This window comes from Pedobacter gandavensis (genome assembly GCF_014172405.1).
GTDB lineage: Bacteria > Bacteroidota > Bacteroidia > Sphingobacteriales > Sphingobacteriaceae > Pedobacter > Pedobacter gandavensis.
In genome coordinates this window covers 288358-346028 of the sequence record NZ_WNXC01000007.1, presented here as the reverse complement: position 1 = coordinate 346028, position 57671 = coordinate 288358, and the positions used below count along the sequence as shown (strand labels likewise).

Annotated in this window: 47 protein-coding genes (2 of these 47 only partly in view); 15 read left to right on the top strand and 32 right to left on the bottom strand. The window is 39.5% G+C overall.

All coding sequences use genetic code 11. From position 1 onward, the window contains the following. The 11 genes from GM920_RS18725 to pyrR all read right to left on the bottom strand — a co-directional run. Nucleotides 1–74, bottom strand: partial view of a methylmalonyl-CoA mutase family protein gene (locus GM920_RS18725; RefSeq protein WP_182960310.1) — the 5' portion only. It extends 3319 nt beyond the left edge of the window; 74 of the gene's 3393 nt are visible here — the first part of the coding sequence; the start codon lies at nt 72–74; the stop codon falls past the left edge of the window. 186 nt (nt 75–260) lie between these two features. Next, on the bottom strand, nt 261–1928 hold the full coding sequence (pafA, locus tag GM920_RS18720) for an alkaline phosphatase PafA (RefSeq protein WP_182960308.1): 1668 nt from the start codon (nt 1926–1928) through the stop codon (nt 261–263). Nucleotides 1929–2051: 123 nt separating this feature from the next. Then, nucleotides 2052–3338 (bottom strand): bifunctional folylpolyglutamate synthase/dihydrofolate synthase, encoded by a 1287-nt coding sequence (locus GM920_RS18715; RefSeq protein WP_182960306.1) that lies wholly within the window; start codon nt 3336–3338, stop codon nt 2052–2054. A 29-nt stretch (nt 3339–3367) separates the two neighbouring features. Continuing rightward, nucleotides 3368–4183 carry an energy transducer TonB gene (locus tag GM920_RS18710; RefSeq protein WP_182960304.1) on the bottom strand — a complete coding sequence of 272 codons (816 nt, stop codon included), beginning with the start codon at nt 4181–4183 and terminating at the stop codon, nt 3368–3370. Continuing rightward, nucleotides 4183–4584 (bottom strand): ExbD/TolR family protein, encoded by a 402-nt coding sequence (locus GM920_RS18705; protein ID WP_182960302.1) that lies wholly within the window; start codon nt 4582–4584, stop codon nt 4183–4185. Before GM920_RS18705 ends, GM920_RS18710 begins: the two co-directional genes overlap by 1 nt. After that, on the bottom strand, nt 4584–5294 hold the full coding sequence (locus tag GM920_RS18700; RefSeq protein ID WP_182960300.1) for a MotA/TolQ/ExbB proton channel family protein: 711 nt from the start codon (nt 5292–5294) through the stop codon (nt 4584–4586). Before GM920_RS18700 ends, GM920_RS18705 begins: the two co-directional genes overlap by 1 nt. Nucleotides 5295–5297: 3 nt before the next feature. Beyond that, nucleotides 5298–6842: an SPOR domain-containing protein gene (locus GM920_RS18695; RefSeq protein ID WP_182960298.1), complete on the bottom strand. Its 1545-nt coding sequence runs from the start codon at nt 6840–6842 to the stop codon at nt 5298–5300. A 55-nt stretch (nt 6843–6897) separates the two neighbouring features. Continuing rightward, nucleotides 6898–8601, bottom strand: a complete 1704-nt coding sequence (locus GM920_RS18690; protein WP_182960296.1) for a TonB-dependent receptor — start codon at nt 8599–8601, stop codon at nt 6898–6900. Nucleotides 8602–8611: 10 nt separating this feature from the next. Continuing rightward, the gene (locus GM920_RS18685; RefSeq protein ID WP_182960294.1) at nt 8612–11629 is read right to left on the bottom strand and encodes a tetratricopeptide repeat protein; all 3018 of its coding nucleotides are present in this window, start codon (nt 11627–11629) and stop codon (nt 8612–8614) included. A gap of 132 nt (nt 11630–11761) precedes the next feature. Next, entirely contained in the window at nt 11762–12694 is a 933-nt protein-coding gene (locus GM920_RS18680) for an aspartate carbamoyltransferase catalytic subunit (protein WP_182960292.1), read from the bottom strand. 1 nt (nt 12695) lies between these two features. Further along, nucleotides 12696–13244: a bifunctional pyr operon transcriptional regulator/uracil phosphoribosyltransferase PyrR gene (pyrR, locus tag GM920_RS18675; RefSeq protein ID WP_182960290.1), complete on the bottom strand. Its 549-nt coding sequence runs from the start codon at nt 13242–13244 to the stop codon at nt 12696–12698. 227 nt (nt 13245–13471) lie between these two features. Between pyrR and GM920_RS18670 the strand changes: the two genes are divergently transcribed. Beyond that, nucleotides 13472–13906: a thiol-disulfide oxidoreductase DCC family protein gene (locus GM920_RS18670; protein WP_182960288.1), complete on the top strand. Its 435-nt coding sequence runs from the start codon at nt 13472–13474 to the stop codon at nt 13904–13906. On the opposite strand, the gene GM920_RS18665 is transcribed toward GM920_RS18670, so the two are convergent. The 3 genes from GM920_RS18665 to GM920_RS18655 all read right to left on the bottom strand — a co-directional run bounded on the left by GM920_RS18665 (nt 13901) and on the right by GM920_RS18655 (nt 18744). After that, the gene (locus GM920_RS18665) at nt 13901–15610 is read right to left on the bottom strand and encodes a beta-N-acetylhexosaminidase (protein ID WP_182960286.1); all 1710 of its coding nucleotides are present in this window, start codon (nt 15608–15610) and stop codon (nt 13901–13903) included. The two genes, GM920_RS18670 and GM920_RS18665, sit on opposite strands and share 6 nt — an antisense overlap. Before the next feature lie 103 nt (nt 15611–15713). Beyond that, nucleotides 15714–17648, bottom strand: coding sequence for a 30S ribosomal protein S1 (rpsA, locus tag GM920_RS18660; protein ID WP_062550146.1), 1935 nt, complete (start codon nt 17646–17648; stop codon nt 15714–15716). Nucleotides 17649–17772: 124 nt separating this feature from the next. After that, nucleotides 17773–18744, bottom strand: coding sequence for a helix-turn-helix transcriptional regulator (locus GM920_RS18655; RefSeq protein WP_182960284.1), 972 nt, complete (start codon nt 18742–18744; stop codon nt 17773–17775). A gap of 75 nt (nt 18745–18819) precedes the next feature. Here GM920_RS18655 and GM920_RS18650 point away from each other — a divergent pair, with 75 nt between their 5' ends. The 3 genes from GM920_RS18650 (at nt 18820) to GM920_RS18640 (ending at nt 24925) form a co-directional block, all read left to right on the top strand. Next, on the top strand, nt 18820–21873 hold the full coding sequence (locus GM920_RS18650) for a SusC/RagA family TonB-linked outer membrane protein (protein ID WP_182960282.1): 3054 nt from the start codon (nt 18820–18822) through the stop codon (nt 21871–21873). 36 nt (nt 21874–21909) lie between these two features. Further along, a complete protein-coding gene (locus GM920_RS18645) occupies nt 21910–23424 on the top strand; it encodes a SusD/RagB family nutrient-binding outer membrane lipoprotein (protein ID WP_182960281.1) in 1515 nt (504 codons plus the stop codon). Nucleotides 23425–23533: 109 nt separating this feature from the next. Beyond that, the gene (locus GM920_RS18640) at nt 23534–24925 is read left to right on the top strand and encodes a PepSY-associated TM helix domain-containing protein (protein ID WP_182960280.1); all 1392 of its coding nucleotides are present in this window, start codon (nt 23534–23536) and stop codon (nt 24923–24925) included. Here GM920_RS18640 and GM920_RS18635 read toward each other — a convergent pair. Continuing rightward, the gene (locus GM920_RS18635) at nt 24906–25880 is read right to left on the bottom strand and encodes a GlxA family transcriptional regulator (RefSeq protein ID WP_182960278.1); all 975 of its coding nucleotides are present in this window, start codon (nt 25878–25880) and stop codon (nt 24906–24908) included. The two genes, GM920_RS18640 and GM920_RS18635, sit on opposite strands and share 20 nt — an antisense overlap. Nucleotides 25881–26105: 225 nt before the next feature. Next, nucleotides 26106–26567: an Lrp/AsnC family transcriptional regulator gene (locus tag GM920_RS18630; RefSeq protein ID WP_062550140.1), complete on the bottom strand. Its 462-nt coding sequence runs from the start codon at nt 26565–26567 to the stop codon at nt 26106–26108. A 316-nt stretch (nt 26568–26883) separates the two neighbouring features. On the opposite strand from GM920_RS18630, the gene serC reads away from it, so the two are divergent. Continuing rightward, a complete protein-coding gene (gene serC, locus GM920_RS18625) occupies nt 26884–27987 on the top strand; it encodes a 3-phosphoserine/phosphohydroxythreonine transaminase (protein ID WP_182960350.1) in 1104 nt (367 codons plus the stop codon). Beyond that, nucleotides 27984–28844 (top strand): sigma-70 family RNA polymerase sigma factor, encoded by an 861-nt coding sequence (locus tag GM920_RS18620; RefSeq protein ID WP_182960276.1) that lies wholly within the window; start codon nt 27984–27986, stop codon nt 28842–28844. Before serC ends, GM920_RS18620 begins: the two co-directional genes overlap by 4 nt. 39 nt (nt 28845–28883) lie before the next feature. On the opposite strand, the gene GM920_RS18615 is transcribed toward GM920_RS18620, so the two are convergent. From GM920_RS18615 to GM920_RS18600, 4 genes are all read right to left on the bottom strand, one after another. After that, nucleotides 28884–29768, bottom strand: a complete 885-nt coding sequence (locus GM920_RS18615) for a 3-keto-disaccharide hydrolase (protein ID WP_182960274.1) — start codon at nt 29766–29768, stop codon at nt 28884–28886. 105 nt (nt 29769–29873) lie between these two features. After that, the gene (locus GM920_RS18610; RefSeq protein WP_182960352.1) at nt 29874–30092 is read right to left on the bottom strand and encodes a hypothetical protein; all 219 of its coding nucleotides are present in this window, start codon (nt 30090–30092) and stop codon (nt 29874–29876) included. An 81-nt stretch (nt 30093–30173) separates the two neighbouring features. Further along, on the bottom strand, nt 30174–31493 hold the full coding sequence (locus GM920_RS18605) for a sensor histidine kinase (RefSeq protein ID WP_182960272.1): 1320 nt from the start codon (nt 31491–31493) through the stop codon (nt 30174–30176). 2 nt (nt 31494–31495) lie between these two features. After that, complete coding sequence (locus GM920_RS18600; protein WP_182960270.1) at nt 31496–32179, bottom strand: response regulator transcription factor; 684 nt, start codon at nt 32177–32179, stop codon at nt 31496–31498. 277 nt (nt 32180–32456) lie between these two features. On the opposite strand from GM920_RS18600, the gene GM920_RS18595 reads away from it, so the two are divergent. From GM920_RS18595 to GM920_RS18585, 3 genes are read left to right on the top strand one after another with little or no spacing between them, the layout of a single operon-like run. Next, nucleotides 32457–33806, top strand: a complete 1350-nt coding sequence (locus tag GM920_RS18595) for a TolC family protein (RefSeq protein ID WP_182960268.1) — start codon at nt 32457–32459, stop codon at nt 33804–33806. Nucleotides 33807–33814: 8 nt separating this feature from the next. Beyond that, the gene (locus GM920_RS18590; RefSeq protein ID WP_182960266.1) at nt 33815–34930 is read left to right on the top strand and encodes an efflux RND transporter periplasmic adaptor subunit; all 1116 of its coding nucleotides are present in this window, start codon (nt 33815–33817) and stop codon (nt 34928–34930) included. Nucleotides 34931–34945: 15 nt separating this feature from the next. Next, a complete protein-coding gene (locus GM920_RS18585) occupies nt 34946–38125 on the top strand; it encodes an efflux RND transporter permease subunit (RefSeq protein WP_182960250.1) in 3180 nt (1059 codons plus the stop codon). 101 nt (nt 38126–38226) lie between these two features. On the opposite strand, the gene GM920_RS18580 is transcribed toward GM920_RS18585, so the two are convergent. From GM920_RS18580 to cmk, 5 genes are all read right to left on the bottom strand, one after another. Next, nucleotides 38227–39633, bottom strand: a complete 1407-nt coding sequence (locus tag GM920_RS18580; RefSeq protein ID WP_182960248.1) for an efflux transporter outer membrane subunit — start codon at nt 39631–39633, stop codon at nt 38227–38229. Between the two features lie 21 nt (nt 39634–39654). Beyond that, on the bottom strand, nt 39655–42831 hold the full coding sequence (locus tag GM920_RS18575; protein ID WP_182960246.1) for an efflux RND transporter permease subunit: 3177 nt from the start codon (nt 42829–42831) through the stop codon (nt 39655–39657). A 9-nt stretch (nt 42832–42840) separates the two neighbouring features. After that, a complete protein-coding gene (locus GM920_RS18570; RefSeq protein WP_182960244.1) occupies nt 42841–44007 on the bottom strand; it encodes an efflux RND transporter periplasmic adaptor subunit in 1167 nt (388 codons plus the stop codon). Nucleotides 44008–44063: 56 nt separating this feature from the next. Continuing rightward, nucleotides 44064–44651, bottom strand: a complete 588-nt coding sequence (locus GM920_RS18565) for a TetR/AcrR family transcriptional regulator (protein WP_182960243.1) — start codon at nt 44649–44651, stop codon at nt 44064–44066. 237 nt (nt 44652–44888) lie between these two features. Beyond that, complete coding sequence (gene cmk, locus GM920_RS18560; protein ID WP_182960241.1) at nt 44889–45569, bottom strand: (d)CMP kinase; 681 nt, start codon at nt 45567–45569, stop codon at nt 44889–44891. Nucleotides 45570–45650: 81 nt separating this feature from the next. On the opposite strand from cmk, the gene arfB reads away from it, so the two are divergent. Then, complete coding sequence (gene arfB / locus GM920_RS18555; RefSeq protein ID WP_182960239.1) at nt 45651–46061, top strand: alternative ribosome rescue aminoacyl-tRNA hydrolase ArfB; 411 nt, start codon at nt 45651–45653, stop codon at nt 46059–46061. Here arfB and GM920_RS18550 read toward each other — a convergent pair. The 3 genes from GM920_RS18550 to lon all read right to left on the bottom strand — a co-directional run bounded on the left by GM920_RS18550 (nt 46058) and on the right by lon (nt 50123). After that, nucleotides 46058–47020, bottom strand: a complete 963-nt coding sequence (locus GM920_RS18550) for a lipid A deacylase LpxR family protein (RefSeq protein WP_182960237.1) — start codon at nt 47018–47020, stop codon at nt 46058–46060. The two genes, arfB and GM920_RS18550, sit on opposite strands and share 4 nt — an antisense overlap. Nucleotides 47021–47081: 61 nt before the next feature. Beyond that, on the bottom strand, nt 47082–47612 hold the full coding sequence (locus GM920_RS18545; protein ID WP_182960235.1) for a hypothetical protein: 531 nt from the start codon (nt 47610–47612) through the stop codon (nt 47082–47084). 39 nt (nt 47613–47651) lie between these two features. After that, a complete protein-coding gene (gene lon / locus GM920_RS18540) occupies nt 47652–50123 on the bottom strand; it encodes an endopeptidase La (protein ID WP_182960233.1) in 2472 nt (823 codons plus the stop codon). 377 nt (nt 50124–50500) lie between these two features. Between lon and GM920_RS18535 the strand changes: the two genes are divergently transcribed. Then, the gene (locus GM920_RS18535; protein ID WP_182960231.1) at nt 50501–51127 is read left to right on the top strand and encodes a tetratricopeptide repeat protein; all 627 of its coding nucleotides are present in this window, start codon (nt 50501–50503) and stop codon (nt 51125–51127) included. A 76-nt stretch (nt 51128–51203) separates the two neighbouring features. Here the strand turns inward: GM920_RS18535 and GM920_RS18530 are convergent, their stop codons facing one another. The 4 genes from GM920_RS18530 to gpmI all read right to left on the bottom strand — a co-directional run bounded on the left by GM920_RS18530 (nt 51204) and on the right by gpmI (nt 55270). Further along, nucleotides 51204–51599 carry a response regulator gene (locus GM920_RS18530; RefSeq protein WP_182960229.1) on the bottom strand — a complete coding sequence of 132 codons (396 nt, stop codon included), beginning with the start codon at nt 51597–51599 and terminating at the stop codon, nt 51204–51206. 68 nt (nt 51600–51667) lie between these two features. After that, complete coding sequence (locus GM920_RS18525; RefSeq protein WP_182960227.1) at nt 51668–52906, bottom strand: PAS domain S-box protein; 1239 nt, start codon at nt 52904–52906, stop codon at nt 51668–51670. Between the two features lie 313 nt (nt 52907–53219). Beyond that, the gene (locus GM920_RS18520) at nt 53220–53750 is read right to left on the bottom strand and encodes a hypothetical protein (RefSeq protein ID WP_182960225.1); all 531 of its coding nucleotides are present in this window, start codon (nt 53748–53750) and stop codon (nt 53220–53222) included. Continuing rightward, the gene (gene gpmI, locus GM920_RS18515) at nt 53750–55270 is read right to left on the bottom strand and encodes a 2,3-bisphosphoglycerate-independent phosphoglycerate mutase (protein WP_182960224.1); all 1521 of its coding nucleotides are present in this window, start codon (nt 55268–55270) and stop codon (nt 53750–53752) included. Before gpmI ends, GM920_RS18520 begins: the two co-directional genes overlap by 1 nt. Nucleotides 55271–55443: 173 nt before the next feature. Between gpmI and GM920_RS18510 the strand changes: the two genes are divergently transcribed. The 4 genes in view from GM920_RS18510 to GM920_RS18495 are tightly spaced (at most 52 nt apart) and all read left to right on the top strand, a layout consistent with a single transcriptional unit that may run on beyond the window. Continuing rightward, complete coding sequence (locus GM920_RS18510) at nt 55444–55836, top strand: DUF4783 domain-containing protein (RefSeq protein ID WP_182960222.1); 393 nt, start codon at nt 55444–55446, stop codon at nt 55834–55836. A gap of 36 nt (nt 55837–55872) precedes the next feature. Then, nucleotides 55873–56715 (top strand): carboxylating nicotinate-nucleotide diphosphorylase, encoded by an 843-nt coding sequence (gene nadC / locus GM920_RS18505; protein WP_182960220.1) that lies wholly within the window; start codon nt 55873–55875, stop codon nt 56713–56715. A 52-nt stretch (nt 56716–56767) separates the two neighbouring features. Continuing rightward, nucleotides 56768–57415: a glycerol-3-phosphate 1-O-acyltransferase PlsY gene (gene plsY, locus GM920_RS18500; protein ID WP_182960218.1), complete on the top strand. Its 648-nt coding sequence runs from the start codon at nt 56768–56770 to the stop codon at nt 57413–57415. Between the two features lie 12 nt (nt 57416–57427). Continuing rightward, a protein-coding gene (locus GM920_RS18495; protein WP_182960216.1) for a M48 family metallopeptidase crosses the window boundary here: on the top strand, nt 57428–57671 show its start. 584 nt of this gene lie beyond the right edge of the window; only the first 244 of its 828 coding nucleotides appear in the window; the start codon lies at nt 57428–57430; its stop codon lies beyond the right edge, outside the window.

Here is a 57671-nt window from a genome sequence, read left to right as displayed (position 1 = left end):
TGTCCGTCAAATAAAGCTGCTGCAGTTACAAAACGTATTTTATTTTTAGGTTTATAGATCTCGATTTTCTCCATAGAATGGTTTTATAGTTGGTAAACAAATGTAACAAAATCTAGCCTTAGGTGGTGAGCATAGCTAAATCAATACAAATGTGAAGCTCATAAAAAAGACCGTCAGGAAATTAACCCTGGCGGTCTTTTAAATCTATGGATTTTAAGTAGTCAACACCCTTTTAGTTCGAGGGGAATTGCTATTGAATTTTATTGGTGAGTAAGCTCCGTGATAGGTTCTCCAACACAACCGCTAGGCATTTGTATGTGTAACATAGCCGCTAATGTAGCAGCGATGTCTGTCATGTAATGTGTTTTATTTGTTTTCCCTGGTTTTACATTCCAACCCATAAATACACATGGGATGTGGGAGTCGTAGGGATTCCATGAACCATGAGTTGTTCCTGTTTTACTGTTGCTATCGAAATAATTTGATTGCAGGATAAAATAAATATCTCCACTTCTTCTCGCATTGTAACCGTTAGTTATTCGTGTTTTAATCGGTTCAGGTAATGTACTTGCTCCAACTTTATCTAAATCTACAGCATTCATGAAGCCTGTTTGAGTTTTTAAAAATTCAATGCTGAAAGCTTTAATGGCATCAAAATCTGCTTTCGCATTGTTGATCAATTTATGGTCAAAATAGATTTGATTGTTCATCGATTTAATGATGGCCTTTTTAAGTCCAAATTTTGCTTCTAATTGTCCATTTAATTCTTTCATTACTGGACCGTCGTCAACAGTACCACCTGGCAATTTATTTTCAGCCATAAAACCTGGTACATGTGCTGCACCATGGTCTGCAGATAAGAAAAATAAGTAATTTCCTTTACCTACTTTACTATCCAGGTACTCAAAAAAATCTGCAAGGTCTTTGTCTAATCTTAAGTACGTATCTTCTGCTTCGATGGAGTTCGGACCATATTGGTGACCAACATAATCTGTAGAAGAGCAACTCACAGCAAGAAAGTCGGTGGTGTTATCTTGTCCAAGGTCTTCAGAGAGAATGGCTAATTTAGCGAGATCTAAAGTCATGGTATTTCCATAAGGTGTACTTTTGATCATCTCATAGTTTTTTCCCATGTACAATTTTAAAGGATGAGGAAATGTTGGGCTCTGTTCTCCTCTCGCTTTTCCTTCATAGTTTTTATCGTCTGCTGTGCTTTGGGTATAGGTTTCAATTGGGTATAAAGTTGGCCAGTTTTTCTCATAAAACTTATTAACTAGCTTAATTTTATTGTAGTCCTGCATCCATGTTGGGAGTGAAGACATATAATAAGTGCTGGTAATCCAGTCGCCGGTTTGTCCATCAAACCAATAGGCTGCATTCGCTGAATGTCCAGCTGGCAGGATAGATCCACGATCTTTTAATGAGATACCAATTACTTTTCCCTTGAAATTTGTTGCCAGACGAAGTTCGTCAGTAATGGTTGTAGTCAACATGTTTTTTGGAGACATCATACCAGCCATTGTGGTACTTCCAACACTTGTTACGCTGGTGTCTTCTGCACAATAAACATTACGTCCAATTTGTTGATCATACCAATCATTACCGATGATTCCGTTGATTGCGGGAACAGATCCTGTATAGATACTTGCATGACCACATGCGGTATAAGTAGGGGTATAAGGGATAAAAGTATTCTCTGCAGAGAAACCTTCATTGATTAGTCTTTTGAAACCTCCGGCAGAATATCTGCTATAATAACGGTAAAGATAATCCCATCTCATTTGATCGATAACGAGACCAACAACCAACTTCGGTCTGTCAACTGATGCCGGAAAATCTTTTTTAGAAACAGTAGCTGTTTTCTTTTGTGCCATTGATACACTACAGGTAATAAGTAGTGCAGAAAATAACAGGTAAACTTTTTTCATTCTGTATTATTTTAAAAGCAAAGATTCGTTTATCATTAAATAAACGAATCATATTTTTGTGTTAAGGAATTTTTAAAGGTACTGAATCGAAGTAGGTTTTGATATTACTATTATGTAAAGATTTTATAGTACTTCAGCGACTACAAAAGTACTTCCTCCTATGAATACTAGGTCGTTAGCATTAGCGTTGTCCTTTGCAGCATGAAACGCCAATTGAACATTAAGAAATACATCGCCTATTAAATTATAATTTTTAGCCTGTTCTGCTAACTCTGTAGCAGGTAATGCTCTTTCTAATTCAGGTTGACAAAAATAATAATGTGCATCTTTTGGTAGTAGCTGTAAAACACCACTGATGTCTTTATCTTTAACCATCCCAATGACGATGTGTAACTGGTCGTGCGGAGTATCATTGATGTTTTTCATGACTTCTGTGATGCCTGCAATATTATGCCCGGTATCACAGATCACTAAAGGGTTTTCGCTTAACATTTGCCACCTTCCTTGTAATCCGGTTATTCCTTTTACATTCTTTAAAGCTGTATAAACGGCCTCGTTGTCAATTTGAAAACCTAGTTGTTTTAAGATTTGAATAGCTTCAACTACAGTTAGTATATTTTTACGCTGATAGCTACCATTGAGGTCTAATTCCAAATGCGGATATAATGTGGTAGTTCCATTGGAAATGGCCACATTTAGGTGTTTACCTGTGTTTTGAAGTAGCTGAAGTTGTAATTCCTGATCTGCAAAATAGATAGGACTATTGGTTTCAGTCGCTTTTTTTATAAATATGTCCTTGGTTTCCGGTTGTGTTTCTCCGATGACTATAGGTACATTTTTTTTAATAATTCCAGCTTTTTCTGTTGCAATTTCCGGCAGGGTAGTCCCTAGAATATTGGTATGGTCAAGGCTGATATTGGTAATTACCGAAAGTTCCGGATTAATAATATTAGTAGAATCTATTCTCCCCCCTAGGCCAACTTCGATGATCGCAATATCTACCTTCTCCTTTTCAAAATGGGAAAAAGCCATGGCTACAGTAACCTCAAAAAAAGAAGGTTGAAGTTTTTCCATTAAACTCTGCTGATCTTTGACAAAATCAATAACAAAGTTTTCAGGGATCATTTCACCATTAATTCTAATGCGTTCTCTGAAATCTTTGAGGTGAGGAGAGGTGTACAATCCTGTCTTGTATCCTGCCTGTTGAAGGATGGCCGCAAGCATATGTGAAGTGGAACCTTTGCCATTGGTTCCACCTACATGTATGGTTTTAAATTTGTCCTGCGGATTTCCCAGTTGTTCGCACATAGCGATGGTGTTGTGTAGGTCTTTTCTATAGGCTATTGCGCCAACACGAGTAAACATTGGTAGTTTACTGTACAAGTAATCAAGGGTTTGTTTATAGTTCATTTTGGAGTTCTGAAAAGAATACCAGGTTTTTATTTTACCTTAAAATTGAATACGACCACACCGATCTGAACATCAGGGGCATTATCAGCCTGCGTTAAACGGGCTCCCATCACAGCTTCTCTGCATTTTTGCCATAATTCTCTATCGTTAAGGGTAGTTCCTTTTACTCCGGGAGTTGCATCGATAACGATACCACTTTTATTGATCTTAATCCTTACTGCAATTTTTCCGGTTTTCTGACCATCATCTTGCGGTGTCACTAAATTGGTGAACTTTCTAAGTGCAATAGGGGTTTCACCGAATCCAGATCCACCTTCGCCATAATTGTTGGCCAGTGGATCACCGTCTTTGTCGCCTTGATTTCCAGGAGTTGTTCCTGTTCCATCACCGCCACCAGTACCTTTATTTGCTTTGCCTTTATAAAGGGCATTTTGGTTGATGACTGGCTTAGCGGGTTTACTTTCCACTGTTGCAGTAGGAGCGGCATTCTTAGGACTACTTTTTGTATTCACACTCACAGCATCTTCAGTACTTTGAGTGACAATTTCCTTTGTGCTATTTTGCTGAGTGGGGGTCTCCTTGGTGGGTTCCACTGGAACCACTTTATCTGGTGCCTTTTGATTGGCATTAGGATCCGCAGAGGGCTCCTCAATACTGGTATAATCGGTTCCCATTCCGGTTACGGAGGTTCCGTAGTTGACCACCATCCCACCCATTCCTGCTTCCACAGGAGGTTGGAATGAACCAATCACAATGAAGAAACTCAATGCGATGAGGGCAATCATAATACCAGTAGAGATGGCTACTGCTTTAGGATAATTATTTTCTTCCTTTGGGTACGTCATTATTTCTTAGGCTCTACAGCGAGTACAACTTTAAGTTTTAATTTGTTAGCTACATCAAATACTAACATGGTATTTTCGATGGAAACTCCTCTGGCTACATAAAGTACAATGGTTAGATCTGGAGATGCTTTTTGGTAGGCCTCAATTGCAGGAAGAATCCCCTCAAGTGTGGTACGTTCTTTATCTACATAATAATTCAACTTTTCATCTATGGATACGGTAACGGTTTTCTGTGCAGCAGATTGTTGTCCGGATTCTGACCTTGGTAATAACAATTTCACCACTTGGGGATTCACTGCAGCCGAAGCAAGCAGGAAAAACAACATGAGGAAGAACATGATATCATTCAGTGCGGAAGTATGAACCTCTACAGTTCCTTTATTTCTTTTACGTAGATTCATTATTTTCCTGGCTCCTCTAATAGATCGATGAACTCAATAGCGTCAGTTTCCATTCTTAAGATGATACGTTCTACCATCATATTTAGGATGTGATACAATACATAAGCGATGATACCGATGATCAAACCTGTTGCAGAAGTGATCATTTTGGTATAAAGACCACCAGAGATGGTTCCAATTTCGATTGCTCCTTTAATGGATACATCATGGAAAATGGTGATTACTCCAATAATTGTACCTACGAAACCAAGCATCGGTGCAATACCGGCAATAATTCCAAGGATACCAATGTTTTTCTCTAATTTGGATACCTCCAATTTACCATTATTTTCAATTGCAGCTTCAATGTCTTTGATTGGACGACCAATTCTTTTCAATCCTTTCTCCAGCATTCTGGCTAATGGAGAGCTATTGTTTCTACATAAAGTGATGGCATTATCCAATCTACCTTCATGAATATATTGTTTAATATGAAGCATCAGATTTGACTCTGTTTTAGAGGCTTTTCTGATGGTCAGGTATCTTTCAACAAAAATAACCAATCCAGCAAATGCAAGGAAGGCTAGGGGGATCATTACCCATCCACCTTTAAACAGTAGGTCGATGAAATGTAGTTCGGGAGCTGCTGCAGTTACGGCTTGACTGGCGTTATTAGCGGTATCAACAATTTTGTTAAGGCTATCATTAGCACCCTGTATTAATGCGATCATAATTTATAATGGTTTGTTTGTGTGTATGTATAAATCTTTAATGCCTAATTTTTTCTCCAGTACAGGTCTTTCTGCATCTGCGCTGTTATAGTCATTAAACGTTCCAATGCTAATTTTTATTTTCTTTTTCCCAGGAATAGGGGGAATAGCCTTTGCATTTAAGCCCAGAGATTTCATTTGGGAAATAAAACGATCTGCCTCTTTTTGATTGGCTACTGAAGCACCAATAATTTCAAAAGTCGTGGCGGTTTGTGTTGCAGAGGTATTAGTCTGCACAGCTTTAGAGTCGCTGGCCTGTGTTGTGTTTGTTGGCGTGGCCGTTATAGCTGTATCTTTTTTTACTGAGTCTTTTAGTGCTAAAGTATTTTTTATACTATCTGCATAAGCAAGAGAATCTGTGATTTGCTGTGCAGCTTCTGTGCTATTTCTGACTGTTACCGGAACAACGATAGGATCTTTACCTACTTTTAAAATGGGGTCAAATAGGTCAGGTCGGATAAAATATCCTGCTACCAATCCAATAAGCACTAGTAAAAGTGCAATTAAGATTTTCAGATAAAGTGGAATGCCAGACCTTTCCTCAGGCTCATCATTTGAGTTGTAGAAACCGGCATTGTCGACTGCTTTAACATCTACTGGTATTGGAGTGATAACTGGAATTGGCGCCTCAGCAGTTTTGTTGGCCTGAGCATAGCTATCATTAATACTTGGACGAGCAGAGGATGCTTCAAATATGGCCTCTGGTTGCTCTTCTATATTTCCAATGCTTTCAATTTCTGGTTGTGGTACTGGCTGTGTTGTATATTGCTTCGGTGTTTCAACTTCTGCTATTTCTTCAAAAATAGGTTGTTCATCTGGCTCAGGAATTAATTCTTTTTCTTGTATTGAAGAATTTTCTGGAGATTCAGCTATTGGCTCTTCGGCGATTTCTTCTATTGTTTCGTTCGAAGACGGTGATTCTTCGTAGCTTACTTCTTTTTCAAATACAGCTTCAGTTACCACTGGAGCTGATTCATCCCGAAGGTCTGCATTACTATTTTCAAGATCCAATTGTTCTTCTCTCAATTGATGTTCCTTCTCCTGCTGTCCAGTTTCTGAAGTTATTACTTCTTGAGCAACAGCCTCTGTGACAGATGGCGCTGAAAGCTCATCTCTGACAGGTGGTAAACCATAAAAATCAAAACCGAAGTTTTGATCATTTAAGGGCTTAAAGCTCAGTGTTCCTGAAGATTGATGTAATGTGCCTAGAGGCGCTAAACTGGATTCCTGATGTTCAGTGAGTTGTTTTTTAATTTCATCAACAAACTGATCTACAAAATAACTGGCGGAGTCTGGAGATATATGTCTTTCTTTACAGATGTGATCAATAAGCAATGTTTGCTCCAGCACTTCCGGATCGAAATCCAGCACAAAGCTGGGTGGCAAAAAGGAATGTGTTGCTGTATCATACCTTCCAGGTGATTTCTTTTTATAGATCGTTCCTAGTCCGGGGATCCCAACCTCTTTACGGGTTTTGATAAGCACTGTAAGGTATGATAACATGTCCATTCTGGTAAAATTAAATTTTAATTCTATATCCACCAATTATTAAATCGAAAACCGCTTAGAAGGAATATGTTAATCCTCCAAAGATATTGGTTCCGATAGTTGGGTAGTATAAGTATCTGCTGTAAGAAGAGTTGAACAGGTTATTTGCTCTTGCAAAAGCAGAAAACTTGTTGTTGATCTTATAGGTGGCACCAACGCCAAGGTCTACAAAACCTTTAACACTTACAATAGTCTCAATAGATGGATCAGGAATTACATAAGGACTAGCTGGGGCAGCAGTGTAAACTTTTGCTTTACTAGCGTCCTGAATAGCTACTGAGGCATTTAATCCAATTTTATCAGTCACATTAAATAATAAATCAGAGCTGATTCTCATTTGAGGCTTGTACCAGCTAGCTGATTCTTGTGCCGGTTGATAGTCTTCGAAATTTAATTTACCAGTCCATTTCAACGAATTACTAACCTGAATAGAGATTTCACCTTCTAAACCTGTCATGGAGGTATTTCCAAAATCATAGATTACATCGAAGCGGGTAGGGTTTGCGAAATTGTTTACAAACAAGGCCATATCAGAGATCTTCTTGTGGTATACTCTTGCTTTGTAGCCAAATCCCGGACCGCCTGTACCTTTGATACCTGCGCTGAACGACAATTTTTCTACCGAGTTTTTGATGTCGATATTAGCATTCAGGAATGGGTTTTCATCACTGAACTGTTTTAGTGAATTACGGTTTACATCACCCTTTACTTCGGCAAATAATTGCAGGTAATCAGGAATCAGGGTTAGGTCTGCGGTAACAGCAGGGAAGATTCTGCTTTTCGAGAAAGCACCAAACTCCTGTACAAAGTTAATCCCTGCATTGATTTTTACACCATTGGCTTCTAACCTGATGTAAGGATTTAATTTTAAAAGGTTATTGCTTACGTTGGTCAAAGCATCCTTCGTGTTTCCAAATTCTGTTGAAGCAGCAAGACCTAAATTAAAGCTGCTGATTCTTTTGTTGACATAACCATTTAAAATAACAGAGTTTTCTTTAGCCGCATACTTATCATTCCATAAGTAACCGTTTAATTTAACGGCATAGCTCAGTGCATCCGGATCATCAGTAAACTTGTTTACAATTTCACCTTCTGCTTCAATAAAGTTTAGCGTTTGTTTTTCTGGATTTAAGTTTAACTCCGGTTTTTCCGGGTTATAGCCATAGAAGAATAAGCCATTTCTTTGGTAATTGATGCGACCACTCAAAGTAAATTCATCACCAATACTTCTTCCAAAAACGCTCAATTGTTGTTGGTTTACCTCTTGTCCTGGTAATTTACCTTTTTGACCAAAATGCTTAAAGAAAGCGCCGGCTTGTAAAGCCTCATCTCTGCCCAGGTTGATATAAGCTTCACCGAGAACTGTAGTGCGGATGCCGAAGCCACCTTTCACGTAGTTATTGATCAACTCTGTTTCTTTTTCTTTAGCTACTTGTTGTGCTTGTAGTTTATTGATGTCAGAATTCAGCCCCAGTTTCCTGTCAGTCAGACTATAGTTGAATTTAGCTTTATAGGTCTTAACCGTGTTTAAATCCGGACTTCTTCTCAATTTTACGGCTTCAGCCAGTACTGGTTTATAAGGTCTTACAACTTCAATTTCTTCCGTTACGGCTTTTTCTTCAGTTTTCTTATCAGTAGTTTTTGTATCCTGTGCCAATGCGCTTAGAGATCCGGCAGTCACAAAAAGTAGGGTGCTATATATTAATTTCGTCAATCTCATCGTGCTTGTCTTATTTAATTTTCTTTAATTTTTCCTTAGCAGTCGGTACAATATCATCTTTACCGTCGTAGTTGTCTATGAGGCTTAGAAGTGTACTTTTAGCTTGTAAATTATCTTTTAATGCGACATAGTTGTCTGCCAAGAGGATGAAAGCTTTCGCCACCCAGTAATCATAAGAAGACATATTATTGATCAGGTCAAAACAGGTTTTTGTAGAAGTTTTGTATTCTCTTTTTGCATATTGAATGGCAGCAAGATTATATTTTGCTTCGGCAGCGGCCAGTGTTTTAGTTTTCTCAATCACATTGTTGAACGCTTTTATGGCTTGAGTTGTATCTGCTCTCACTAAATAAGCCTTTCCTGCATACAGGTCAGAACTGCTTTTTTCTTCTTGTGAAGATTTATCAGATTCTTTGATGATGGCTACATACTTGATCACATCATCGGGCATATTCAATGCGCTGTAAGCTTTTAAGAGGTTGTTGATGGCATAAGTATAATGCACTTTATAATCAGCAGTTGTTTCCAATCTTTTCAGGTAAACAATGGCTTCATTATATTTCTGTTGATCGAGGAATAACTTTGATATACTCACTAGTGAGCGTTCTGTATAATCACTGGTCCAATCGTTCAGAATATACTCATAGTCAGGGATAGCCTCATCTGGTCTGCCTAATTTCACCAATGATTCGGCTCTGATAAATTTGGCTTCTTTATCGTGAATTGCTTTCGGGAACTTGTCAAAATAAGCGTTTACAGCTTCAAAAGCACCTTTAGCATCACCCTTTAAATAGCGGTTATTGGCACCCTGGAAGACAATATTATCTTGTTCAGCAATTGAGAAATCGCCGATAGGTGTAGTTTTGGCATAGCCGATGAAACCTTCTGAATCACCTTTATCCACATAGATATTTTTTATAGACTCCAATGCTTGTTTGGCTTCTTCACTGCTGGCATAATCAGCAATTACCTTTTTAAAGGTTGTCAATGCCGCATCATCCTGATCCTGATTGTATTGAACTAATCCGATAGTGACTAATGCACGAGGCACATAACTACTGTGTGGGTACTGGCTGATTAATGCAATGAGGTCAGTTTTGGACTTGTCAAGATCTCCTTTGTTGAAATAAGTATAAGCAGTTTCAAATCCGGCGTCATCTGCATAGTTCGAATTCGGGAATAACTTCAACAAACTCTGCATTGTATTGATCTTTGCATCATTCTGACTTTCCAGACCTTGAATCATTCCGCGTTGAAACAGTGCGTAATCTTCTCCAGTTGCTTTGGAAGCAATGATTTTATTGTAGTTGACTAAAGCATTACCATAACTCTTATTTACAAAATATGAATCTGCCAGTCTGATGGTCGCGTCATTTACAGTTTTTGCGTCCTTATCATTCCCTTTCAGGAAGCGTTCAAAATAAGCTGCTGCTTTTCCGTAGCGCTCATCTTCGAAGGCGGCATAAGCCAAAGCGTAATTTGCAAAGTTATAAACTTCGGTTTTATCGGCTCCCGGCATTTCCAGGAACTTCTCAAAAGTCTGCACAGCTTCTCCGAATTTTCTCAATTCGTAACTAGCTTCAGCTTTCCAGTAGGTATTCAAGGCATGAATTTCCTGATCTTCAGGGAACTTTTCTGAGCGCAAGAACATAGACAATGCATTTGGGAATGCGCGTTCATTGTAGAACTCTAAACCTCTGAAATAAGTTACTTTTTGATAAGCTTCTTTAGCTTCAGGTGATTTGTCTGGAATAGGCTCCAGAATGTCAATGGCTGCCTGGTAGTTCTTACTGGTTAATAGAATCTCTCCCAATAAAGTTTTCGCTTCATTCGCTTTGCGCGATTTTGGAAATTGCTTTAAGAAGCTCTGTGTAGATTCTAGTGCCTGTTGATTAAAATCAAGCTCATAACTTAAGCGGGCATAATTAATCCAAGCTTCTTCTTGTATGAACTTATCAAAGTCAAGTCTCGAAGATCTAAAGAAAGCACTGCGTGCTTTTTCTTTATTTTTCAATTGGATGAAAGAGCGACCCAGTGTATACATACCACTTTGCAGGTACACATCGTCTGTATCTAGTTTTTCTAGAATTGCTACAGCCTCCTGGTATCTTTTCAATTGGAATAAAGAATACCCATATTGATAGATAAACAGGTTGTTTTTAACTTCTGATTTACTTTTTGCATAGTATTCCTTGAAATACTTCTCTGAATTGGTATAATCATCTTTAGCGAAATAGGACGCTGCAATCAGACTAAGCATTTCTGCTTCATACTGTTGTTTTGTAGTCTTTAAAATAGGCACAGCATAATTGATCACATCATCGTAGCGTTCATCCAGATAGTACATCGAAGTGATATAATAAGGATAACTCGCTTCGTAAGTAGGCGAACCTTTCAATTTCTCAAAGTTGGCCAATGCTGTTTTATATTCTTTGTTCAGGTAATTGATATAGGCGAAATAGTAAGTCGCGCTTTCCTGATATGGAGATTTTTCTTTTTTTACTGCTTCAAATAAAGGCTCTGCTTTTTCGATATCTTTCAACATGAAATAGGCGTAACCTTGTTTGAATTGATACTCCAAACGTTGTTTCTGTGAAAGGGTAGAAGGATCAGTTTTTTCAAACCAATCTAAAGCTTTTTGATAGTTTTCCTGAGCGAAATACGATTTACCAACATGAAAATAAGCAAGTTTCGTATTTGCATTTAAGGGATAATCTTTAATAAATTTCTGGAAAAGACTTTCTGCATCATTGTTTCCCAGTTCCAGCGCACAAACGGCAGCATAGAACTTTGCGTTTTCTTTAAGCAAAGACAATTCAGAATTACTCTCTTGTTGGGCATCTGCTTTTTGTCTGGCTTTGCCTACCAACCTAAATTGTTCTGCTGCTGCAACGTATTTTTCATTGTCCAGTAACTCCAGACCTGTTCGATAATTTTCATTGAGGTGAACTAGTATGCTGGACTGCGCATAGCTAGCTGTAAAGCTACCTGCTAAGAATAGCGGAATAAAAAGGTATTTTTTCTGCATCTGATTTCAAATATGGTTGCTACGAATATAAAAATAGTATTAGGTCTTGTCAGCATAAGAAACTAACAACTGTTGATAACACTGGTTTTAACGAAAAGAAAACAAGAATGTTATATAAAACTTCGCGAAGTTTTAATCTCTTTGAGAAGCAAGGAGATAAAGTACAGCCATTCTTACGGCAACACCATTTTCAACTTGTTCCAGGATGATGGACTGTTTGCTATCTGCTACATCACTGGTGATTTCTACGCCACGGTTAATTGGGCCAGGGTGCATCACTATGATCTCTTTATTCAGGTTGTCCAGGATTTGTTTGTTTAAGCCATACATCATGGCATATTCTCTTTGGGAAGGGAAGTATTTGATGTCTTGTCTTTCGAGCTGAATGCGCAGCATATTGGCTACATCGCACCAGTTTAAAGCTTTGATCAGGTTATGTTCTACTTTTACACCTAAACTTTCAATGTGTTTTGGAATTAGTGTAGTTGGACCGCATACCATTACTTCTGCGCCGAGTTTTTGCAGGCATAGGATGTTGGATATGGCTACCCTTGAGTGTAATATATCCCCAACAATCACTACTTTTTTGCCTTCCACATCACCTAGTTTCTGGCGGATAGAGAAAGCATCTAAAAGTGCTTGAGTAGGATGTTCATGCGCGCCGTCTCCAGCGTTCACGATTTGTGCATTGACATGTTTGCTTAGGAACTGACCTGCTCCTGCGTAAGGGTGTCTCATTACAACCAGGTCCACTTTCATGGCCAGGATGTTATTTACGGTGTCAATCAGCGTTTCTCCTTTACTTACTGAGGAAGAAGAAGCCGCAAAATTGATCGTATCAGCAGAAAGTCTCTTTTCTGCCAACTCAAAAGAGAGTTTGGTACGTGTGGAGTTTTCAAAGAAAATATTCGCAATCGTGATGTCTCTCAAAGCAGGTACCTTTTTGATCGGCCTGTTGATTACATCTTTAAAATTATCTGCAGTTTGTAAGATCAATTCGATATCATTTCGGTTAATATCTTTGATACCTAAAAGATGTCGGGTTGATAATTTTTCTTCTGCCATGTTATTTATTGCTTTCTGATATTAAGATTACTTTGTCTTCTCCTTCTGTTTCTTTCCAACTTACCTTCACGTGTTGTGAATTTAAGCTGTCTACCTGTTGACCGATATAATCGGGTTCAATCGGTAGGTGCCTTGAAAAACGCCTGTCGATCAAGACCATGAGTTCTACTCTTTCTGGTCGGCCGTAAGCCAATAATGCATCCATGGCAGAACGTATGGTACGTCCGGTCCACAATACATCATCGATCAGGATTACGTTCATCCCTTCAATAATAAAATCTATGGTGTTGGCATTGGCGGCAAGAAGGCCGTCCTTCCTTCTAAAATCATCACGGAAAAAGGTAATGTCAAGATTGCCTTTCTTTATTGTGGTTTTCTTAAGGATTTGGGACAGTTCATTTTGCACTCTATCGGCAAAATAACTGCCTCTTGGCTGAATGCCAATTAAAACAGTATTTGAAAAATCGTTATGGTTCTCAATTAATTGATGACAAAGTCTCTTAATTGTGATCTGGAATTTCTGACCGTCTAGCAGGGTTCTTTTTTGCATTGACTAAAGGATTGGTCAAATATAGTAAAATGTTCCAACTCTGTAAACTTGAAAAGGAATTTTTGCGTCAGATTTTTGGAAATTTAAAGCTTTCTAAGCCTAAAATCCTTTAAGTGTCTAATTTATAAAACTATAGGATTTGCCCCGGATTTAAAATATATCTTTGTCTAATTTCAGTATTGAAACAGGAACTGAATATTGAGATACTTTAAAGGAAAAGCAGACAAATGAATGAGAATGGAGCACATGGATTGATATTTTTTGATGGGATTTGTAATCTATGTAATCATACTGTTCAATTTATTATCCATAGAGATCAGCATGATTATTTTCGTTTCGCAGCATTGCAAAGTGAGGCCGCAAGAGATCAATTGGTTTTTCTAAACCCAGCAAACAACCGTACAGCTTTAAAGGAAAATCAAGAAGAATTGAATACCATTATATTGTTGGAGAACGGAAAAGTCTATTCTCGTTCTACAGCCGCATTACGCATCGTCAGAAGGCTCGGCGGACTTTGGCCATTGTTATATAGTTTGATCATCATTCCGCCTTTTATCAGAGATTTTTTCTATCATCTGATCTCCAAAAACAGGTATCGAATCTGGGGTAAGCAGGAAAGCTGTATGATCCCATCCCCCGAGCTTAAATCCAAGTTTTTATAAGGTGTACCTTTTACTATACTTGATTCCCATCATATCATATCTCCGAAACTGCTGCTTCAGTCTTTCCTGGAAATCTACAAAATTGCGCTTTGACTTAGGACTCCACAATACTTCAGTTAAGGCATCTAATCTCGGAAAAAGCATATATTCAACTTTAGCTGGATTCGTGATGTATTCCGTCCATAGGTTGCCTTGTGCACCCCAAATGTATTTGGCTTCAGCAGGTGTCAACACAGCAGGTACAGGCTCATAATTGTAGACATCTGCCAATGGTAAATATCTGGCTGCTGTTAAGGAATCATCCTTTAAAAACTGGGAGTGGTTAAAATACATGAAATTCTCTGGTGTCATGATCACCTTATGTTTTTGTTTTGCAGCAGCGATGCCACCTTTTTCCCCACGCCAGCTCATCACGATTGCATTCGGAGCAAGGCCACCGTCTAAAATCTCATCCCAACCAATAATCGTTTTTCCCTTACTATTCACAAACTTTTCGATCCTGTGAATGAAATAGCTTTGTAAGCCGTTCTCATCTTTTAAGCTTTTTTCTTTAATCAGTTGCTGAGAAAACGCAGATTGCTTCCACCAGATTTTCGAACACTCATCTCCACCGATATGTACATAAGGGGAAGGGAAAAGCGCCATAACTTCTGTAAGTACTTCTTCTAGAAAATTGAAGGTTTGCTCAGAAGGAAGTAAAACATTATTGAATTTATTGAAGATGCCCCAGGTTTCTGCTACTTTCTTCGGTTGATTTGGTGTAGTACTCAATTCCGGGTAAGCGGCAAGGACAGCCATGCTGTGGCCAGGCATTTCTATTTCGGGAATAATGGTAATGTATCGGTCTGCAGCATATTTGATTACCTCCTTTATTTCGGCTTGTGTGTAATAACCACCATGCCTAATGTTATCATTTCCTTTTCCTGGATAGAGACCAATAATAGAACCATCTCTCGAGGCACCAACAGTAGTTAGGCGAGGATGTTTTTTAATTTCGATTCGCCATCCATGGTCGTCTGTCAAATGCCAATGGAAATAGTTTAACTTATGCATGGCCAGGTAATCGATGTATTTTTTAACAAAATTGACATCGAAAAAGTGCCTGCTTACATCCAGATGCATTCCACGGTAGGCGAAGCGGGGATAGTCGGTGATGTTCACTGCCTTTACCTGCAAAGGAAATGGTTTTGCGGAAGGGGGGAGAAGTTGAATCAAGGTTTGAATTCCATAAAACACGCCAGCTGCTGAAGTGGAACGAATGGTTACAGACTGACTTTTAACATCCAACTTATACTGCTCTGGATTTTCCAAGTTAATCTTAGCTGTAGGGGCTCCTGGTTTTATCAAAGCGGGTGTTTTCTGTATATTTTGTTGAGCTACAGCAGTTTTAATGATACTTTCTTGCTCTGGCCTCTCCCTGATCAGGTTGATGACATGCTTGCTGTTGGCATCAGCTATAGTGGTTAGGGTGATATCCAATAAGTAATATTTCTTAATAAAGTTGATTAAGAATTCAGCGGAAGGTCTCAAACTACTGTCGCTGATAAAAACCTGCGTACTATGGTTTGCAATTGTAAAGTTATCCGTGGTTTTTCCAAGTTTCATTTCCACAGGTTGTGGGATTAAAGCAGGGGCAGGGTATTGTGCAAAACTACTCAGCTGAAGGCAAAGCAATACGCTCAGCATAGAAATAAAAATTTTCATAAAATGATGGGTACTAAAGACGGGTATTGATATTAACCTTGGCAAAATAGCAAAAAAAAAGGCATCCCGGATTGGGATGCCTTTTATATATTAGCTTAAAAGATTATTTAGCTTTGTTTTTGCTTTCTTCACCTTCCATTTGCTCTTTTAATTGAGCAAGTACGCCTAGATCGCCAAGAGTTGATTTCTCAACTGAATCTTTAACTTTCTTAACTGCAGTGTTTGAAGCTTTAGCTTCTTTTTTCTTAGTAGCTCTTTCTTCAGCAACAGCTTCAGCTTTAGCCTCTTCCCAGATACGGGCATGAGAAACAACGATACGTTTAGCATCTTTGTTAAACTCAATGATTTTGAAATCATTAGTTTCTTCAGCTTTGATAGTTGTTCCGTCTTCTTTAGCCATGTGTTTAGTTGGTACGAAACCTTCTACACCATATGGTAAAGCAATAACAGCACCTTTATCAGTTACTTTAACAACAGTACCTTGGTGAATTGAATCTAACGTGAAGATAGTTTCAAAAGTATCCCATGGGTTTTCTTCTAGTTGTTTGTGACCTAAGCTCAATTTACGGCTTTCAACATCTAATTCAAGAACAACTACGTCTAATGTATCACCTACTTTAGTGAATTCGTTAGGGTGGTTAACTTTTTTAGACCAAGAAAGATCAGAGATATGGATTAAACCATCAATACCTTCTTCAATTTCTACGAATACACCGAAGTTAGTCATGTTTTTAACTACAGCAGTATGTTTGCTTCCGATAGGATATCTTTCAGCAACATTTTGCCAAGGATCTTGAGTTAATTGCTTAATACCTAAGCTCATTTTGCGTTCGTCTCTGTCTAAAGTTAATACTTCAGCTTCGATTTCATCGCCAACTTTCAAGAATTCTTGTGGGCTACGTAGGTTTTGTGACCAAGACATTTCTGATACGTGGATTAAACCTTCAACACCAGGAATGATTTCTAAGAAAGCACCGTAATCAGCAACAGTAACAATTTTACCTTTAACCTTAGAACCAACAGCTAAGTTAGTATCTAAAGATTCCCAAGGGTGTGGAGTCAATTGTTTTAAACCTAATGCAATACGTTTTTTCTCATCATCAAAGTCAAGAACAACAACGTTGATTTTCTCATCTAAGCTTAATACTTCTTTTGGATGCTCTATGCGGCCCCAAGAAATATCAGTGATGTGAAGTAAACCATCAACACCACCTAAATCGATGAATACACCAAAGTCAGTAATGTTTTTAACAGTTCCTTCTAATACCTGTCCTTTTTCAAGTTTAGATACGATTTCAACTTTTTGGCTTTCTAAATCGTCTTCGATTAAGATTTTATGAGAAACTACTACGTTTTTAAACTCATGGTTGATCTTAACAACTTTGAATTCCATTGTTTTACCCACGTATACATCGTAATCGCGGATAGGTTTGATGTCAATTTGTGAACCAGGTAAGAATGCTTCAACACCCATGATGTCAACGATAAGACCACCTTTAGTACGGCTTTTAACAAATCCGTTGATGATTCTGTCATTGTCAAGAGCCTCATTAATAGACTCCCATGATCTTTGTGTTTTAGCTCTTTTACGAGATAAAATTAATTGACCGTTTGCGTCTTCTGGAGCTTCCACGAATACGTCAACGGTATCACCAATTTTCAAATCAGGTGTATCACGGAACTCAGAAGTAGATACTAATCCGTCAGATTTAAATCCTACGTTTAATACTACGTCTTTATTGTTGATAGACACAACAATACCGCTGATGATTTCACCTTGGTTGATTTGATTGAAAGTATCGGTATACATGTCTTCAAACTTTTTACGGTCTTCATCAGAGTATTTTCCGAAAACTTTGTCATCTGCATCCCAGTCAAAATCTTGATCAGGTGTTGCTAATGATGATTTGATCTGTTCGATCGACACTGAATCAGCTTCTGATTCAATGGTTTCTTTCTCAGTGAGACGAGCGTCTGCACCTTGTAATTCGGCTTTTTTAGCCTCTAGTTCTTTTTCTGCTACTTGTTTTTTAGCCATTAAAATTTAATCTCCTTTTCCCGTGAGGGACTACAAAGGTATAAATAAAATAATTTAAAGAAAAGAATTTCTTGATAAATGTTGTTGATTTAGAAGAGATTGGACGAAAAACGAGTGTTTTATACTATGTAGTGAACAAAACCAGACAGATTTCCGGATCAAAAAGTAGTACAAACATCTTAATCTTATGGGGTAGGTAGCCAAAGTATTTTTTGAAGGCACTGGTGAAATGAGTCGCGTGTTTATACCCCATCTTTTCTGAGACCTCAGAGATCCTCGAATCTCCTTGAAGCAACATAGCTTTAGCCTGTTCCATCTTATATTGGTTCAGATATCCATAAACCGTATTCCCGTAAACTGCCTTGAATTGCTTTTTTAAGTTAAACTCATTGGTGCCTACCATATGCGCCAAAGTCCGTAATGAAAATGGACGGTCAATGTTCTGGATTAGAATTTCTCGTGCTTCCTGCATTTTATCCAGCTCTTCTTGCTTTAGACGGGGGCTGGGTTGCTGTTGTAGTAATTCCAATTGTGAAATTTTGATCGCCAGTAATTCGATCACCTTAGATTCTAAAAACAAGCGTTCACAAAAACCCGTATGTGGAGAGTTCTCAATTCCATTTAAAATCGCATTGATTTCGGGGGTGATGTGTAGGTGCTGCGAGGAGAATAAAATAACCGGGTTAGTGGTAGCTTCCTGTTCTGATTGCAAATGAATTGCTGCCGGATGATCATCTGGTAAATACCTGGACAAAAAATCTGGACTGATCTCCACAAAAACAATCTCATTTGATTCATCGGCTAAGCCTTTCGGAAAAGCAGATTTTCCTGAGCTCCACAATAAATTATACTGTTGACTTTCCAGCAGTGGTAAGGTTGATGCTTGCCCATCCTCATCAAAAGATAATTTTCCTTTGAGTACGAATATCATTTGATAACCACGATGATTCACTTGTTCCTGAAGCAAGATAGCTCCTTGCTCTGCGCTTAAGGCCGTGTTTTTCTTAGAATAACCAATAGCAAGATCCCTGGATCCGTAAAATGGACGGTCTTTTATTTCTCCTTTTGGCGTCATCTGTTCTCCCTTTTGCGTCATCGGCTACTGATATCTTTGCGGCGAAGTTAAAGTTATTAAGATTAAATCTTAATAAAATATCAAAATAATATTTACATGAACAAAAAAGCTACCCTAATTATTTTCCTGTTAATGATCTCCACAGGTCTTCTTGCTCAGGTAAGGAAGATCACTGGGAAAGTGATAGATCAAAAGACTGGAGTAACCCTTCCAGGCGCAACCGTTATCCGCAAATCAACAAATGAGATCGTAAGTACTGATGGAGCAGGTAAATATTCCATCGACGCAGCAACCGGAGACTTGCTGATCTATTCTTATACGGGCTACGTTACTGTAGAACACAAAGTAACTGCGGATAAAAATATCATCAACGCTTACCTGGAGGACTCCGTAAACCAACTATCAGAAGTAATGGTGACTGGTGCCTTAGGTATCAAACGCCAGGCAAGAGAACTGGGAACTTCAGCAACGCTGATTAGTAATGAGGTCTTGAATCAAGGAAAAGTGGTAAACCCTTTACAGGGACTTGCCAGTAAAGTTGCCGGATTGAGAATCAATATGAACGATGCCACAACAGGTAAGACAGATCAATTGGTACAAATCAGGCTTCGTGGTTCCCGTTCATTCAATGACGCTAAAAATAATCCTATTTATGTAGTAGATGGGGTACCAGTTCCAGACATTGGACGCCTCAATCCAAATGATATAGAAAATATTACGGTGTTAAAAGGTGCAAATGCAGCTGCTTTATACGGTTCAGAAGGCGTAAACGGTGCCTTAATGATCACCACAAAAAAAGGAACCAGAGGCAGAGGTCTGGTTAGTTTCTCTAATACAACGACTTTCTCAGACGTTTATCTATTGCCACCTGCGCAAAAACAATTCGGACAGGGTCAGAACGGGGTGTATTCTCCAACAGAATATGAATCATGGGGACCAGCTTTTGATGGCAGCATCAGAGACCTGGGCTTAAAACTACCAAATGGGCTGCAACCTACCGCATTATATGCTGCTCCCTCCAAAGACAACCGTCTGGATATGTTCCAAACCGGCAGAACTTTACAGAATGACCTTTCCTTCTCCGGTGGTGATGAAAAATCTACCTACTATTTCTCGGTTCAGAATGTAAATATCAAGGGGGTAATTCCTGGAGATAAAAGTTCCAGAACAGGAGCAAGGTTTAATGGTTCTAGAACTTTTGGGAAATTGAATACTTCTTATAATGTCAATTATATTGCTGCAAGTAGAAATACCACACCAGATGGACCATGGTACAGCACCTATGTACAACCGGCAAATCTGGACCTGAATACCTTAAAAAATTGGAGAGATCCAAATTCAGCAGCTAATCCTCTAAACTATTATACAGACGCTACTGCTGCAAAAAATCCATTTTTCTTAATGGACAACAATAGAAATACTTCAAATCAGCAAACTGTTAATGGTAAGATTGAACTGGACTATGAATTTACACCATGGTTTTCTGCAATCTACCGCATTGGACTGTACAGTACTTCAGAGGAAAGCAGAGCGACTACCAATAAATTGGCTGCTCCTTCAGGAAATAGAAATGTGAACGGCTCAGTAAATGACGGTAGCAATGATTTCCGTAGGGTAAACAGTGATTTGATCTTGAACTTTAAAAAGGATTTTGGAAAGTTCACAACCAGATTGCTAGTCGGACAAAACATCCGTATGGATGATTCTAAAATGATTTCAATAGGGAGTCCAAATCTTTTATTCCCAGACTTGTTCAACCCTGGAAGCCGTGCAGGGGAGCTGGAAGGTGCTGCAACAATTACTAAATACAGAGCGTTAGGTACCTACGGAGAATTTACTGCCGGATACAACAACTATTTGTTCTTAACCTTAACCGGAAGAAATGATATCGTTTCGGTATTGAGCAAAGAAAATCGTTCTTATTTCTATCCTGGTGTAAGTACTTCCTTTGTATTTACTGAAGGGATTAACGCTTTAAAAGACAGTAAAGTGCTTTCTTTCGGAAAGATCTTTGCCTCTTATAACAGAACGGGTAATGTTACTTTAGACCCCTACAGCTTAAATAATGCGTATTCGCAGATCAATGGTTTTCCTTTTGGCGGATTAGTAGGGTTTACACCTAGCTTAACCAGTCCAAACAGAGATATTAAACCAGAATTTGTGACCTCTTATGAAGTAGGTACTCAGTTGGGCTTCTTCCAAGACCGCTTAAACCTGGAAGCTGCTTATGTGTATTCAGATTCAGACGGACAGATTTTTGATGCACCAATTTCCAGCGCTACCGGTTATAACAGTACCATTGTTAACGCAGGGCGATTGACCAATAAAATCATTGAATTGACGCTAAGTGGAGATGTGATCCGCAAAGATGACTTCAGGTGGAACATTGGTTTTAACTTTACACATATTAATAATAAGGTGAAAACTATTTTCGGCGGGCAGGAAGAATTCAGAATGTTCAGACAAGCTTATGCAGTAGTAGGACAAACTTATCCTTTATTAAAGGTGAGTGATTACTTAAGAGATGAACAGGGAAGAGTAATTGTGGATGCTAAAGGAAACACTACTACCGTAGCAGATAGCGCACCTCTTGGTACCATGGTTCCTCCTTATCAAATGGGCTTAAGCACGATGATCAACTTTAAAGGAATCAGTATCGGTGCTCAGTTTGACGCTCGTCTTGGCGGTTGGTTGTATTCTGAAGTGGTGCCTAGAATGTACACTGCAGGTACACACCCAGCAACTGCTGCTTACAATCGCGAACCTTTTATTTTCCCTAACTCGGTTATCAATACCGGTACTGCAGCTCAGCCTGTATATGTAGAAAATACCTCGGTTTTCTCTAAAGGGGATAAAGCGTTCTGGGATGGACAAGGGAAAGTGCAGAGAAACACGGCTGCAAAATCAGACTTCTTTAAGTTAAGGGAGTTGAACATCAGTTATGCGCTTCCGAAAGCATTGTTAGCTAAACAAAAAGTGATTCGTGAAGCCAGCTTTGGCTTGGTAGGGACCAATTTATTTATTGTCAGACATAAGAGCAATACGTATGGAGATCCAGAATCATTGTATAATCAAACCGATGGTTACCTGAGTTTCAGACAAATTCCGCCAACCAGAATGTTTGGGTTTAACCTGAATGTTACTTTCTAATTTATTTAAGATATACACGCTGAAGAATAACATAACATGAAGAAAAGTATAAAAATATTCGTTTTCGCTGCCAGCTTATTCAGTCTGACTTCTTGTGAGAAGTTCCTGGATGTGAATGACAATCCGAATGGTCCGACAGAGCAATATCTGATTTTAAGTGCCCGCTTACCGGGTGCGCTAATCAGCACTGTAAATCAAGAAACCGTGCAAATTAATCAATTGGCGGCTTTCTGGGCTGGATATTGGGGTACAACGAGCGAAGCTACCAATCAGTTTTATAAAGAGAAGACGTATAACGGAGTGGCCATTCGTGGAACCAGAGATGGGATTCAAATTTGGGAAGGGACTTTTAATACTTTATTGTATTATCAATTGATCAAAGAGCAGGCGCAAAAGGAAAGCGCTCCTTTTTATTCGGGAATTGCTAAGATTATGCAAGGATGGCACTTTTTACACTTGGTAGATATTTATAACAATGTGCCATTTGATGAGGCTTTAAATAGAACACAATATTTGCAACCAAAGTATGAAGACGGAAGGATTGTCTATGAAAAGTCTGTTCAACTGATTACCGAAGGTATAAATGAGATTAAAGCTGCTGGTGTGGATCAAAATCCAGGCAAAGCGGACATCATCTTTGGCGGCGATAAGCAATTGTGGGCTAAATTTGGAAATACGTTAAAATTAAGAGCGCTGATCCGTCAGTCGGAAGCAAACAACGAGGCTTATATTAAGGCGGAGATCAATAAGATTAATCAAGAAGGAAGCGGGTTCTTAGGTCTAGGACAAAATGTAGCGACCAAACCAGGTTATATCAATTCAAAAGGCAAGATGAATCCTTTTTGGGAAACAAATTATAGAGGAGTAAATGCATCGGCAATCAACCATGTGAGTTTGCGTCCAACGGAATACATCATCAGTACCTACAGTGCACTGAAAGACCCACGTCTGTCGAGTTTATATACCAGTATTGGCGGTACTTTTAAAGGGGTGCTTTTTGGAAATCCTGTCGTAGATGCGCAATATGCAGCCAATAAGACCTCTGCTTTTAAAGGCCCAAATGAAAACAATGGAAAAGCTACAGGTTTATTTAAAAGCTTTGATCAGGCTTCAATTTTGATGGGCGCTTTCGAAAGTTTATTCCTACAGGCTGAAGCGGCTAACAGAGGCTGGATTTCAGGATCTGACCAGACATTCTATGAACAAGGCATTGCCGAGTCATTTAAATATATGGAGGTAGATGCCGGATTATTTGACGCCTACAACGATCAGACTACCGTGAAATTAAGTTCAGTAGCGGGAGATCAACGTTTAAAAAGAATTATTGAACAGAAATGGTTGGCTTTAAACAGCATCAGCAGTTTGGAAGCATGGAGTGATTACAGAAGACTGGGAATACCTAATATTCCTAATTCCTTATTGGCTCCTACACCAACCGCAAGACCATTAAGATTAATGTATCCAGAGTCGGAGCGCCAGACTAATGCTGCAGAAGCTGGTAAACAAGGTAATGACGAAGTTACCGTTGGAAAAATCTGGTGGAATAAATAAAGTCCTCAAAAAAATAGCATTAAACAATTGAATAGTAACAAATCCGCAATTATTAAGACTTAGTCTAAATAATTGCGGATTTGTTTTATATTTGTAAAAAATAGCCTAAATGAAACCAACTACACCTAAAAGCGCCTGGCAAAAAATACGTAAACTTTTTACCGATATCCATTTATGGATCGGACTAGCAAGCGGAATCATCGTGATTCTGGTTTGTTTAAGTGGAACTCTGTATGTGTTTAATACAGAATTGAAGGAGATGGCGAATCCTGAATTGTATAAAGTAACTGCCCCGGCAGCTGCAAAGCCAATGCCGATTGAATCGCTGATTAAGCAAGTCAAGGAAAGTACGGGTGGTAAAGTTGTTTCCATAAAAATTCCTGCTGATCCGAATAGAACTTATCAATTTATGGTGAGGATGAAGGAAGGCGAGAAAGATGGAAAAGGTAAAAAAGAAGGTATGCTAGCTACTGCAGGAGTAGGAAATGAGCAAGCCGGAAGAGGAAAAGAAAATAGCCAGGGAGAAGGAAAAGAGGGTAAAAGAAAAGGCGGAAAAGAAAAAGAAGGAAAAGGCGGAAAACCTGAGGAGGGGAAACGTCCTTCAGCTTTTGCGGTAAATCAGTATACCGGTGAGGTAATTGGCAACATATCTGAAGTGAAAGGTGCAACGGCTTCCTTCATGAAAACCATGTTCAGTCTACATAGATGGTTATTATTGGATAGAATCGAAAAACCGATTTTCGGTGAACTCGAGAACAGAAAACTAGGTAGTTACATTAGTGGTGCTGCCACCATTCTATTTACACTTGGGGTGATCACAGGAATGGTGATTTGGTTTCCTCAAAGGATTAAATCCTGGAAGCAAGGATTAAAGGTTAAATGGTCCGGTAGCTGGAAAAGAACGAACCACGATTTACACAATAGTCTGGGTTTTTATGCTTGCATATTTTTATTCTTAATGGGGATTACTGGTCCGCAATGGTCTTTCCCATGGTATAGAGAAGCTTTAAGAAAAACCTTGGGTACTTATCAGCCTGAGGGATTTGAGCCGCCCAAGGATCCTGTTTCGACAGTTGTTGCGGGTGCTGCTCCTTTAAACTTAAGCGATTACCTTAAGAAAGCAGATGCCGCTTTACCATATAAAGGCGATTATAGCATTAGCTTACCTAAAGACTCTGCTTCGGCCATTACCATCCTAAAAAATAAAACTGGGTTTTTCGCACCTGCTGCAGGTGATAAAGTACTTCTAGATCAATATACGGGTAACGTACTTAAAACGGAGGTGTTTAAAGATAAGCCTTTCAACGAGCGTATTTCCGGTTCTATTAAAGCACTGCATTTGGGCGATGTTTATGGCATGTTTACCAAGATCATTTATTTTCTGGCCTGTCTGATTGCAACCAGTCTGCCGATAACAGGAACACTGATCTGGTTAAATAAGCTTAAAAAGAAAAGAAAGAAAAAGGTAAGAAAAGTACCTGCTATGCAGCTTTCGGCTTAAACTTATCCCGATAATCTTTAGGTGTCATTCCGGAGTTTTTCTTGAAAAGCTGTCTGAACGTTTTCAGATCATTATAGCCGGAATCTAACATAACTTCCAGAATACTGAGGTTGGTTTGCTCTAAAAGCTTTTTAGCCGCCTCAATTCTGGTTTTTTGTAAATACTCGATGAGGGTATTTCCGGTAGCCTGTTTAAACCGACGCACAATATTCCTCCTGCTGGATGGGATAGTTTGCAGGATATCTTCAATGGTTACCGCTTCTTTATAGGCATTCTCAATGCATAGCTGTGTTTTGGAAACCAGCTCATCCCCATGGTCCCTTACCGGATGGAAGCTGCCAAAATAACTTTGCTGTTCCCGGTTCATGTCAATAGAAAATATTTTTGCGATATGAATCGCCGTATCTCGGTTGCAGTAATTGTGGATCAGCATCAACATCAAATGAAAGCTACTGGTTGCCCCGCCACTGGTATAAATTCCCTGATCTACGGTAACCACTTTTTCGGGTTTAAAATAGACATCAGGAAAACAGATAGAAAAGGCATTACTGGCATTTACATGTGTGGTGGCACTTTTTCCATTGAGTAAACCTGTTGCACCCAATAAAAAGGCACCTGTGCAAAAACTAGCCAGTTCTGCCCCTTTTTTATATTGTTGTTGCAACCAGGGTAGGAACTCCAGATTCTGCTGGATGGCCATACTAAGGTCTGGATGGTCAAATGCAGGGATTAATATTAGGTTTTGTTGTCCGGATTCTGCTAAGGAAAGCGCATTGTATTTTTCAAAAAGATTACCTTCAGGGGAGCGCGTAGCATTACGGATTAGATTAATCTGAAAGAGCGGTGTACAACCAATTTCTTGATAATGTTGGTTCACGGTATCAAACACATCCAGTATTGCTGCGACGCTGAGTAACCGGTATTTATTAGGGAGTAATAAAGCTACCTGTATCATGTGGTTTACGTTTTAGGGTTAGCAAATTAATAAAATACATCTAATTATCAATGAGGTAATTGAAGCGCAGAATTTCAGAAAAAATGCAATAGAAGTTTAAAGCGCTAGTGCGCTGCTTAGGCTCTGAGAGGAAATAGCGGGAGTAATGTGCCTGCAGTCAGAATCCCAGAACAGAATAATAACAGTTTGTGGCTGAAAAAGGTTTAGTTTGGTAAAATGCTTCCTTTAAATTTTGTAGCTGGTATCTCTTTTTTCTTCTGATAAGACCAGAAAGCTCTGTACACTACCCACATTAGGTAGTTTTGACAATTGTCCGCGTAGAAAATCATTGTATCCTTTCATATCCGGGGATACAATTTTGAGGATAAAATCGAAGTTCCCAGTGATATAATAACACTCTCTTACGTCTTCAAATTGTACCACTTCTTTTTGAAAAGCACTCAGTGCTTCCTCAGAATGGTCATTCATCTGGATATGGGTAAAAGAAATAATGCTATTACTACTTTTTTGCAAGTCTACCAGAGCCGTATAGCCTTTGATATAGCCATTTTGTTCCAACCATTTTACCCTTTCAAAAATAGGGGATACACTTTTCCTTAACCTTCTGGCCAGTTCTTTATGCGTCATTCGGGCATCTTCCTGTAGGAGGCGCAAAATTCCAAGATGGGTGGGATCTAATTTAGACATTTTTCAGAAGATAGATTTCTAGCTTAGTGTAGGTGTTTTCAATGATAATAAAGGTCAAATATAGTATTATTTATTTTTTATGAAACATTTATGGCCTTTCTGATAAAGCATAGTGTATAACTTACCTTAACCCCTTAAAAAATAGGAAAGTAGGGAAATTATATTTTGCAATACTACTGCCTTAGAATTGCTACCCAAAAATTGTATGGTATAAATCACTCTAAACAGAAAAATTTGCTGAATGTAATCGGAAAATGAGATATCTGTTTTGACCTTCCGAACTTTGGAGCTATCAACCATAACCTATAACATAATGATCAAACATAATTTCGGTGCCGGACCGTGTATCTTGCCAGCTATAGTTTTAGATCAGGCAGCAGATGCTGTCAGGGATTTTAATGGCATTGGCCTTAGTATTCTGGAGATTTCCCACCGTACGCCAGAGTTCGAAGCAGTCATCAATGAAACACAGGGTTTGGTGAGAGAATTACTAAATGTTCCCGCAGATTACAGTATACTATTTTTACAAGGTGGTGCCAGCACACAGTTTTCTATGTTGGCGATGAACTTTCTACATCAGGGCAAAAAAGCGGCTTATCTGGATACGGGATTTTTTTCTCTGAAAGCCATTAAAGAAGCGTTGTTTTTTGGTGAGGTAGATATCGTAGCTTCATCAAAGGATAAAAATTACTACTATGTTCCTGTTGGTTATCAAATTCCAGCAACGGCAGCTTATTTTCATTATTGCTCAAATAATACGATAGAAGGTACTGAAATGTTTAGTCACCCAGCCAGTAGTGTTCCGGTGATATGCGACATGTCCTCTGATATTTTTAGCAGGCCTATTCAGGTCGCTGATTTTGACTTGATTTATGCAGGTGCACAAAAAAATATGGGCCCTGCCGGGATGACACTTGTGGTTGTTAAAAACAACTTGTTAGAGAAGATCACAGCTGAAGTGGCTTCGATGTCCGACTACCGAATTTTTAGAGATAACAATTCTATGTTTAATACCCCACCCGTATTTTCTATTTATGTGGCCATGTTAAATTTAAGATGGTTAAAAGAAAAGGGGGGAGTGACTCAGCAGGAAGTTGAAAACATTGCCAAATCAGATTTGTTATACACTGAAATTGATAGAAATACCTTGTTTTATGGACTGGCTGATCCTAAGGATAGGTCCAGAATGAATGTGACTTTTAAAATGCATGATCCAGGTTTGGAAGCCGAATTTTTAGACTTTGCAAGTCAGAAAGGTATTGTGGGGATTAAAGGTTACCCATCCGCAGGTGGTTTTAGAGTCTCTCTATACAATGCGTTACCGATATCAAGTGTGGAAGTTCTTGTGAAATGTATGCAGGATTTTGAAGCTAAAAATTTAAATCAAAAAGTATCATTAGAAAATAAAGTTACGGTATGAGACAACTGAAAATTGCACCTTCCATCACCAACCGGGATTCTGAATCTATAGATAAATACCTAACCGATATTGGTAGAATCGACCTGGTGAATGTGGATGAAGAGTTGAATTTGGCCAGGAGAATAAAAAAAGGCGATAAAGCAGCACTGGATAAACTGGTGAAGACCAATTTGCGCTTTGTGGTTTCTGTGGCCAAAAAATATCAAAACAGAGGACTCCAGTTAGCGGATCTGATCAGTGAAGGAAACCTCGGATTAATTAAAGCCGCAGAGCGATTTGACGATACGAAAGGTTTCAAATTTATATCTTTTGCAGTTTGGTGGATTCGCCAGAGCATCATGCAGGCATTGGCCGATCAAAAGAGAATGATTCGCCTTCCTGGAAATCAGGTACTGGGCATTATCAAAATTAATAAAGCAACAGATTTACTGGAACAACAACTGGAAAGGTTGCCTACTTATGAAGAGATTTCTGTGGCAACCGAGCTTTCAGAAGACAAAGTTTCCGATTATTTATCAAGTGCACCATTGTCATTTTCATTGGATATGACCACCAATGAAGAAAGTGGCTATAGCTTATTGGATAGTCTGGCCAATACCAATGTCCCGAATACGGATGCACTCATGATGACAGAATCTTTAACTGAGGATTTACAACGCACCTTAGGGGTGCTTCCGGAAAGAGAAAAATGGATCATCACGCTATTTTTTGGGCTGGACAACCATACTGCCTTAACCTTAGATGATATGGTCGAAGTTTTTAACCTGAGCAAGGAACGCATCAGACAATTAAAAGATAGGGCCCTGAAAACTTTAAGGCAAAATTGCAGGACCCCATATTTGGCAGAATATTTTTAAACGTAACAGGATAAATGATTATTCAAGAAAAACCAAGCGTTAATTACGCTTGGTTTTTCTTTTTAAAGCAGATAAGTCTTTCAGTTCAACCTTGCGGAAATCAATGGGCTGGCCTTCACTTTGCAGGGCAATAAAACCGCTGCTCAATAGCTTGCCATCGATTTTTATCTTTGGATCATAGCCGTTGGCAGTGCCACCACCGATTTGTGGTTTAGAATATTGAAGCACTGTGTCTCCATTAATGATGTGTGTGATTAGCGAGTCGCCTAAAACGATCAGTTCTGCACGTACCCATTGGTCGCCATGATAAGTTTTTGAGGTCGAATTGAGACAATGGGAAGCCGCAATTTTACCTTGGTAAACCACATTTGTTCCCGGAGAACACATGTTTCCGGTAGGCCTTGGTTTACCATCGCCCAAACCGCCTAAAAACTGCATCTCCACGGAAATCGGCCAATCTTGTTCCTTAGGCATCGTTCTTGGATCCTGGGAATGGAACATCACGCCACTGTTTCTTAAGGTATAATCAGGTGCCCCTTTCTGTAATTCACCAACAAATCGGTATTCTACTACCAGGTGGTAATAGGAGTAGGGAACTTTATAGTATAAATGTCCAAACTGGTCGTTAAAGTCGCCATATTGGTCATATCTTACTTTTACCATACCGTCTTCCACGCGGAAAGTATTGCCGTAATTTTCGCCAACCTCATGATGCGCAATTTTCACAAACCAATCGTTGATGTCTTTTTTATTGAATAAGGAGATCCAGCCGTCTTTATGTGCTGGTGGGTTAATTGCTTGTTGTTTCGAAGATCTATTTGAAATTGGATGCTTTTCCTCGGGATCTGAACTGGGTTTCTTTACCGGACTAAAGCTTAAAAAAATCGCGGCGCAGGCGAGGGGAACAAGGAAAAATTTTCTCATAATTTGGTTCAATAGTTGTGTGGTTGACACCAAAGTACAAAAAAAAAGAGATATCCATTTCTGGATACCCCCTTAGGCTATAGTTCTTAACGAGGTGGTTAAGACTTATTTTTGTTTTGCTACAGGTTTAACAGCTGCTTTTGCCGCAGTTACTGGTGCAGATTTAGCAACTTCAGTTTTAGTCGCAACTGTTTTAGTCGCAACTGTTTTAGCAGCTACTGCTTTTGCATGTGCTTTTACTGGTTTAGTAGTTGCAGCAGGAGTTTGTGCGAATGCGCCGAAAGTTGTTGCAACTAATGCAAGCGCTAAAATTGTTCTTTTCATGTTTTTAATTGTTTTATGTGATTTGTTAGATCAAAGTTGCTCATCAAACATGAAGATTTTATGAAGATTGATAAAACCCGATTATTTTTTTGGAAAAATAATAGAGACCCTTGTTCCTTGACCAATTTCTGACTCAATTTCAAGATCAAGCTCATGGAAAGCAGCAATACTCTTTACAATAGAAAGTCCTAGTCCATAGCTGTCTTCTTTCTCCGACTGGAACTTTTCAAATCGCTGAAAAGCATGGGAAACCTGGCTTACTTCCATCCCCTGGCCTGTATCTTCGATGATCAGGGTGTAATTGGCATCGATAAAAGTATCATAGATACTGACGCTACCGGCAGGACGATTGTATTTGATGGCGTTATTGACAATATTCATCAATAAGGTATGAAACAAAGATTTGTTTCCTTTGAAAACATAGGACGCTGATAAATTGATGGTAAAAGTTAAATTCATCATCACCAAGCGATGCTCCAGTTCTTCATAAACTTCTTGAATCATTTCTTTCAGCACAATGTTATCCGGTTTCTTGTATTGATTGTTCTCCACTTTAGAAATCAACAATAAGCTATTGATGATTGATTTCAGGCGGTTGAGTGTTTTTAAGCAGGCAAAGATTTTATTTTCGCCCTCTACACTTAACTTTTCATCATTGAGCAGGTTTTCCAGTCTGGTATTTAGAATAGAGATGGGGGTTAGGAGTTCATGAGAAACATTGGCAATGAACTCTTTCTCAGTTAGGAAAAGATCTGCGATCTTGTTCATCAGTGTGCTGATACTTTGGTCTAAGATTCGGAAATCGTCTGTTGTGGTTTTTATGGGCTCATAATTGAAACTAATCGGGTCGTTAACCTTGTTGAGTTTCTGATCGATGATCTGATAAAATGGCGCCAGTAGAAACTTACTAAAGGCAAGATCGGTGAGCAGGGTAAGTACCACTGCGGCAAGTAAGATAAAAAAGGTAAAAACAGAAATGGTATGTTCCAATTGTCCCACGGTGGACATGGTTTGTCCGAGCTCTAAAAGGTATCTTTTTCCATGATATTTAAATTCGGCACTCAGGATTTGGTACTCTTCCTGGCTGCCTTCAATTTCTCTGGTTTCCTGACTGAAATGTTGTTTAAGCTTCTCCTTATGGTTGTTTTTTACCTCTTTTAGAATGATGTATTCTTCTTTTAGTAAGTTATAATCGGTAAATATTTTTTGTTGTGTCAGCAAGTCATTTATCGCGGCACTGGATAGGTTGGTCACCAGTTTATTCTTTTTCTGAATGAGTCGCTGGCGCATGTGGTTTACCGAAATCCTGTTGATCGATACCAGGATCAAAATTCCCATAAAAGTGATGATAGCCACCTTTGTAAGGGTATTGTATAAAGCAAGTTTGAGCTGCAGCTTCATCTTTATGAGGTCGAATTGATTCGGTAACCAATGCTCCTTACCGTTTCAAACCAGTCAATCGGAGCATGTGCAGAAAGCTTTTTTCTTAAATTTTTAACATGTACATCCACAAAGTTCGAATCGGAGTTGATCTCCAGAATGTCACCCCATACATGTTCCGTCAGATTGATTCTCGAAATTACTCTATTTTTATTCAATACCAGATAATTAAAAATCTCAAACTCTTTTCCTGTCAGGTTGATCTTTTGTCCTTCGAAACTCAGTTTGTGATTTTTAATGTCGAGGATAAAGTGATGAATATTCACCTCATTCATTTCCAATTTGTGCTTTCTTCTGATGATGGCATGCATTCTGGCCAATAGCTCCGTCAGGGAAAATGGCTTAGGCAGGTAGTCATCTGCTCCGGATTCCAAACCTTTAACACGGTCTTCCACATCACCTCTGGCAGTTAAAATAATCACCGCATCCTCCCGGTTTTTTAATTGTTTAAACTCCTGAAGTAATTCAAAACCATCTCCATCAGGAAGACCGAGATCCAGCAGAATAAAGTCATAAGTATTCACAAATATTTTTTCTGCAGCAGAGGATTTCTTCCAGGCATGCTCTATTGTATAACCTTCTTTTCCTAGAAAAGTTGCCATTTCCAGTGCCAGGTTTTTTTCATCTTCCACAATCAGGATATTCATACGGCCAATATTACGTAAAAAAACAATTATTATCAGGCATTTGATTTTCTTGAAAATTAGCCAAATTCAGGTCAATTAAATCCGTATTCAAATTTTTCATGGCTCTCAAACAATATTGATACATAGGTTGTTGTCAAATTATAAAGGTCCGGGAAATCAGTAATAATAATTGAAATTTTATGATCAAGACTTCGACAATTTTCATTGAGAACCTTCCTTCATCAGGTTATATCAGCTATATCAAATGAGCAATATCTAACTACTTCATTTTCTACCTATGAAACTACATAAACCGATTTTAACGTTTCTCCTGATCCTACCGGTTACCTGGTGCTCAGTGGCATATGGACAAACGGAACGGAACATTAAAGAACTGAAAAATGCAACGCTTCCGGACCTGATCGGTTATGCGCTCCTCAATCAACCGGGGGTAAAACAATCGCTGATAGATGAAGAAATTGGGGAACGGGATATCAAATCAGCAATTTCAGGCTGGTTTCCTCAAATAAATGGTACAGGAACTTATAATAACAACCTTAAACAGCAAGTTAGTGTGCTGACAATGGGTGGGGTGAGCCAGCAGCTCGTACTTGGCACACGACATACCTCCGCATTTACTTTACAGGCTGACCAGCAGTTTCTAAACGCTGGATTAATTCAGGCCTCCAAGGCCTCTAAATATTACAGGCAACAGTATAAGCAAAATACAGAAAACACCAAAATTAATACAGTAGTTAGCGTAAGTAAGGCCTATTTTGATGTACTGACCAGCAAAGAGCAGTTAAAGATTATTTATGAAAACATTGCGCGATTGGAGAAACAACTCAAAGATGCAAAGGCGCAATATGATAATGGATTGGTCGATAAAACTGATTATCAACGTGCACAGATCAGTCTGAGCAATTCCCAAGCAGATAAAAAGCGCGCAGAGGAGTTGATTAAATATAAATATGTCTACCTAAAAGAATTGATTGGTTATGGCGGTGATCAAGATTTTAGCCTGAACTTTGACGCGGTAAAGATGGAGAATGAAATTCTGATTGATACCAATCTAAAAGAAACCTATGAGAATAGAGTGGAGTATCGCTTACTACAAACACAACGGGAATTGCAGCATTTGAATACCAACTATAATAAATGGTCTTTCCTTCCCAATATCTCTGGATTCATCAATTATAACTGGAATTACCTCAATAACAATTTCGGGGATCTTTATGATAAAAATTACCCGAGTTCACTGTTTGGCTTAAAGTTGTCCCTACCTATTTTTCAGGGAACCAAGAGAATTCAGGAGCTTAAAAAGTCACAGTTGCAAGAGCAAAGGATAGACCTCGATCTCGTTAATGTTAAAAATCAGATTAAGAGTCAATATGTTCAGGCTATGGCTACGTATAAGGCCAATCTGAATGATTGGAAAACAGCGGGTGCTAATGTTGAAATTTCCCGGCAGGTTTATCAAACCATCAAATTGCAATACGACGAAGGAATAAAAGCTTATCTGGATCTGATGACTTCGGAAACAGACCTGCGCACCGCTCAACTCAATTATTTAAACGCTTTGTATAGTCTTCTTGCTTCCAAATTAGACGTACAACAAGCATTAGGCATAATTACCGTAAACCAATAAGTACTCAAATGAAGACGATTAATCACGTAAAACTAGGCATTGTTATTTTGGGGTCCATTTCTTTAGCGGCCTGCGGTAATGGAAATAAAGCTGCACAGCAGCAGGCGGGGCCACCTGCGGCAACGCCGGTATCGGTTTATAAGGTAGCTGCTATGCCGGTCACCACAGTAGATTCTTATCCTGGGGTAGTAGTGGCCCTTAATGAGGTGGAAATCCGGGCACAGGTTGGTGGTTTTATCACCGCTATCTATGTGCGAGACGGACAAAAAGTAATGAAAGGGCAAAAGCTCTATGAAATTGATCGGACAAAATACCTGGCCGCCTATAATTCTGCGAAAGCAAATGTACAGATGGCTCAAGCCAATCGTGATAAGGCCAAAAAGGACGCAGAACGCTATAAGAATCTGGCGGCACAGGATGCGATCGCAAAGCAACGTGTGGATTATGCCTTAACGGATCTTGCCAATGCAGAATCGCAGGTAGCTGCGGCAAAAGCAACACTTTCTGCAGCAAACAACGACCTTCAAAATGCGTTAATTGTATCCCCGTTAACCGGAACCATCGGGATTTCCCAGGTCAAACCAGGTGCCTTAGTAGCGCCCTCTTCTACGCTTTTAAATACAGTCTCTACAGGTAACCCGATTGCTGTAGATATCACCGTAAATCAGGGGGATATTCCTCATTTTCTCAAAATGAAAAATAACCCTCAGGCAGTAAAAGACTCTCTTTTTACCGTACAGCTGCAAGATGGGACTTTATATAAGCGCCAAGGTAAGATTATTACGATAGACAGAGCGGTAGATCCGGCAACAGGAACCATAAGGGTAAGAATAGGATATCCCAATGAGGATGGTCGCTTGATTGCTGGAATGACCGTAAACATGAAAGTATTGAACAAGTCCACGGAAAATGAATTGGTGATTCCTTATAAAGCAGTCACAGAGCAGTTGGGCGCATTTAATGTGTATGTAGTCGCAGATAGCAATAAGGCGGAGCAACGCATCATCCAGCTGGGTAAACAATTCGATAAAAGTGTAGTCGTCAAAGATGGGTTGAAAGCAGGTGAATTGATCGTTTCGGAAGGTGCACAAAATGTAAGGCCTGGTGCAGTGGTAAAATTTTAAAAGAATTTCAAGCTTATGATCTCAGAAGTATTTATCAAGCGCCCAGTCACGGCCATCGTCATCTCCATTTTAATTGTACTGATTGGAATTATTGTCATCACTACCTTGCCCATTAGTCAGTATCCAAGTATTGCACCGCCAACGGTTACAGTTTCTGCAACTTATACCGGAGCCGATGCACAAACAGTGGAGCAAACAGTGACCACCCCAATAGAAAGTCAGATCAATGGTACGCCTGGGATGAAGTATTTATCCTCAAACAGTACCTCCGATGGGCGTTCCTCTATTACTGTCACCTTTGATGTAGGTACCAATATTGATATCGCGGCATTAGATGTACAGAATAGGGTAGGTATCGCAGAACCTTCCTTGCCAGAGGCCGTTACCCGCTTAGGGGTCACCACCAAAAAAGCAAATAATGATATTTTAATGGTGGTGGGTTTGTACTCTCCAAATGGAACTTATGATGATAAATTTATTTCCAATTATGTCAACCTCTATGTAAAAGATGCGTTATTGCGTGTTAAGGGGGTTGGTGATGTGCAGGCTTTTGGTCAGCCATTTAGTATGCGGATCTGGTTGGATGCCAATAAACTGGCCAACTACGGCTTAACACCGGCAGCAGTTTCTGCAGCTGTACAGGAGCAAAATACCCGGATTCCCGGTGGAAGTGTAGGGGCTCCACCACAACATGATGCACAGACATTCGAGTTTTCTGTGATCCTTGATGGTGACCTGAACACCGTAGATCAGTTTAATAACATTGTGATCAAAACCGGAGCTGATGGTTCCGTAGTTTTTTTGAAAGATGTAGCAAGAGTGGAATTAGGAGCCTTTAATTATGCCATCAACTCTAAAGTGAATGGAAAAGTGGCCTCTCTAATGATGATCAATCAAACCCCTGGAGGAAATGCAGTGCAAACCGCTGAGGGTATTCAAAATGCCCTGAAGGAATTAAAGAAATCCTTCCCGAAAGATTTGGATTATACGGTTCCTTACGAAACAGTTACCGTAGTAAAGTTGTCCATTGAGGGAGTGGTACACACTTTGATTGAAGCACTCGTGTTGGTGACCCTGGTGGTATTTTTCTTCCTGCAAAGCTGGAGAGCAACACTAATCCCGGTGTTGGCCATCCCGGTTTCTGTTATCGGTACGTTTATCTTTTTTACTTTCTTTGGCTTCTCTATCAACGTATTGACGATGTTTGGATTTGTTCTCGCGATTGGAATTGTGGTAGATGATGCGATTGTTGTGGTTGAGGCTGTACAGCATTATATGGATCATGACGGCTTGTCTGCGCCAGAAGCCACTAGAAGAGCGATGAGCGACATTACCGCGCCCGTAATCGCCATCGCCTTAATTTTAGCAGCCGTATTTATCCCCGTAGGATTTATTCCGGGCATGGTTGGATTGCTGTATCAGCAATTTGCGATCACCATTGCGGTTTCGGTATTGATTTCTGCATTTATCGCACTTTCTCTTACTCCTGCATTGTGCTCGATTTTATTGACACCAATGAATTTAAATAAAGACTCAAAAGGACTGAATAAATTCTTCTTTAAGTTCAATAAATGGTTTGCCGGTGTGACCCATAATTATTCTATGGGTGTTAAAAAAGCATTAAAGGCGATTCCCTTAGTCATGATTATCCTGGTTTGTATTTACCTTGGAACAGGGGGCCTATTTATGAAAAAGCCTACAGGTTTTATCCCCAATGAGGATGCCGGTATCTTTTTAGTAGGTGCAACATTACCTGAAGGGGCTTCTTCTGTACGTACAGATGCGTTTATTAAGCGGATAACAGACAGTGTTCGGAATAATAATCCTGAGGTAGAGAACATCACCTCTATCAGTGGAATCAATATCTTGAATAGGTCTTTTAAATCTAATGCCGGTACTTTCTTTGTACAGCTTAAAAATTGGGGTGATCGGAAAAAGGATGTGAGCACGATTATGGCGGGTTTAAGCAAATCCTTTGGTGGTGATAAAGACGGAAGTATCCTGGTTGTTTCTCCACCGGCAATCCCGGGATTGGGGATCAGTGGTGGGTTTACGCTGCAGATTCAAGAGAAGCAAAGTGGAGACATCAAAGAGTTTGAAGCAAATGTGGGCAAATTCCTTGCTGCTGCAAATCAACGCCCGGAAATTGGTATGGCTTACACCTTGTTCAATTCAAGAACACCAAATTATAAGGTGCATGTAGATCGGGATCAGGCAAAGAAAATGGGCGTTTCTATTGGCGCAGTTTACAGTACGATATCAGCTTATCTAGGTAGTAGTTATATTAATGATTTCACTAAGTATGGAAGGAATTTCCGTGTAGTGAGTCAGGCAGATACAAATTATCGGGCAAACATTGAAAATATGAAACACTTGAGGGTCATGAATGCGCAGGGTGTTTCCGTGCCACTGAGTTCATTGGTTTCTTATCAGGTGATAGAAAATGCTTCTATTATTAATCACTACAACCTTTTCAGATCAGTAGAGATCGGTGGGGCTGCAAAACCAGGTAGCAGTTCCGGAGATGCTTTAAAGGCATTACAGGAAGTCGCTGCCCAAACATTACCCGCCAATTATGCATATGATTTCTCCGGACTGAGTCTGGAAGAAACAGAAGCTGGAAATAGTACGACACTTATTTTTACTTTGATCATTGTCTTTGTGTTTCTACTCCTTGCAGCCTTGTATGAAAGCTGGTCTGTTCCTTTTTCGATTTTGCTATCAGTACCGCTGGGTCTTTTTGGTGCGATCCTGGCTTTAAGCTTCCTGCCAAAACTCGATAATAATATTTATGCCCAGGTCGGATTGATTACGCTGATCGGTTTATCTGCAAAGAATGCGATTCTGATTGTAGAATTTGCAAAGGAAAGGGTAGACTGGGGGATGGAGTTGATCGCTGCAACAATTGAAGCGGTTAGATTAAGGCTCAGACCAATCATTATGACCTCGCTGGCATTCATCTTAGGGGTAATTCCTCTGATTTTGTCTGCAGGTGCTGGTGCGGTTTCTCGTCAAACGATTGGCTGGACGGTAGCTGCCGGGATGTTGTCAGCAACATTACTCGCATTGTTTATCGTACCTGTATTGTTCGTGTTGATTACCAGGTTGGCCTATGGCAAGAAAAAACTCGCCGAATTGCAGGCATCCTATAAACCAGAAGATCATAAAAACACCTTACACGCGGAAGATGATTAACCCAAATAAGATTCATTTATACTAAAAATGCCCCCAAAAATATGGGGGCATTTTAATGAATTGACCTTTTCTTTGATAAGAAGAGGAGGAGTTAATACTGGTTATTTCCAGCCACCACCTAATGCTCTGTATAGATTCACTACAGATTGAAGTTTTTGCAAGCGATCATTAACACCACTCAATTGTGCTGCAAGTAAGCTTTGCTCTGAAGTCAACACATCTGTATAGTTTGTTGCTGAACTGTATCTCAATAATTCCTGAGTATATTCTACTGCTTTTTGTAAAGCAGCAATTTGTTTTGCACGGGCATCTTCTTTTTCAACCGCAGTCTGGTAAGTGTATAAAGCATCAGATACTTCTTTTCCTGCTACCAAAAGTGTCTTCTGGAAGCTGTTGACAGCTTGCTCCTGAGCGGATTTTGCAGTGATTAATCGGGCTTTGTTCAAACCTTTATTGAAGATTGGTTGTGTTAATCCACCTACTAAATTGTAAAAGACAGATTTGTCGAAGAAGTCTTTAAGGTCCAAACTTGACAATCCACCAGTAGCCGTAATGGTCAAGGAAGGATAGAAATAAGTACGGGCAAGATTCGTATTCTCGAATGCAGATCTGAAAGCAAATTCAGCACTTTGTACATCCGGTCTGTTTTCCAACAATTGCGTAGGTACACCAATTTTTAAGTCGTTGGTCGGATTCTGATTGCTCAGCTTACCGCGGCCAATTGGTCCTGGCGCTCTTGCCAATAGGATATTTAAGGCATTTTCTGTCTCTCTGATCGTTCTTTTTAAATCTGGAATCGTTACTTCTGTGGCATATCTGCTAGCCTCACTTTGCACAACTGCAGCACCATTAACTACGGCACCCTCTTTTAGATGCTTCATGGTTTCTACACCAGTGATTCTGCTTTTCAAAGTTTGTTGGGTAATTTCCAACTGGCTGTCTAATGCAAGTAATGAATAGTAGTTATTGGCAATATCAGCAATCAGTTGTGTTTGTATTGCTCTTTTTGCCGCATCCGTTTGGAAATAAGCCGCTAATGCCGCTCTTTTTGTGCTGCTCAGTTTACCCCAGATATCGGCTTCCCAACTGGTGCTCAATTGCGCTTTAAAAGAATTGGTTAGCGTATTGATATTGATTCCCGGAGGAAAGTTCAATCCAGCCTGCGACTGCTTATTTCTGGATGCGTTTACATCAGCAGTAAGCGTAGGGAAGAAGGCTGCCTTACTTTGTTGTAAGGTTGCTTTCGACTGTACAATATTCTGAACCGCATTTTTCAAGTCCAGATTTTGATCCAGGCCTTCCTGGATCAATCCCGACAATTGAGGATCAGCAAAAACACTTTGCCATGGCGTATTCGCCATGGTTGTGCTGTCTGTTGACGTTTGCTCACGAAACAATCCCATCGTTTTTAACTCCGGACGTTCGTAAGGTTTAGTCACCCTGCAGGAGGCAAAAACGGTAGCCGCTAGTGCAAGGGTTAACATCTGTTTTTTATAGGATAAAATCATCGTTTCTCTTTAATAAATGAATTAATGCTGCGGTGCTTTTTTAGCTTTAGTCGGATCAATGGCATCTTCGTCATCATCGTCATAAGTCTTTAAATGTAATGGACCGCTGATTTTTTCCTGTAAACTTTGGAAAATGATGAACAATACCGGAATCACAAATACCCCTAATATTGTTCCGATAAGCATACCACCTACAGCACCTGTACCAATAGACTTATTACCTACGGCACCTGCACCGGTAGAGAACATCAATGGAACCAATCCAAAGATGAAGGCAAATGAAGTCATCAAGATCGGTCTGAAACGTGCCACAGCACCTTGAATCGCCGATTGTACGATGTCCAGTCCTTGACGTCTTCTTTCCAGCGCAAACTCCACAATCAAAATACCATTCTTGGCCAATAGACCAATCAGCATGATGAGAGAGATTTGAAGGTAAATACTACTGTTTAATTTAAAGACGATTGAGAATAAATAAGCACCCGCCAAACCAAATGGAATGGATAGGATTACCGCAAATGGAAGGATATAACTTTCATATTGCGCACTCAATAGGAAGTAAACAAATACCAGACATAGAATAAAGATAAATACCGTCTGACTTCCAGAAGCCAACTCCTCACGGGTAAGTCCAGAGAAATCATAACCATAACCTGCTGGCAGTGATTCTTTTGCAACTTCCTGAATCGCTTTAATCGCATCTCCAGAACTGTAGCCTGCATTTGGTGCACCAGTAACCGCAATAGAGCTGAAAAGGTTGAACCTCGAAATCGATTCCGGACCATATACTCTGGTCATGGTGATGAATTCCGTGATTGGCGCCATTTCCCCTTTGCTATTTCTAACAAATACTTTGTTCAATCCTTCCGGATTTTTACGGTAATTGGCATCTGCCTGAATCATGACGCGGTATTGCTTACCAAACTGGTTAAAGTTTGAAGCATACAAACCACCATAATAGCCTTGTAAGGTGTTCAACACAGAGTTAACCGTAATTCCTGCTTCTTTACATTTTTCCAGATTTACATCCAACATATATTGTGGGAAGTTCGGGTTAAATGAAGTGGTTGCATATTGAATTTCCGGACGTTTAGCCAGATTGGCAAGGAAATCAGAGTTTACCTTGAATAATTCCTGAACCGTATGTCCACCTTTATCCTGTACCTGGAACTCAAATCCACCACTCTGTCCAAATCCCTGGATCGTAGGAGGGGAGATGAAGAAGATACTCGCATCTCTGATACCTGCTGTTTTTGCGAAAAGTTCGCCAATAATTTCTTGAATACCACGGTCACGTTCGCTCCATGTTTTCAATTTCAAAATTACCATACTGTAAGCACTACCCTGACCAGCAGTAAAGTTTTGTCCCACAATACGCAAGGTGTTTTTTACTTCCGGAATGGTGTGTGCCAGACTGTCTACTTGCTTCGCGATGATCGTTGAGCGTTCCATAGATGCCGATGGCGGTAAGCTGATATTGGCAAAAATGGTTCCCTGATCTTCTGAAGGAACAAAGGCAGACGGTGTGGTTTTCATCATGAAGACCAAGGCTCCAGCGGATAATACAATAGCAGCTAATACAATCCATTTTTTAACAGAAAGGAATTGGATAGACTTTTTGTATTTGTTGGTTACATTGTCAAATGATACGTTGAACGCCGTATAGAAACGCTGGATAAAGCTTTGATGCTTATGGTCATCTGCATGTGGTTTCAGTAATAAAGCACACAATGCCGGACTTAAAGTCAATGCATTCACCGCAGATAAGATGATCGATATGGCAAGTGTAATACCGAATTGTTTATAGAATACTCCTGTAGAACCTGTAATAAAGGTTACTGGAATAAATACAGCCGCCATCACCAGGGTAATCGAAATGATCGCTCCTGAAATCTCACTCATCGCATCAATCGTCGCTTTTCTGGCTGATTTATAGCCATGATCTAATTTGGCATGGACGGCCTCTACCACCACAATCGCATCATCCACCACAATACCAATGGCGAGGACGAGGGCAAACAGGGTTAGTAAGTTGATCGTAAAACCAAACAAGTTTAAGAAGAAGAAGGTACCCACAATCGCTACCGGTACTGCAATTGCAGGAATTAAGGTAGAGCGGAAATCCTGTAAGAAGATAAATACGACGATAAATACCAGGATAAAGGCTTCAATAAGGGTATGTACTACCTTCTCAATGGAAGCATCCAGATTTTCATTCACATCCACCAGGTAGGTGTAATTTACCCCTTTAGGGAAGTCTTTAGCCGCTAAATCAATGATCTTTTTAGATTCATTAATTACGTCTCTTGCATTGGATCCCGGAGTCTGGCTAATTGCCATACCTACGGATGGTTTACCATTGGTGGTAATGTTAGAGCTATAGCTTAAAGAACCAAGTTCAACTCTTGCTACATCTTTTAGGCGCAACAACTGACCATTGCCCGCTGATTTAACCACGATGTTTTCAAATTCAGTGGCCTTCGTTAACCTACCTTTGTATTTGATTACATATTGAAAAGCCTCATCTCCGTTCTCTCCAAATTTACCTGGTGCTGCTTCAATATTTTGCTCTGCTAATGCAGCCGAAATATCTGCAGGAACCAAGCTGTATTGTGCCATCATATCTGGTTTCAACCAAATACGCATCGAATAATCTTTTGATCCGAAAATTGTCGCATTACCTACACCGGTTACCCTTTGAATAGCTGGTACCAGGTTGATCTTTGCATAATTTTGTAAGAAGGTCTGGTCGTATGCTGGATTATCACTGTAAAGTGAGAAAATCAATAAATTACTACTCTGACTCTTGGTTACAGTAACCCCAGCCTGTGTTACCTCTTGAGGTAATAAACTGGTGGCTCTGGAAACCCTGTTCTGCACGTTTACGGCAGCTAAATCGGGATCTGTTCCTACCTTAAAGAAAATGTTAATACTTGCAGAACCATCATTTGTGGCAGTAGAAGTCATGTAAGTCATGTTTTCCACACCATTGATCTGCTCTTCCAGAGGTATGATTACGCTTTTAAGTACTACATCGGCATTGGCACCTGTATAGGATGCAGATACCTGCACAGTAGGAGGGGCAATGTCGGGGTATTGTGAAATGGGCAGTGCAAGCAGCCCTAATAGTCCCAGGATCACAATGATCACAGAGATCACTGTGGAGAGCACCGGGCGCTGTATGAATATCTTAAACATATATGGATCTTATTTTAAATCTGCGTAAACAACTTCTTCACTTGTTGGAGCTACTTTAATCTGAGTGTCGTCTTTTAAAGTGGCAACGCCTTCTAATACGATTCTATCGCCTGCTTTTAGACCATCTTTCACAACAAAGAAGGTTCCTGCTGTATTTTTCATGACCGTGATTGGCGTGCTTTTCGTTTTACCATCTTTATCTACTACCACTGCAAAACGCTTGTCCTGTAGTTCAAAAGTTGCACTTTGCGGAACCAGAATCGCATCTTTAATGGCATCAGGAATTCTTACTGTTGCACTGCTACCGCTGCGGATCAATCCTTTAGGATTTGGGAAACTCGCACGTACATTTGCAGAACCTGTAGTGGTGTTGATTTGTCCGGTGATGGTTTGAATACGTCCTTTTTGGTCATACAATGTACCATCAGATAAAATCAAAGAAACTTCAGGAAGTTTTGCCAGCTTTTGAGCAAGCGTCAATCCTTTATCGTCTTTAAAGAAGTCAAGCAACAGTTTTTCATTAAATGCAAAATAAGCATAAACGTTTCCAGTACTCGATACGGTAGTTAGCGGTTCGGCATTGTTACCGCTCACCAAACTTCCCAAACGGAAGGGGATTGCACCTACTACACCGTCAACCGGACTGGTTACCATAGTGTAACCTAAATTGGTTTTTGCATTAGATAAGGCTGCTTTTGCTTGTGCCAGTGCAGCTAATTTCGCCTGGTAAGTATATTGTGCCGACTCTAATTCGTATTTACTTACGATGTCCTTTTCTACTAATGGTTTTACTTTATTTACCGCCATATTTGCAGCACTAACGTCAGCTTCTGCAGCTTTGATGCTGGCTGTAGCCGTACGTACTTCCTGCTCAAATTGTGGGGCATTGATTTTGAACAATGGCTGTCCTTTTCTAACAATAGAACCTTCATCTACAAAAATCTTCTCCACATACCCATCTACTCTAGGTCTGATTTCTATATTTTGCTGGCCCTGGATACTTGCAGGATAATCGGTGTTTAACGTTGCGCTACGTGGCTGCAACGCTAATACTTTGTATTCTTTGATCTGAGGAGCTGCCCCTGCCGGGCCGCCTGGTTTTGATCCGCTGTTTCCGCATGAACTGATGATCATCAATGCAGGAAGCAATAATAGTGATTGAATTGTGTATCTCATTTTTATGGGTATTGTTCTTTTTTGTTTTTTAAGCTGAAATAATATGTTTGTGTTGTTTAAGGGAAAATGGTTTCGTAGATCAGTTGTTTACGGTCCTCCATCAAAGTCGCGTACTCTTCATCATTCATGCCAAATAACACTTTATGGAGTGGTGCAGTAAGGAATGGATGTGCCATTAAAGAAAATAAATTTAGCATAAACTGTCTTGGGTCCATTTTCTTTAAGGTTCCTTTGTTCATTTCATCCTCCACTTCCTCCATAAAAAGCTTTACTTTTTTATGTCTGGATTTCTTGCCATGGATATCGACATTTCTGTTCATTTCTGTAATGATGAACAATTGACGAAAAGGGTATTGGGCCGTTTCTTTAATGAATACCGAAATTAGATTTCTGATCTTTTCTTTAAAAGGCATTTTGGATTCAAATACTTCGTCCAGTGTGCAGACAAAGCCTTCCTGCGCTTCTGTGAACACCTGATCAAAGAGGATGTCGCGAGAGCGAAAGTAATAATTTACGAGTGTGCGGTTGACTCCTGCAGCGTCGGCAATTTCCTGTGTAGTGGCATGTAATTTACCCTCCGCAAAAAATAAGTGCTTGGCTGTATCTTTAATTAATTGTTCCGTACCAGTGTCGCGAGTTGACATATACTTTTAGTTTGACAAATTTGTTAAACAAAAGTATTAAACCTTCTTTTGAGTTAAAACATGGAATTGTAATGTTTAGGTTAAGAAAGAGTTTGTAACTGATTATTGACAAAAAAAAGGGCTAAAAGCCCTTCTGTATTGGTGATAATTACCTTCGTCAATTAAAATAAATAGGTTATTCTGGTCATTTTTACTGATCCCGATTTTTGCTTTGCCGGATTCAGAATAGCTATTCCCTTATTCCGGGAAATGAAGTTTTACCTGTTCCAAGGCAAATTCCAGTTGCTGCGCTTCGGTGATTTCTGTATTGTCAAGAATCACTGCATCTTCTGCACGAGTCAATGGACTTTCTACGCGGGTAGTATCCGCATAATCACGGTGTGCAAGATTTTCAAATACTTCTTCTAAACTGGTAGAAGTATCCCCTTTACTTTGCATCTCTTTAAAACGACGCTCTGCTCTGATTTTTGGATCAGCAGTCATGAAGAATTTTACCTGCGCATCCGGGAAAACAGTGGTGCCAATATCGCGGCCATCCATCACAATGTTTTTGGACTTTCCCATACGCTGCTGTTGTTTTACCATGTCTTTGCGAACAAATTTATTCGCAGAGACTTCACTTACAGCTTCGGAAACCGGCATCTGCCTGATTTCTTCTGATACTTCTTCTCCGTTTAAGGTAATGTGCGACTGGTAATCTCTCGAATGAAAGTTCAGTTCTATATGTTGTAAGGCGTCTTTTACAGCTTCAGGGTCATTAATATCTACGTGATTGCGAATAAAATAAAGCGTTACCGCCCGATACATCGCTCCGCTATCAATATAAATGAAACCTAGTTTCTTTGCCAATGCTTTCGCTAATGTACTTTTTCCACATGATGAGTAGCCATCAATAGCTACAACCAGATTTTTCCTCATATCCGGCAAAGTTAGTATTTTAAGGAATTGTTGGTTCAATTTTTTTAAAATGGCTGATTTTCTTTAGCTACTTTTACCGGTATGTTACCCAATAAAGAAGATATCCTTAAAGCAGTCACCTTTAAAACCTCACGAAGCGGAGGTAAAGGCGGACAAAATGTAAACAAGGTTTCCAGTAAAGTTGAGCTTATTCTACACATTCCTTCCGCCGTTTTTTTTACCGAAGAAGAGCAATCGTTATTAATGGAAAGATTAGCCAATCGCCTCGATCAGGATGGAAACCTCCACGTCGTTTCACAGGAAGATAGAAGTCAGCTGATGAATAAAGAAAGAACCATCCTGAAACTGATCGCCCTGCTGAAATCTGCGCTGCACATTCAAAAGAAAAGAAAGCCTACCAAAACACCAAAATCGGTGATCAGGAAAAGGCTACAGGACAAACAGAGCGTTTCCACAAAGAAAACCTGGAGGAAACGTCCTGCCCTGGACTAGTCGAATCTGTAAAAAATACTGATACTGCCATATTGATGCGCCCTCGCTGTGCTTTTTACTTCCTTGGTTTTGAAGATCATCCCAAAGTCAAAGGTAAACCGCTGACTGCTATAATTAAATCCCAATTGCTGTGCAAAAACAACCGGTTTAACCCCGAAAGTAACCGGGCTGTTGTTGTTGAACATACTCCCTTGTATGGTCGCATCATAAGCCACAAAATTAAGCTGCGGTTTGGCATAGAAAAACAGTTCAGACTTCACTAAGTTTTTTGTTTTGGACTGATTCCCGATGAGGGCATTGGTATAAGCAGCATTGAAAAGCTGATTAATCCGACCTGCACGGAATAAAATACCCGCTCCGGCACCACTAAATGTGGTTCCAACATTGGCATAGCCCTCAAAAGAGAAGTCAGCAGCCTGATCTTTAAAACGATGTAAAAGCTGGGTATACTGTGCAGATAAGTTCAGTTGCATCTCCTCTTTAATCTGATAATCCCAACCTTTCAGTTCATAGAAACCAACGGTCTTATGTAGCAACTCCTGACCTTTCTCCGCCAGGGAAGCCGGACCCGTTACGCCAACCTGTACACTGGTTTTTAAAATGCGCTCATTTTTATAAAACCAGTTCAATCCACCTTCCGCATATAAGTAGCCCGCAAATGGGCGGTCTTGTTTTGCAGGATCCGGTGCATCACCAGAATAGGGGTTGTACATTTTTTGGCCTATAGCGATTTCATAAGTTTTCTTTTCCAGCTTTTCAGGAAGCCCAGTTTGATCTAAAGCATGGCGGAAATTTATAAACAAGCCATTGGTATAATAGCGGTCAGAACCTTGCATCAGGTAAGAGTCGTTGTCGCTTTTGAAACCAAACTCATTTTTGAAGCTTTGTGCCGAAACCGGATTCACTGCTAATAAATAGATCAGAGATAGTGGGAGCAGTGCTCTGCGGATTACTTTCATGATGATTATCTAAAAAAAAACTCCGGCGAATTTGCCGGAGTTGAATATCGTATTTTTTATGTTAAAAAGTATAGCCTAGACTCAGACCGCCATAATAGGGTAGGAAGAAGTCTCTGCTAAAGACCGGACTTAAGCCAATTCTGAAAGCAAAACCACTATCTTCCGGTTGTACCCGGTAGAAGAAACTCATGGTTCCAATTACATTACTTTCATTTTTATTGAAAAGCACCTCTGCATGACCACTTGTTGATATATAACTCGCACCCAGACCAAGTTCAAAGTACTTCCCATCCTTTCCAAGGAGGTAATTCAATGATAAAGGAACCGTAGTTACTTTATCGCCATCTACAGAAAAGTATCCAATACCCGCACGGCCACCTAAACCATCTCTCTTATTGAAGAACCTGGAGTCATAGTTTGCTGTAAAAGTTAAACCCTGACCACCCAGTTCAATAAATATGTTTTGTGCCCTCGTAGTGCTGGCTGTACTCGTAGGAGTACTTGTATTGGTATTATTGTTTTCCTGAGCAAATAGCTTAGGGATACTGATGACGGATAAAAATAAGGTAACTGTTAATGTTAATCTTTTCATTGTGGTTTGTTTGGTGGCGCAATATTAAGCAAAAACAGCCTAGTTCGCAATCGGCTTGGTTTTTATGCTTAAATCTTGTGCATCCTTTACCTTTTCTTTCATTAACGCCAGCTCAATCACTTCTTTCATCTCCGACACATAATGGAAGTTTAAGTCCTTAATATAGCTCTCCTTGATTTCCAAAATGTCTTTTCTATTCGATTTACATAGGATAATATCCTTGATATTGGCACGTTTTGCCGCAAGGATTTTCTCCTTGATTCCGCCAACAGGTAATACTTTTCCACGTAAGGTGATCTCACCAGTCATCGCCAGATTAGACTTCACCTTACGCTGCGTAAATGCAGAAGTTAAGGCAGTCAACATGGTAATACCTGCAGATGGACCATCTTTTGGTGTTGCACCAGCAGGAACGTGTACATGGATATCCCAGTTGTCGAATAAAGCATAGTCAATTCCGAAAATAGCGGCATGAGAACGTAAATAAGCCAATGCAATCACAGCGGATTCTTTCATCACCTCGCCCAGGTTCCCGGTTAAGGTTAATTTTCCTTTACCCGGACTTAAACTAGCCTCAATAAATAAAATGTCTCCACCAACTTGTGTCCAGGCTAAACCGGTAACTACTCCGGCAACTTCATTGCCTTCATAAAGGTCTTTATCGTAGATAGGGGCACCTAAAATGCGCTCCACATCTTCTATAGTTAGATTTGGTTCATACGTTTCTTCCATCGCGATTTTAGTCGCGACACCACGTACCAATGAACCTATCTTTTTCTCCAGTCCACGAACACCAGATTCCCTGGTATAGTCTTCAATCACTTTTTCAATCAGACTGTTCTTCAGTGCGATGTCTTTTGTTTTGATACCATGTTGCTCTTTTTGCTTAGGCAATAAGTATTTTTTTGCAATTTCAATCTTCTCTTCAATCGTATAACCATTTACTTCGATGATTTCCATACGATCCAGTAAAGCAGGTTGAATACTGCTTAATGAATTGGCAGTTGCAATAAACAACACATTGGAAAGGTCATAATCAGCCTCTACATAATGATCATTGAAAGCAGCGTTTTGCTCAGGATCTAATACTTCTAATAATGCAGAAGAAGGATCGCCTCTGAAATCAGCGCCAACTTTATCAATTTCATCCAATACAAATACCGGATTTGCAGCACCGGCTTTCTTAATCGATTGAATAATTCTTCCCGGCATCGCACCGATGTATGTTTTTCTATGGCCACGGATTTCGGCTTCATCTCTGATGCCTCCCAAGGCCATACGTACATATTTCCTGTTCAATGCTTTCGCAATTGATTTTCCTAAAGAGGTTTTACCAACTCCCGGAGGGCCTACCAAACAAATGATCGGGGCTTTCATGTCGCGTTTAAGCTTCAAGACTGCCAGGTATTCTATAATACGTTGTTTTACCTTTTCTAAACCAAAGTGATCTTTGTCCAGGACACGCTGTGCACGTTTAAGGTCAAAGTTATCTTTGGTGAAATCATTCCATGGCAGGTCTAATAAAAGCTCCAGGTAATTGATTTGTATAGAATAATCAGGTGCTGCAGGGTTCATTCGTCCCAGTTTATCCAGCTCCTTGGTAAAATGTTCTTTTATTGGTAAATCCCATTTCTTCTTCTTTGCACGTATTTGCAAAGCCTCATATTCGAGGTCAGATGAAGAGCCACCCAACTCTTCCTGAATGGTCTTTAATTGTTGATTTAGAAAATAATCCCTTTGCTGTTTGTCCAGGTCTATACGTACCTTAGATTGAATCTGGTTTTTCAACTCCAACATTTGAAGTTCCAGTGTCAATAGCTCCATCACCATCATGGCACGTTCACGCAAATTGCCCATTTCCAGCATCTTTTGCTTATCAGCAACATCTGCATTCATATTTGAAGAGATGAAATTGATTAGGAAAGAAGTGCTTTCAATGTTTTTTAAGGCAATACCAGCTTCACTTGGAATGTTCGGCGACAACTGAATGATCTGCGAAGACATCTCCTTTATAGAGGCTACCATCGCCTTAAATTCTTTGTCACTCTTGTGCTTGGACTCCTCGAACTTACTGATCGTTACTTTAATGTATGGCTCAGATTGAACTTCTTCAATCAGTCGGAAACGTTGTTTACCCTGAATAATCACGGTAGTATTTCCGTCTGGCATTTGCAGCATCTTAATGATCTGCGCCACGGTTCCTACACTGTTCAGTTGCTCAAAAGTTGGATCTTCTATAGAAACATCCCGTTGGGAAACAACTCCGATGATTCGGTTACCTTTATAAGCTTCTTTGATCAGCTTAATAGATTTATCCCTGCCAACAGTAATTGGAATGACAACTCCTGGAAATAGTACGGTATTCCTTAAAGGAAGGATTGCCAATATCTCCGGGGTCTCTTCATTGTTCATCTCGTCTTCGTCTTGTTGGGACATTAACGGGAAAAACTCTGTATCTTCATTTATAATGGGTAGTGCGTTGCTAAAATCAAAATGATCTTGTTTACTCATTTATTAAGTCTTTCTAAAATAAAAACGACATTCTGACAGGATGCCGTCTACGAAATTATTAATTATATTGTATTATCTATATTTTCAACTCCTGTGCCAAAAGAATGTTACTTCCTTTTCCCTGTTAAAAAGTCAGGAATTTCGCTGGATTAGGGAAAACAAGATGCGTAATTGTCTGACCTTTTTTGAAAAAAAATCAGAATAATTCTTCGGCTCATCATATTTTCATTTATTTAGCGTTTAAGAGAGATATTTGTAAATGGTATGATAGTTGCCTTCAAATACCTTTAAATTCCCAGAACCTAAAAATGTATGTACTTTTAATTAGGAGTAGGGAATCAAATCTAAATATATTTAATATTTTTAAATAAAACTTAATGAACTATTTCAAGCAAACCATCCTGTTATTATTTGTCTTTTCTGCTCAAGTCGGCTATGCACAAAACAGCGGCTACGATAAATTAGGCATTCAAGCCATGATGAAGGGGGATTATAAAGGTGCAGTTGGACAATTAGAGAAGGCGGATACTAAAACCCCTAACAATGCGAATGTGTTAAAAATGCTGGGATATTCTTACTTTCAATGTGGAGATTTCGAAAATTCAATCGCTACTTATAGCCGATTGCTGGTTTTGAAGCCTTCAGATTATTCTGCCTACTATTATAGAGGTAAAGCCAGATTGAATATTGCAAATGACCCAAAAGAGTCCCTGAGTCAAATGAGAGATAACTTTTATCTATCCGCAATCAAAGATTTCACGAAGGCTATAGAGATAAATGGGGAAGAAGATATACAATTGATGCAAAATAGGGGATTGGCTTATAAAGATTATGCCATCTATAAGTCTTATAAAGTGAAGAAAGCTGCGGAGAAAGCAGCAGTAGTAGCTTTATTTAACAACTCTATCGCTGATTTTCAAAAAGTATTGGTCGTACAGCCGCTTCGTAAAGACATTATCGGTTTAATAGACTATGTTAAAGCACAAGTTACCAGTCTAAAATAAGGGCACATCAGCGCAAAAAGATGCGCTTTAAAAGCGCTCATGCCTGCTATTGTAACCGCAATAGCAGGCATTTTTTTTATACGACTGCCCCGTCAAAAATTTCTAAAAATTTAGAACGGCTCAATGGCTTTGTCAAAAAATCGGTGACTACAGGGATGCTTTGAGAGCGCTCCAACTCTGATGGAGAAATCGATGAAGAAACGATATAGATCTCTATTTTTTTACTCATCTTTGACTCCAATAATGAATATTCTTCCAGGAAACCCCAACCATCCAATACCGGCATGTTTAAGTCCAGAAAGATAACATCAGGTAATAAATCCGGCTGATCTGCACTCAACTCCAAATCTAATAAAGCTTTTTTTCCATCATCAAAGACGGTTAGGTCGGTACTTAGATTGGCGACCTGTAACGTCTTTCTTGTTAAAAAAACGAAAATGGTGTCGTCATCTATCAGATAAAATTTTTTCATTGGATTATATTTATTCGTTGGTTATTATTCTGTTTATTGGGTTTTTACAGCATCAATCTTATGGCTGCTCATTCTGGTTCCGGGGGTAAGACCTGGTTGCCTTCTGCCTGGTTCACAATCGAAGCAATCGCCTCATTCAATTGGGTGGTAGAGTCTTTTAACATTTGAAGTATATCGATGTGGTCAGCATGCGGTTGTTGTAACATCATTTCTGTTAGGCTCATGATATTCGTTAATGGTGCCCTTACTTTATGGCTTTGAATCCAAGCAATGTCTTTCAGGTCCTGATTTTGCTTTTCAATCATCCTGACATAATTCATTCTTTTTGAAACGTCAGTTGCCAGTACAAGCCTGGCATCAATACCGTCTATGTTCACTATCGTCGTGTCAATTTCTACCGGAAAAAGCTTCCCATTCTTATCTATATGGGTCAGAATACCCGAATATTCCCTGGTTTTGATGCTGCTGAAGATGTCCATTAATTTACTGATTTCAGAAGCAGGTCTAATCTTGGTGATGTTCATAGACAGAAATTCCTCCTGAGAATAACCATATTTTTTAACAGCAGCGTCGTTCACTTTCAGAAAATTGCCGGTGGTTAACTCGAAAATATACATGGGAACCGGATTTGCATCGAAAAGATTCCGGTAATAACGTTCTGAAGCATCTAATTTTTTTACCAATATCGCTTCCTTGAGTCTGGTCTTTTCAAAGCCATTGAGGACGGTATGGATCATAAACACGCTCACAAAGCTGACAAAAATGAAGTTCCAGGAGTAGGCAATCCACAAAGTCAGGTCATAGGTTTCTGATAAAGCATTTGGAAAAGGCTTAAAATGAATGATGAACCCAATCAGCAGACAAATGGCAATATTCACGACCAACGGGATGAACGTTGCTCTCGTGGGAAAAATCATTGCCGTGAAAAAGGTAATGATCAATAAGTATAGCGCACCGGGACCATCAGAACCTACAAATAGGAGATAAGTTACGGCAATCAGATACAATAGGGCAACTACAATGACCATCCTGTAATCCAATTTAATTTTTCTATTTACTACAAAGCCCATAAGAGAAATGATAACCACCACCATAAATATCGGAAAGAATACTTTTCCATTGACGAGCGCATTGATTAAAAACAAAAGCACACCAATCATCCCTAACGGAAGACAATACATAATCGTATCTCTAAATAAATTCAGTTTCCAGGGACTAATGCTGAAAAGCCTGAATTCATGATCAGCTGGAATAACATATAGAAATGTTCTCCTGTATTTTTTCAAGTACGATTGTATTGTTGCCATTTTTCAAGGGATCAATATCTTAACTGAATTTATACCGCTGATATGAATACATTAAATGAGGAATTTATTTCCCGAAATCTGACGTAGCAGTTATCAGGTTGTATATAAACCATTTAGTTGTAAGTCATAAAAGAGACGCTCTTGCTTCTATTAGGCGTTTTGCTCGAAAAACTCCATATATCTACAAGGAGAATATTCCTATTATCATGCCAATATTGTCAAACATTCAGGTATACGAAATTCTCCTCCGGAAAGATGCCGAAGGAGGATTTGTATTCTTTAATAATTTAGAATGAAGCCAATAGGAGCGGTGCTATTTGAACTTACCAATGATGTGGTAATTCTTTTCTGCAAGCAACCTGATGTGCTGGTTCTTTTTTACCTCATATAAACTATCCGGGAAATAATTCAAGGTATCTGAAGAAGTGTATAAAGTATTGGAATTGCTAATCAACAGATGAAGCCCGTAAACCTGACCATTTCTTTTGATCACTTTCAATTCTTTCACTGGAACCTTCTGATTATTGGAGGTATAAATCTCCATGGTATCTGTTTTTTTTACCTGAAACAGTCCTTTCCAGGCTGATTTATTCAGGTCGGCATCAGCAAATATGCTCAATTCCTTTTTCCAGTCCTGGATCTGCAGGTTTTTGCTTTCTGCGGAGTCATTGACCACCACAGTTTTATGAATTTTAGGCTTTCTGAGATTTAATCTCGTCGCTTCGCCCTCAAAGTACCCCTTAAGATCAAAATAAGGATGCAGCTCCTTTTGTTGGGTAGAGGCAGTGTCTCCACAGCCAAAACACAACAAAAGAAAAGCACATAATAACAAATGGTTTCTCATTATACCAGGCAATTACCGGTCATGATCGCTGGTTTCTCAATACCCATGATCTTTAAGATCGTAGGGGCGATGTCTCCAAGTTTTCCATCAGCGATGGTTTTATAATCTTTGTCAATTAAAATACAAGGAACAAGATTAGTGGTATGAGCAGTGTTCACTGATCCATCCGCATTACGCATATATTCCGAGTTTCCGTGATCCGCAAGAATGATGAAGGAATAACCATTTTCTATTCCTGTTTTCACCACTTGCGCTGCACAGCTATCTGCAGTTTCTACCGCTTTAATTACGGCTTCAAAAACGCCGGTATGACCCACCATATCCGGGTTGGCAAAATTCAGACAAACAAAATCAGGCCATCCGGATTCCAGCTCTTTGTTGATCGCTTCCGTAATTCCTGCAGCACTCATTTCTGGTTGCAGGTCATAGGTAGCCACCTTTGGCGATGGAATAAGTATTCTCTTTTCATTTTCAAATTCCAATTCTCTGCCGCCAGAGAAAAAGAAAGTAACGTGAGGGTATTTTTCTGTTTCCGCAATACGGATTTGATTTTTATGGTTTTTCTCCAATACTTCCCCTAAAGTTTCCGAAAGATCATCTTTAGTGAAAACGACTTTTACATTTTCAAAGTTTTCATCATAAGTAGTCATCGTCACATAGTACAATGGCAATTTATGCATTCCAAAATCAGGATAATCATGCTGAGTCAATACGGAAGTGATTTCTCTGCCTCTGTCTGTTCTGTAATTGAAACAGATGACCACGTCACCAGGTTGTATGGTCGCTACCGGATTGCCATCAGGCTGTGTCACTACAATAGGTTTGGTAAACTCATCTGTAATCCCTTCACTATAAGATTGCTCAATAGCCATTACCGGGTTGTTGCTTGCTTGACCAACACCTTTGGTCATCAAATCATAGGCAAGTTTTACCCTTTCCCAACGTGAATCTCTATCCATTGCATAATAACGACCAATTAAGCTGGCAATTTTACCCGTAGAACTTTCCAGGTGATGTTCGAGGTCTTTAATGAAGTTCAATCCAGAATTTGGATCGGTATCTCTGCCATCTAAGAAAGCATGTACAAATACATCGCTCAATCCTTGTTCGCCTGCAGCATCGCATAAAGCTTTTAAGTGATTGATATGGGCATGTACCCCTCCATCAGAAACCAATCCGATGAAATGAACTGCCTTATTATTTTGTTTAGCATAGTTAAAGGCATCCAATAACACCGGGTTTTGGTGTAGTGATTTGTCTTCAATTGCTTTATTAATCCTGCCTAATTCCTGATAAACCACTCTGCCCGCACCTAAATTCATGTGTCCAACTTCCGAGTTTCCCATTTGTCCGGCCGGTAATCCTACCGCTACACCCGAAGCTTCCAACTTAGAATTAGGATAATTTTTCAATAAAGAGTCAAAGAAAGGAGTGTTAGCTGCGTAAGCCGCATCGGAACTGTCTTGGTTCCCGTAGCCCCAGCCGTCAAGAATAAGTAGAACTAATTTTTTATTATTCATCTTGAATTAATTTAATATTTGTCGCACGATTGTCTATCAATCTAACAAATATAAGCGTATTGTGTGTTTTTTTTGAGCCTAATTGTAATTCAACTGTAGTATCTTTGTTTTCGTTGCTGCGGTTAATAATGGCATAATTTATGTAACATTGGCCAGTTAGCCATATAGAGAATATGAAGCCCTTACTTTTTTTTACGATTCTGTTTACCTCTTTTTCTTCTGCTATTGCTATTCAAAGCGATATTATAGACAATCTTTCTGGTTATTTTAAAGCCGGCAACGCGAAAGATGTAGCCCAAAATTTTTCTTCTTCTGTAGAGCTCATCATCATCGATGAAGAAGATGTCTACTCTAAAGCACAGGCAGAGCAGATCCTAAGGAACTTTTTTACCAAATATCCACCGGTAAAATCATCGGTTACACATACCATTAATGCCAACCCGAACTTTAGATTCGGCATCCTTTCCCTCCAGACCAAGAATGGGAAATTTCGTGTTTCGATCACGATGAAAAAATCTAATAATGCTTTTTTTATTACGGAATTGAGAATAGAGCCAGATAAATAATAGTAAAAATGCTATTTTTGGATTTAATTTTAAGTTTTGGATAAGCAAATCATAGATCAATTCATAAAAAACGCTGTTGCCGAAGATTTAGGTGATGGGGATCATACTTCACTTTCTACCATTCCGGCAAACGCACAAGGCAAAGCAAAATTGCTGATTAAAGAGGATGGCATCATTGCAGGTGTAGAGCTTGCAGTAGCGATTTTCAACTATATAGATGATCAGTTAGCAGTCACAGTGAATATTACAGATGGATCAGCAGTTAAATATGGAGATATTGCACTGACGGTTTCTGGTAGTACCCATTCTATCTTGCTTGCTGAGCGACTGGTTTTAAACTGTATGCAAAGGATGAGTGGTATTGCCACAAAAACCAATCATATCGTAGGCTTGTTGGCTGCATATCCTACAAAACTGTTGGATACCCGTAAAACCACACCTGGATTGAGGTACCTGGAAAAATGGGCTGTAGTTATTGGCGGAGGAGTAAATCACCGGATTGGTTTATATGATATGATCCTAATCAAGGACAATCATGTAGATTATGCTGGTGGAATCGCGAACGCGATCAAAGCTGCCAATCAATATTTGGAAGATCAGCAAAAGGATTTACAGATAGAGATAGAAGTGAGAAACCTTTCGGAGTTAAATGATGTTTTAACAACCAGAGGTGTAGATAGAATTATGTTGGATAATTTTAGCTTTCCGGACTTAAGGGAAGCCGTAAAAGTAATCGATGGCAGATTTGTAACAGAGGCATCAGGTGGCATCACCGAAGAAAATGTAGCGGAATATGCGGCTTGTGGAGTAGATTTTATATCTATGGGCGCTTTAACCCACTCTGTTAAAAGTTTAGACATGAGTTTAAAAGCATGTTAAATAACCTAATTCATCAGAATTTGATTCTGTTTTTTTACTATAATTGTAGTTAATGATTTCGGTCTATTCTATATCAGCAGTACTTTTAGCATATCTATTCGGGTCTATACCAACTGCGGTATGGCTCGGACAAGCATTTTACGGTGTCGACGTACGGGAGTATGGTAGTGGAAATGCAGGTGCAACCAATACTTTCAGGGTATTGGGGAAACGTGCAGGACTCGCCGTAATGACGATAGATATCGCCAAAGGGTATACCGCAACCAAACTTGCCTATTTTATAGGGCTATCGGTTACCGGACCACAAAACTCTTCCCAATTTATCAATTATGAGCTTGCACTCGGAGTAACCGCTGTAATGGGACATTTGTTCCCAATATTTGCTGGTTTTAGGGGTGGAAAGGGGGTTGCCACACTTTTTGGAATGATTTTGGCAGTTAACTTTCCGGCAGCAATGCTTTGTGTTCTTGTTTTTGTAGTCGTGCTCTTAACTACCAAATACGTGTCTTTAAGCTCTATATGTGCTGGTTTTACCTTCCCATTGAGCATTATATTCATCCTTCATTCTTCCATTAAATCGGAAGTGTTGTACGGAATGTGTGTTTGTATATTGATTCTGGTTACACATCAGAAGAATCTTGAGCGACTCCTCATGGGCAAAGAATCCAAAGTATACCTGTTTAAAAAGAAAACAACCTAAAACAGAAAATTCATGAAAGCTTTAAATTTAATGGTCATTGCTGCGGCGATGCTTTCCATATCGTCTTGCTCTACTGTGCCAATAACCGGACGTAGCAGAGTGAATATTGTGAGCGAAAGCGAAATGCAGAATGTGGCCGCTCAAAGCTATACTTCGCTGTTGAGAGATCCTAAAACGAAGGTGCTCAACAATGCAGATGCAACAAGAGTGAAAAGAGTAGGGCAGAAGATTCAGGCTGCCGTTACAAAATATATGA

Excerpts from the sequence above, each read along its gene's own strand:
- pafA (WP_182960308.1), bottom strand. The coding sequence starts at position 1,928 with ATGAAAAAAGTTTACCTGTTATTTTCTGCACTACTTATTACCTGTAGT.
- GM920_RS18715 (WP_182960306.1), bottom strand. The coding sequence starts at position 3,338 with ATGAACTATAAACAAACCCTTGATTACTTGTACAGTAAACTACCAATG.
- GM920_RS18710 (WP_182960304.1), bottom strand. The coding sequence starts at position 4,183 with ATGACGTACCCAAAGGAAGAAAATAATTATCCTAAAGCAGTAGCCATC.
- GM920_RS18705 (WP_182960302.1), bottom strand. The coding sequence starts at position 4,584 with ATGAATCTACGTAAAAGAAATAAAGGAACTGTAGAGGTTCATACTTCC.
- GM920_RS18700 (WP_182960300.1), bottom strand. The coding sequence starts at position 5,294 with ATGATCGCATTAATACAGGGTGCTAATGATAGCCTTAACAAAATTGTT.
- GM920_RS18695 (WP_182960298.1), bottom strand. The coding sequence starts at position 6,842 with ATGGACATGTTATCATACCTTACAGTGCTTATCAAAACCCGTAAAGAG.
- GM920_RS18690 (WP_182960296.1), bottom strand. The coding sequence starts at position 8,601 with ATGAGATTGACGAAATTAATATATAGCACCCTACTTTTTGTGACTGCC.
- GM920_RS18685 (WP_182960294.1), bottom strand. The coding sequence starts at position 11,629 with ATGCAGAAAAAATACCTTTTTATTCCGCTATTCTTAGCAGGTAGCTTT.
- GM920_RS18680 (WP_182960292.1), bottom strand. The coding sequence starts at position 12,694 with ATGGCAGAAGAAAAATTATCAACCCGACATCTTTTAGGTATCAAAGAT.
- pyrR (WP_182960290.1), bottom strand. The coding sequence starts at position 13,244 with ATGCAAAAAAGAACCCTGCTAGACGGTCAGAAATTCCAGATCACAATT.
- GM920_RS18670 (WP_182960288.1), top strand. The coding sequence starts at position 13,472 with ATGAATGAGAATGGAGCACATGGATTGATATTTTTTGATGGGATTTGT.
- GM920_RS18665 (WP_182960286.1), bottom strand. The coding sequence starts at position 15,610 with ATGAAAATTTTTATTTCTATGCTGAGCGTATTGCTTTGCCTTCAGCTG.
- rpsA (WP_062550146.1), bottom strand. The coding sequence starts at position 17,648 with ATGGCTAAAAAACAAGTAGCAGAAAAAGAACTAGAGGCTAAAAAAGCC.
- GM920_RS18655 (WP_182960284.1), bottom strand. The coding sequence starts at position 18,744 with ATGACGCAAAAGGGAGAACAGATGACGCCAAAAGGAGAAATAAAAGAC.
- GM920_RS18650 (WP_182960282.1), top strand. The coding sequence starts at position 18,820 with ATGAACAAAAAAGCTACCCTAATTATTTTCCTGTTAATGATCTCCACA.
- GM920_RS18645 (WP_182960281.1), top strand. The coding sequence starts at position 21,910 with ATGAAGAAAAGTATAAAAATATTCGTTTTCGCTGCCAGCTTATTCAGT.
- GM920_RS18640 (WP_182960280.1), top strand. The coding sequence starts at position 23,534 with ATGAAACCAACTACACCTAAAAGCGCCTGGCAAAAAATACGTAAACTT.
- GM920_RS18635 (WP_182960278.1), bottom strand. The coding sequence starts at position 25,880 with ATGATACAGGTAGCTTTATTACTCCCTAATAAATACCGGTTACTCAGC.
- GM920_RS18630 (WP_062550140.1), bottom strand. The coding sequence starts at position 26,567 with ATGTCTAAATTAGATCCCACCCATCTTGGAATTTTGCGCCTCCTACAG.
- GM920_RS18620 (WP_182960276.1), top strand. The coding sequence starts at position 27,984 with ATGAGACAACTGAAAATTGCACCTTCCATCACCAACCGGGATTCTGAA.
- GM920_RS18615 (WP_182960274.1), bottom strand. The coding sequence starts at position 29,768 with ATGAGAAAATTTTTCCTTGTTCCCCTCGCCTGCGCCGCGATTTTTTTA.
- GM920_RS18610 (WP_182960352.1), bottom strand. The coding sequence starts at position 30,092 with ATGAAAAGAACAATTTTAGCGCTTGCATTAGTTGCAACAACTTTCGGC.
- GM920_RS18605 (WP_182960272.1), bottom strand. The coding sequence starts at position 31,493 with ATGAAGCTGCAGCTCAAACTTGCTTTATACAATACCCTTACAAAGGTG.
- GM920_RS18600 (WP_182960270.1), bottom strand. The coding sequence starts at position 32,179 with ATGAATATCCTGATTGTGGAAGATGAAAAAAACCTGGCACTGGAAATG.
- GM920_RS18595 (WP_182960268.1), top strand. The coding sequence starts at position 32,457 with ATGAAACTACATAAACCGATTTTAACGTTTCTCCTGATCCTACCGGTT.
- GM920_RS18590 (WP_182960266.1), top strand. The coding sequence starts at position 33,815 with ATGAAGACGATTAATCACGTAAAACTAGGCATTGTTATTTTGGGGTCC.
- GM920_RS18585 (WP_182960250.1), top strand. The coding sequence starts at position 34,946 with ATGATCTCAGAAGTATTTATCAAGCGCCCAGTCACGGCCATCGTCATC.
- GM920_RS18580 (WP_182960248.1), bottom strand. The coding sequence starts at position 39,633 with ATGATTTTATCCTATAAAAAACAGATGTTAACCCTTGCACTAGCGGCT.
- GM920_RS18575 (WP_182960246.1), bottom strand. The coding sequence starts at position 42,831 with ATGTTTAAGATATTCATACAGCGCCCGGTGCTCTCCACAGTGATCTCT.
- GM920_RS18570 (WP_182960244.1), bottom strand. The coding sequence starts at position 44,007 with ATGAGATACACAATTCAATCACTATTATTGCTTCCTGCATTGATGATC.
- GM920_RS18565 (WP_182960243.1), bottom strand. The coding sequence starts at position 44,651 with ATGTCAACTCGCGACACTGGTACGGAACAATTAATTAAAGATACAGCC.
- cmk (WP_182960241.1), bottom strand. The coding sequence starts at position 45,569 with ATGAGGAAAAATCTGGTTGTAGCTATTGATGGCTACTCATCATGTGGA.
- arfB (WP_182960239.1), top strand. The coding sequence starts at position 45,651 with ATGTTACCCAATAAAGAAGATATCCTTAAAGCAGTCACCTTTAAAACC.
- GM920_RS18550 (WP_182960237.1), bottom strand. The coding sequence starts at position 47,020 with ATGAAAGTAATCCGCAGAGCACTGCTCCCACTATCTCTGATCTATTTA.
- GM920_RS18545 (WP_182960235.1), bottom strand. The coding sequence starts at position 47,612 with ATGAAAAGATTAACATTAACAGTTACCTTATTTTTATCCGTCATCAGT.
- lon (WP_182960233.1), bottom strand. The coding sequence starts at position 50,123 with ATGAGTAAACAAGATCATTTTGATTTTAGCAACGCACTACCCATTATA.
- GM920_RS18535 (WP_182960231.1), top strand. The coding sequence starts at position 50,501 with ATGAACTATTTCAAGCAAACCATCCTGTTATTATTTGTCTTTTCTGCT.
- GM920_RS18530 (WP_182960229.1), bottom strand. The coding sequence starts at position 51,599 with ATGAAAAAATTTTATCTGATAGATGACGACACCATTTTCGTTTTTTTA.
- GM920_RS18525 (WP_182960227.1), bottom strand. The coding sequence starts at position 52,906 with ATGGCAACAATACAATCGTACTTGAAAAAATACAGGAGAACATTTCTA.
- GM920_RS18520 (WP_182960225.1), bottom strand. The coding sequence starts at position 53,750 with ATGAGAAACCATTTGTTATTATGTGCTTTTCTTTTGTTGTGTTTTGGC.
- gpmI (WP_182960224.1), bottom strand. The coding sequence starts at position 55,270 with ATGAATAATAAAAAATTAGTTCTACTTATTCTTGACGGCTGGGGCTAC.
- GM920_RS18510 (WP_182960222.1), top strand. The coding sequence starts at position 55,444 with ATGAAGCCCTTACTTTTTTTTACGATTCTGTTTACCTCTTTTTCTTCT.
- plsY (WP_182960218.1), top strand. The coding sequence starts at position 56,768 with ATGATTTCGGTCTATTCTATATCAGCAGTACTTTTAGCATATCTATTC.